The following is a 55,883-nucleotide window of genomic DNA, read 5'->3' as shown; positions in this document are numbered from 1 at the left end:
CAGCGAGTTGGCCGGTTGCTTGAGCCACCCGCTGCGCGCGGCCTCGCAGAACTCGTTGCCGCGGCCGACATCGGTGCCGAGCCACTCACCGCGGGCAGCGAGGTACATCAGTCCCAGGGAGACGAGCCCGGTCCCGACCGCCAGACCGACGGGCCGGAGGTCGCGCAGGTGGTCAGCTCCAGCGCTCGGCGGCCGGGACGAAGTCCAGGGTCCGCTCGCCGGTGTAGATCTGCTTGGGCCGGGCGATCTTCTGCTCCTTGTCCTGCACCAGCTCGAGCCACTGGGCCAGCCATCCCGGCGTACGGCCGATGGCGAACAGGACCGTGAACATCTCCGGCGGGAACTGGAAGGCCTCGTAGATCAGGCCGGAGTAGAAGTCGACGTTGGGGTAGAGCTTGCGCTTGATGAAGTACTCGTCCTCGAGCGCGATCTTCTCCAGCTCCCGGGCGATCTCGAGGAGAGGGTTGACGCCGGTCACCTCGAACACGTCGTCGCACGCCTTCTTGATGATCTTGGCGCGCGGGTCGTAGTTCTTGTAGACGCGGTGGCCGAAGCCCATCAGCTTCTCGTTGCCGTCCTTCACGCCCTTGATGAAGTCGGGGATGTTCTCCTTGCTGCCGATGCGGCGCAGCATCCGCAGCACCGCCTCGTTGGCGCCGCCGTGGAGCGGGCCGTAGAGCGCGCCGACGCCGGCCGCCACCGCGGAGTAGGGGTCGACCTGCGAGGAGCCGACCGACCGGACGGCGTTGGTCGAGCAGTTCTGCTCGTGGTCGGCGTGCAGGATGAACAGCACGTCGAGCGCCTTGACCAGTCGCTCGTCGGCATCGAACCGGTGCTCGCTCATCTTGAACAGCATCGAGAGGAAGTTGGCGGTGTAGCTCAGCTCGTTGTCGGGGTAGACGTAGGGCTTGCCCTGCGCGTGCCGGAAGGCCCAGGCGCCGAGGGTCGGCATCTTCGCGATCATCCGCACCATCTGCATGTGGCGGTTGTCGGGGTCGGAGATGTTGCCCGACTCGGGGTAGAAGGTGGAGAGCGCACCCACCGAGGCCATCAGCATGCCCATCGGGTGGGCGTCGTACCTGAAGCCCTGCATGAACGTCTTGACGTTCTCGTGGAGGAAGGTGTGGTGGGTGATCTCGTGCACCCAGGTGTCGTACTGCGGCTTGCTGGGCAGCTCGCCGTGGATCAGCAGGTAGGCCACCTCGAGGAAGTTGGACTTCTCGGCCAGCTGCTCGATGGGGTACCCGCGGTACTCGAGGATCCCCTTCTCGCCGTCGATGAAGGTGACCGAGCTCTTGCACGACGCGGTGTTCACGAAGCCCGGGTCGTACGTCGCGAGCCCGGGTGTCTCGTCGTCGGTGCGGATCTGGCTCAGGTCTCCGGCCTTGATCGTCCCGTCGGTGATGGGGATCTCGTATTCCTTGCCGGTCCTGTTGTCCCGGACGGTGAGAGTGTTGGTGTCACCGGTGTCGGTCACGTCGGCTCCTTGCGTTCGCAGGTGCGGGTCGAGGTGGCAGTTCGAGCGGTTCGGACGCGGGGCGATGCTGTGGCACCATGCCCACGTCCTCCGTTCTTCAACCTATGCCCATGGTGGTGGAGGGGACCAGTGGGTCTCGTTTTGACCGGGACTCACCACCCCGGTAACCTTGTCGGTCGCGCCTCCTGCCGCTTGAGCACCTCCTCGTTGTGGGGCTCTGGCAGTCCCGCCGCCGGCCGATCCGGGCCGTGTTGCGGGCAGTGTTCGTCAGAAGGCGCAGCACCACCACCAGCCCGGCATCAGCCCGGTTGGACACGAACGACACAGATAGGCCAACAACGTTGCGTACCTACAGCCCGAAGCCGGGCGACATCCAGCGCGAGTGGCACGTCATCGACGCCACCGACGTCCGTCTGGGTCGCCTCGCCGTCCAGATCGCGAACCTGCTGCGCGGCAAGCACAAGCCCATGTTCGCCCCCCACGTCGACACCGGTGACTTCGTCATCGTCGTCAACGCCTCGAAGCTGTCGCTCTCCGGCGACAAGGCGACCAAGAAGATGTCCTACCACCACTCGGGCTACCCCGGTGGTCTCTCCGCCACCCCCATCGGTGAGCTGATCGAGAAGGACGCCCGCAAGGCCGTCGAGAGGGCCGTCTGGGGCATGCTCCCCAAGAACCGCCTCGGTCGCCAGATGATCAAGAAGCTCAAGGTGTACGCCGGCCCCGAGCACCCCCACGCCGCCCAGAAGGCGAAGCCCTTCGAGATCAAGCAGGTCTCCCAGTGACGACCTCTCCCGAGAACACGCAAAGGAACAACGTGGCAGACGCAGAGAACGACACCGCCGAGGAGACCTACCAGGTCGACGAGCAGGGTGTCGCCTACTCCTCCGAGAGCGCGCCGAGTGCCGACGCCCCCGCCAAGCCGGCGACCATCGCCCCCGCCGCGGCCACCGGCCGTCGCAAGGAGGCCGTCGCCCGCGTCCGGATCGTCCCCGGCACCGGCAAGTGGCTGGTCAACGGCCGCGAGCTGGACAGCTACTTCCCCAACAAGCTGCACCAGCAGGTCGTCAACGAGCCGTTCGCGACCACCCAGCTCGAGGGTCGCTTCGACGTCATCGCGCGCATCCACGGCGGTGGCATCACCGGCCAGGCCGGCGCCCTGCGTCTCGGCGTGGCCCGCTGCCTGAACTCCATCGATGAAGAGGCCAACCGCCCGGGTCTGAAGAAGGCCGGGCTGCTGACCCGCGACGCACGCGTCATCGAGCGCAAGAAGGCTGGTCTGAAGAAGGCCCGCAAGGCGCCGCAGTTCAGCAAGCGCTGATCTTGGTTCGCCTCTTCGGCACGGACGGGGTCCGGGGTCTGGCCAACGGTGATCTCACCGCTGAGCTGGCCCTGGACCTTTCCGTTTCCGCCGCGCACATCCTCGCGGAGGCCGGCACCTTCAACGGTCACCGGCCGGTCGCGGTCGTCGGCCGCGACACCCGGATCTCCGGTCAGTTCCTCGAGGCCGCCGTGGTGGCGGGTCTCGCCTCGGCCGGGGTCGACGTGCTGCTGCTCGGCGAGCTGCCGACCCCGGGTGTCGCCTGGCTGACCGGCGAGCTCGGTGCCGACCTCGGCGTGATGCTGTCGGCGTCGCACAACGCGATGCCCGACAACGGCATCAAGTTCCTCGCCCGCGGGGGAGTGAAGCTCGACGACGCCATCGAGGTCGCCATCGAGAAGCGGATGCGAGAGCCCTGGGACCGCCCGACCGGCGCTGCGGTGGGTCGGGTGCGCACCCTGGACACGGCGGTCGAGCAGTACGCCGCCCACCTCGACTCGACGATCAGCCACTCCCTCGAGGGCATCAAGGTCGTGCTGGACTGCGCTCACGGTGCCGCCTTCGAGGTCGGCCCCCGAGCGCTGCGCGAGGCCGGCGCCGAGGTGGTCGCGATCTGTGCCGAGCCCGACGGGGTGAACATCAACGACGGCTGCGGCTCCACCCACCTCGAGGTCCTCCAGAAGGCGGTCGTCGAGCACGGTGCCGACGTCGGGTTCGCCCTCGACGGGGACGCCGACCGCTGCCTCGCGGTGGACGCGAGCGGTGCCATCGTCGACGGCGACCAGATCCTGGCCATCCTCGCGCTGGCGATGCGGGAGGCCGGTGAGCTGCACGACGACACCGTGGTGGCCACGGTGATGAGCAACCTCGGGTTCGTGCAGGCGATGAAGGCCGCCGGTGTCGGCGTACGGCAGACGAAGGTGGGTGACCGCTACGTCCTCGAGGCGATGAAGCTCTCCGGCTTCACCCTCGGTGGTGAGCAGTCGGGCCACGTCATCATGAGCCGCCACGCGACCACCGGCGACGGCATCCTGACCGCCCTGCACGTGCTCGACCGGATGGCCGCGACCGGACGCACCCTGGCCGACCTCGGGGGCGTGATGACCCGGCTGCCGCAGGTGCTGGTGAACGTGCCCGGCGTCGACAAGTCCCGCACCGACGAGGACTTCGTGCTCGCCGCCGCCGTCGCCGAGGCCGAGGCCGAGCTCGGCGACACCGGCCGGGTCCTCCTCCGCCCCTCCGGCACCGAGCCGCTCGTCCGGGTCATGGTCGAGGCCGCCAGCGCCGACCAGGCCCGCGACATCGCCGACCGCCTCGCCGCCGTCGTACACCAGCAGCTCGCCCTCTAGCCCGCCGAGAGGGCACTTCTGGTGGGCTGCAGTCCGCTGAGCGGGGGGTTTTGGTTTGCTGTACGGCGCTGACAGGGCGGTCTTGGTTGATCGCGGGCCGCTGAGAGGGCACTTCTGGTTGGCCGTACGACGTCGACCGGGCACTGGATGTGCACGCCTCCACGGATCCGAGGTTGTTCGTGGTCGTGCGGTCCCTGGTGGTCACACGAGCGGGCTGCTTCCCGACGACCGGTGAGCGGTGGACGCCGGCCAACCAAAAGCCCCCGCTCGGCGTACTCCGGCCAACCAGAACTGCCCGGTCGGCGTACTTCAGGCAACCAGAACTGCCCGGTCGCGGGAGTTAGCCCCAGACCTCCTGGGCGGTCTCGACGACGAGGCGGAGCTTGTCGATCTCCTCGCCCTCGGTGAGGTTGTTGCCCTCGACGGTGGAGGAGAAGCCGCACTGGGGGGAGAGGCAGAGCTGGTCGAGGTCGACGTACTTCGACGCCTCCTCGATGCGGCGCTTGAGGTCGTCCTTGCTCTCCAGCTCCGGGCGCTTGGTGGTGACCAGGCCGAGCACGACCTGCTTGCCCTTCGGCACGAACCGGAGGGGCTCGAAGCCGCCGGAGCGCTCGTCGTCGTACTCGAGGAAGAAGCCGTCCACGTCGAGCTCGCTGAACAGTGCCTCAGCCACGAAGTCGTAGCTGCCGGAGGCCGCCCACGAGGAGCGGTAGTTGCCGCGGCACATGTGCGTGGTGACGTTCAGGCCCTCGGGACGGTCCTTGATGGCGGCGTTGATCTGGCGGATGTAGCGCTCGTGCTGGTGCTCGGCGTCACGACCCTGGGCGGCCACGTTGGCGCGCTGCTCGGGGTCGTTGAGGTAGGCGAGGCTGGTGTCGTCGAGCTGGAGGTAGCGGCAGCCACGTTCGGCGATCAACCGCACCTGGTGGGCGTACGCCGCCGACAGGTCGTCCCAGAACTGGTCCTCCTCGGGATAGACGTTCGGGTCGATCGCGGCCGTCCCGCCGCGGTAGTGGACCATGCTCGGCGACGGGATGGTCAGCTTCGGGGTCATCCCCTCGGGCGCGACCGACTGGAGGTAGTCGAAGGCGCCGCCGAAGATCGGCTCCTCGATCCGCACCGGGGCGTGCACCACGAGCCCGGCCGAGGTGAAGTCGAGGTCGCCCTCCGCGTTGTGGAAGTGGACCTCCATCTGCTCCTCGGTACGACGGATGCCCTCGATGTTGTAGATGAAGTCCATGTGCCACGACGTACGACGGAACTCCCCGTCGGTCACCGTCTGCAGCCCGGCGTCCTGCTGCAGGCGTACGACGTCGGCGATCGCGGCGTCCTCGGTGGCGGCCAGCTGCTCGTCGGTGATCTCGCCCTGGGCGTGGGCAGCCCGGGCCTCGAGCAACGGCTTGGGCCGCAGGAGGCTCCCGACGTGGTCGGCTCGGAACGGCGGTGTGGTGCGCAGGGACACGAGTTCTCCTTCGCTCGGCGACGGTCACCGTCAGTCAAACACCGACGCCCAACGAATGCCCAGCCGGTGTGTCAGCTGCTCCAGACTGGAGCGACGTCCTTGCGGTAGCTGCGCCCGAAGAGCGTGGTGAGGATCTTCAGCACCGGGCCGGGCACGCTGCTCGTGAGGGCCTGCTTCTCCTCGGCGGTCGCGCCGTCGAGGATCCAGGTGAAGAACACGCCTGCCTTGGCCGGTCCCGTCCGGGCGAACTTCTTGCCCATCTCCTTCATCTCGGGCCCGTCGGCGTTGGCGATGTAGATCGGCTCGATCTCGCGCTCCTCGTGGTCGAGGTGCTCCACCGTCACGTCGCGCAGCCGCATCAGGGCCGAGAGAGCGGCCTCGGCCTCGCCCTGCCCAGCCGTCGACTCCAGCGAGCTCATGGCCGTGCGGGCCTGCGCCAGTGCGGCCGCCATGGTCTCGTGCTCGGCGTCCATCTGCGCGATCGTCTCGCGGGTGACTCCGACGGACTCGAGGGCCGGCCACGCGATCTCGTGCTCGCCCTCGTGGTGGTCGGTCAGCTGGAGGTCGAAGTTGGCCCACGCCCGCCCCAGCTGGTGTGCCCGCGCGGAGTCGCCGGCGGTGAAGCTGGTGAGTGCCCCGACGAAGCGGTCGAGGTCGCGCCGGAACGCACCGTGGATGACCTTGTTCATGCTCATCTGCGCCATGGAGGGATGGTAGGGCCGAGGTCCGACAGGGCCGGGTGGAGCGGCGTACTGGTCCAGCCCGCTCAGCTCAGCAGGCTGTGCCGAGCCCGGACCGAGACCCGCTGCCAGACCAGGCGCTGGATCCGCAGCGTGAGCGTCCCGGCCACGATGATGCCGAGCAGGTTCAGCCCGAGCTGGGCCAGGGCCGAGCCGGCCTCGGACCAGATCCCGCAGGCCAGGCAGACGGCCAGCGTGCCCACGGCCGGGATGGTCGTCACCGAGATGAACACACCCACGAGCGGACCGGACTTGGCCGTGGTCAGCGACAGGGTGCCGGCGATGCCCGCGAGGCACGCGACCGCGAACGACCACCCGTCAGGGCGCACGATGAAGTCCGTCAGGTCTCCCGTGGAGGCCTGCGTGCTGGTGAAGGCGCCGAGGGAGTAGGCGACGGCCCATACCGCGGTGGCGATGGCGGCCGCGACTCCGAAGCCGGTCACCAGGGCGCGCACCGCCGCAGGGATCATCCCGAGGCGGGGGTGGGCCAGGGCGAAGCAGATGGCGGCGATGGGGGCGAACTCCGGTCCCACGACCATGGCGCCGACGATCAGGATCGGTTGGTCGGTGATGCGGCCGGCACCGGCGATCAGGGCTGCCAGCGTCATGAACGCGATGAAGGCGAAGGAGAGTCGCGAGTCCTCGCGCAGGTGCTGTTCGACCGACACCCAGACCACGCCGTCGTCGGGTGCTCCCGGAGCCGCTCGCTCCACGCGGTCAGCCTCGTCGGAGAGGATCGTGTCGATCTCCTCGATGCTGATCGAGCCGCGGTGCTGTACGTCGAGGTCGCGGAGCTGCTTGATCACCCCGGTCGCGTTCTCGCGGGCCACGTCGGCCAGGACGAGACATCCCTCCGGCTTGGCGAAGCCGCCCGGCACCACGGCGACGTTGGTCACCGTCTCGTCGGCCTCCAACAGCTCGACGACCTGGTCGGTCAGGTCGCCGGGGATCCGAAGTCGCAGGTGCAGCACCGCGCCATCATGGCCCACCGACCGAGCGGGCGGCGTGCTGATCGGTGCCGAGGCGCCACTCGACCGGCCGGAAGGCGTCGGGCTCGTAGCGGTAGGCGGGCCCGGTGCGGATCGTCGTACGCAGCTCGTAGGCGACCTCGCCGTCGTGCAGCTCGAGGCGGGCCAGGGCGGTACGCATCGCCCGGCGTACGGCCGACCGCACCTGCTCGGACTCCTCGGCCGCCTCGGGCACCTCGCACCCGGGCCGGTCGACCAGCTGGCGGAGGTACTCCAGCCCCTGCATGGACGGCACCATCCGCGTCGCACCCTCGCGTCCCACGCACCAGAGCCCCGTCGGCCGCTCGGCCTCGGCTGGGTGGAGGTGCAGCACCCGCACGCCCGCGGGACCGGTCACGGGTTCGTGGGTCCGGCCCAGGGGTCCGCGTCGGGCCCACCAGTCCGCTCCGATCCGGCGGTACGCCGCCCTGGCCGTCGCCGCCTGTTCACGGTCGCGCGTCGCGAGGGCGAGGTAGTCGTCGACGACGCCCGCGAACGCGACCGCCCGGGAGTCGAGCACCCCGCGGCCGGCGTACGGCGCGAGCAGGCGTGCGCACCGGGCCGCCGTCCCGGCGCGCCCGCTGCCTGCGGCCGCCTCGCACACCTTGCAGGTCACGAGCAGCCAGTCGGCGTCCCGCGGCAGGTCGCCGAGGGCGGGTGCGATCTGGTCGACCAGCTGCCGGGCGCGCTCCGGCTCGCCGCCCTCCAGCCAGAGCACGGCCGCCTGTGCGAGCAGCGAGGCCAGATCACCGGAGCGGCCGCGCTTCTCGCAGGTGGAGGCGTGCTGCACCAGCGCGGTCCGTTCGCCTCGCTGCCGGGCCAGCTCGGCCTGCAGGGTGCGCAGGGCCGCGTCGGCTCCCGGCACCTCGTCGACGCCGGCATCGGCAGCCTCGGCCGCCAGTCGAGCCGCGCCCACGGTGTCGCCCTCGGTCAGGGCGAACATCGCTCGTCGGGAGCAGGCGTGGAAGCGGTGGCTCGGCTCGTCGGTCTCGTCGGCCAGCAGCTCGAGCGCGGCCAGCTGCCGGCGTACGGCGCCGAGGTCGAGCTGCTCGAGGGCCGTCGTCAGCCGCCAGAGATGCGCCTCGAGACGTACGCCGGGATCGGGCGAGTGCCGGACCAGGCCGAGCATCCGGAGGCTGGTACTGAGCCGGACGTCGAGGTCCTCGGGCCCGGAGTGGGTCGTCAGCCGCGCGCCCAGCGCGTCGGCGAGCAGGATCGGGTCGTCGAGCTCCTCGGCCAGCAGGACCGACTCGTCGGCGAAGGCCGCGGCTCGCTCGGTCTCCCGGGCGTGGGCCCTCGCCAGCCCCAGCGCCTGGTGCGCGCGTTCCCTGAGATCCCTCGCCCCGGCCACCCCTGAATCCTAGGAGCGCCGGGCACGGACGTCACGGGTCGATCTCTGCCGACACCGAGTGGTCAAGCCCGGCTGAGCACCGCCAGCACGTAGTCGTCGGCCGGTGGCGTCAGGTCCCAGGACCCGAAGCGGTGCTGCACCTCGAGACCGGCCGCCTCGAGGTGGCCCACGAAGTCCTCGTAGGGGTAGTCGCGGCTGTGCCGCGGCCCCTTCACGGCGTTGTAACCGACCAGGATCCGGCCGTCCGGTGCGAGCAGGTCGCGCAGCGCTCGCAGGGCGCGGGTCTCGGTGTCCTCGGCCAGGTAGATCATCACGTTGCCCGCCACCACGACGACGTCGTACGCCGACGGCCGACCGTGCTCCACCAGCAGGTCCGGAGACAGCGCGAGGATGTCGGACTGGACGACGACCAGCTCGGGGAAGAGGCGTCGGGACTGGGCGACCAGCTTGAGGTCCTTCTCGACGGCGGTGACGTCGTGCCCACGACGCAGCAGGCTCGCTCCCACCCGCCCCATGCCCGACCCGGCGTCGAGGATCCGGGCCCGGCGGGGCGCCAGCACGTCGGCCAGCCTGGCCTCGCCGTCGACGTCGACGCCGTCTGCGAGCAGCTGCTCGAAGTGGCGGCCGTACATCGCGTCCTCGGAGACGAACAGGTCCCAGCGCGTCGGGGGAATCCCGCTCACAGCTTGCGCAGCCTGACCCAGCGCACCGAGTGGTCGTGGTCCTTGCGCAACACCAGCGTCGCCCGCGAGCGGGTGGGCTGGACGTTCTGCTTCAGGTTCGGTCCGTTGATCTCGTCCCAGATGCGGTTGGCCTCGGCGACGGCCTCGTCCCTGGAGAGCGAGGCGTAGCGGGCGAAGTACGACGCCGGGTCGCGGAAGGAGGTCTCGCGCAGGCGCAGGAAGCGGTCGGTGTACCAACGACGGATGTCGCTGGTGGCAGCGTCGACGTACACCGAGAAGTCGAAGAAGTCGCTGACGGCGAGGCCGGTACGACCGTCCTGGCGGACCCCGGCCGACTGGAGGACGTTGAGCCCCTCGACGATGACGATGTCGGGGCTGGACACCACGACCTTCTCGTCCGGGACGACGTCGTAGACGAGGTGGGAGTACGTCGGTGCCTCCACCTCGTCCTTGCCGGACTTGATGTCGATGACGAACTTCAGCAGCGCCTTGCGGTCGTAGGACTCCGGGAACCCCTTGCGGTGCAGGATCCCGCGTCGGCTCAGCTCGGCGTTGGGCAGCAGGAAGCCGTCGGTGGTGACCAGGGCGACCCGCGGGTGCTCGGGCCAGTGGGCCAGCATCTGCTGGAGGACACGGGCGGTGGTCGACTTGCCGACCGCCACCGAACCGGCGAGCCCGATCACGAACGGCGTCCGCGGCGGCTGGCTCTGGTGCAGGAACTCCTCGGTGGCGCGGTGCAGCTGACCGGCTGCCTCGACGTACAGGCTGAGCAGGCGGGACAGCGGCAGGTAGACCTGCTGCACCTCCTCGAGGTCTAGCTCGTCGCCGAGACCCCGGACCCGCTCGATCTCGTCGTGGGACAGCGGCTGCTCGGTGGCTCCCGCGGCGATGGACTTGCCGAGCGCGGCCCACGCCTCGCGGTCGAGCTCGACGTACGGCGAGCTCTCGCTCGCGTGCGTCCCGTTCGGCATGCGCGTCACGATAGTGGTGACCTGCGCACCTAGACTGACCGCCATGTGCGGGATCGTCGGGTACGTCGGGGACAAGCAGGCTCGCGACGTCGTCATCGAGGGACTCCGCCTTCTCGAGTACCGCGGCTACGACTCGGCCGGCATCGCCCTGGTGGACAACGGCTCGATCGTCTCGGACAAGCGGGCCGGCAAGCTGGCCAACCTCGAGAAGTCGATCGAGGAGACCCCCCTGCCGCCGTCCACGACCGGCATCGGGCACACCCGCTGGGCCACCCACGGCGCCCCCAACGACACCAACGCCCACCCGCACCTCGGCCAGCAGGGCCGGGTCGCGGTGGTGCACAACGGGATCATCGAGAACTTCGCCCAGCTCCGCGACGAGCTCGAGCGCGAGGGCCACGACCTGCGCTCCGAGACCGACACCGAGATCGCGGCCCACCTGCTCGAGAACGAGCTCGAGCGCACGGGCGACCTCACCACGGCGATGCAGGCGGTGTGCCGCAGGCTCGAGGGCGCCTTCACGCTGGTGGCGGTGGATGCCCAGGACCCCTCCCTGGTGGTGGCCGCCCGTCGCAACTCGCCGCTGGTCGTCGGCCTCGGTGAGGGTGAGAACTTCCTCGGCTCCGACGTCGCCGCCTTCATCGAGCACACCCGCGAGGCCCTCGAGCTCGGCCAGGACCAGGTCGTCACCATCACCCGCGACGACGTGCGCGTCACCGACTTCGACGGCCACGAGGCCGCGGGTCGTCGCTACCACGTCGACTGGGACCTCTCGGCCGCCGAGAAGGACGGCTTCGACTGGTTCATGCGCAAGGAGATCTTCGAGCAGCCGCGTGCAGTCGCCGACGCCCTGCTGGGCCGCCACGACGGCCGCGGCGAGCTCCAGCTCGACGAGGTGCGCATCACCGAGGACGAGCTGAGGGACGTCGACCGCATCGTCATCATCGGCTGCGGTACGGCGAACTACGCCGGCCTGGTCGCCAAGTACGCCATCGAGCACTGGACCCGCATCCCGTGCGAGGTCGAGCTGGCCCACGAGTTCCGCTACCGCGACCCGATCCTGACCCGCAACACGCTGGTGATCGCGATCAGCCAGTCCGGCGAGACCGCCGACACCCTGATGGCGATCCGCTACGCCCGGCGGCAGCGGGCGAAGGTGCTCGCGATCTGCAACACCAACGGCTCGACCATCCCGCGCGAGTCGGACGCCGTGATCTACACCCACGCCGGGCCGGAGATCGGCGTCGCCTCGACCAAGGGCTTCCTGACCCAGCTGATGGCCTGCTACCTGCTCGGCCTCTACCTCGCCCAGGTGCGCGGGACCAAGTACGGCGACGAGATCAGCGCCGTGATCAGCGAGCTGGAGCAGATGCCCGCCCACGTGCAGCGGATGCTCGACCAGGCCGAGACGATCTACGCGCTCGCCCGGCAGAACGCCCAGACCAGGTCGGTGCTGTTCCTGGGCCGCCACGCCGGCTTCCCGGTGGCGCTCGAGGGCGCGCTCAAGCTCAAGGAGCTGGCCTACATCCACGCCGAGGGGTTCGCGGCCGGCGAGCTCAAGCACGGCCCGATCGCGCTGATCGAGGAGGGGCTGCCGGTCTTCTGCGTCGTGCCTCCCCGCGGACGCGACCAGCTGCACGACAAGATGATCAGCGCCATCCAGGAGATCCGGGCCCGGGGCGCGCACACGATCGTGCTGGCCGAGGAGGGGGACACCTCGGTCGCGGAGTACGCCGACGAGACCATCACCCTGCCCGTCGTACCCACCTTGCTGCAGCCGATCGTGGCGACCGTGCCGCTCCAGCTGTTCGCCTGCGAGCTGGCCACCGTGATGGGGCACGACGTCGACCAGCCGCGCAACCTGGCCAAGTCCGTCACGGTCGAGTAGCACCGGGCCGGTCGGACCATGATCATCGGGGTGGGCACCGACGTCGTGGAGATCGCGCGGATGGAGCGCTCCCTCGAACGCACCCCGTCGCTGCGCGACCGGCTGTTCACCCCGGCCGAGGCGGCGCTGCCGCTGGAGTCGCTGGCCGCCCGGTTCGCGGCCAAGGAGGCGATCGCCAAGGCCTTGGGCGCGCCGGGCGACCTGGAGTGGCACGACGCCGAGGTCGTCAGCGACGTGAGTGGCTGGCCGTCGTTCGAGCTGCGCGGCACCGTCGCCGCCCGGGCCGAGCAGATGGGGGTCGAGCGGGTGCACCTGTCGATGTCGCACGATGCCGGAGTGGCGGTCGCGTTCGTCGTGCTGGAGTCCTGAGGTGCCGCTGGCCGCCGAGCGCTTCCAGGCCTACAGCGTCCAGCACTACGTGCTGCTCCTGGTCTTCCTCGCCGGTGCCGTCGGCATCGTGCTGCTGGGCCGGCGCCAGCGCGGGACGGAGGCGGCGCGACGGTTCAGCCGGGTGCTGGCGGTCGCGATCCCGTGCGTCACCGTGCCGAGCCAGATCTTCCAGCTCACCCCCGGCGCCTTCGACCTCGGCACCTCGCTCCCGCTGGCGCTGTGCGACCTCGCCTGGATGGCGGCGGTGTGGGGACTGTGGACCCACCAGCGGCTGCCGGTGTCGCTGACCTACTTCTGGGGGCTGACGCTCACCGTCCAGGGCATCCTCACGCCCTCGCTCGGTCAGCTGATCCCGGACCCGCGCTACTTCGCCTTCTGGTCGCTGCACTTCCTGGTCGTCTGGTCGGCGCTCTACCTGACCCTCGGCCTCGGCCTCGGCCCGACCTGGCACACCTACCGACTGACGGTGCTGGTCACCGCGGCGTGGGCGGTCGTGGTCTACGCCTTCGACGCCGTCGTGGACGTCAACTACGGCTACCTGGTGCGCAAGCCGGGGTCGGACTCGTTGCTGAGCCTGTTCGGCCCGTGGCCGCTCTACGTCTTCGTGTCGCTCGGCGTCCTCGTCGCCGGGTGGGCCGTCCTCACCTGGCCCTGGCAGCGCCACCGCTAGCGTTGCGTGCATGCGCAGCGCACACACGGTGGAGCAGGTACGCGCAGCCGAGGCGACCCTGATGTCCCGGCTTCCCGAGGGAGCCCTCATGCAACGGGCCGCAGCCGGGCTGGCGGTGGCGATCTCCGACCTGCTCGGAAGGGTGTACGCCGCCAAGGTGCTGCTGCTGGTCGGCGCGGGCGACAACGGCGGTGACGCTCTCTGGGCCGGGGCGATGCTGGCCCGACGAGGTGCCGCCGTCGAGGCGGTGCTGCTGTCCTCGAAGGTCCACGAGGCAGGCCTGGCCGCACTGAGGTCGTCCGGTGGACGTGCCGTGCTCGCCGCCGAGGCCCACCGTCCCGACGTGGTGGTCGACGGGATCGTCGGCATCGGCGGACGCCCCGGACTGCGCGACGAGGCTGCGGAGGCGCTGGCGCTGTTCGAGGGGGTGCCCGTGGTCGCGGTCGACGTCCCCTCGGGTGTCGACGTCGACACCGGGCGACTGCCGGACCGGCACGTGCGGGCCGACCTGACGGTGACCTTCGGGACCCTCAAGATCGCCCATCTCGTCGACCCGGCAGCCCAGTCCTGCGGCGTCGTCCACCTGGTCGACCTCGCTCTCGACCTGCCTGAGCCGCCGGTCGAGGCGTTGCAGCCGGTCGACGTGGCCCGGCTGGTGCCGACGCCGGGGCCGTTCGGCCACAAGTACACCCGCGGGGTCGTCGGCGTGCGCGCCGGGTCGGAGACGTATCCCGGTGCGGCGGTGCTGTGCACGTCAGGGGCAGGGTCCGGGCTGGCCGGGATGGTGCGTTACTCGGGGTCGGCGGCCGACGCCGTACGCGCGCGGCACCCGGAGGTCGTCGCCTCCGAGGGACGCGTGCAGGCCTGGGTGGTCGGCTCCGGTGGGGACACCGACGCCGAAGCCGCGCTGGCCGACGCACTCTCCGACGGCGTGCCCACGGTGGTCGACGCAGATGCCCTGATCTACGTCGAGCAGGGGCCGCCTGGCCTGGTGCTCACCCCGCACGCCGGAGAGCTGGCCCGGATGCTCGACGTCGAGCGTGAGGCCGTGGAGGCCGACCAGCTCGGCTTCGCGCGCCGCGCCGCCAGCGAGTACGACGCGGTAGTGCTCCTCAAGGGGAGGCACACCCTGGTCGCCCGGCCGGACGGACGGGTGCGTGTCACGACGAGCGGCGTGCCGTGGCTGGCCGTGGCCGGGGCCGGCGACGTGCTCGCCGGCGTCATCGGATCCCTGCTGGCAGCCGGGCTCGACCCGTGGGACGCAGCGTCGGTCGGGTCGTGGCTGCACGGCGCCGCCGCCACCCAGGCGAGCGGCGGTGGGCCGCTCACCGCGACCCGCGTGGCCGACGCCATCCCCGAGGTGGTGCAGGGGCTGGCGTCCTGAATGGGAGGATGCTCCCCATGGTCGGTGCGCCCCCCAGCACTCACGCCGAGGTCGTCGTCGACCTCGGCGCGCTGCGTCACAACGTGCGCCGGCTGCGCGAGCTGGTCTGGAAGGGCTCCCCGACAGGTCAGGTGATGGTCGTGGTGAAGGCCGACGGCTACGGCCACGGGATGGTGCCGGTGGCGCGAGCAGCCCGATCCGCCGGGGCCGAGTGGCTGGGCGTCGCGACCTGCGCCGAGGCGCTGGCACTCCGTGCCGCGGGCGACGCCGGTCGGGTGCTGTGCTGGCTGGCCGCGCCCGGCACCGACTTCGCGCCGCTGGTGGAGGCCGGCGTCGACGTCACGGCCTCCTCGCTCGACCAGCTCGAGGAGATCGTCCGGGGCGCCCGCGAGGCAGGGGAGGTGGGCCGCGTGCAGCTCAAGGTGGACACCGGGCTGTCCCGCAACGGTGCCCCGCGCAGCGAGTGGCTGGCCCTGGTGACCGCCGCCCGCTCGGCCCAGGACGACGGCGCCGTCCGGGTCACCGGTGTGTGGTCGCACTTCGCCTGCTCCGACGAGCCCGAGCACCCCGCCAACGCAGCCCAGCAGGAGGCCTTCGAGGAGGCACTCGCCCTCGCCGAGGACGCCGGTCTCGAGCCCGAGGTGCGCCACCTCTCCAACTCGGCCGGCGCGCTGCTCCACCCGCGGGCGCGGTACGACCTGGTGCGGGTCGGCATCGCCGCCTACGGCTTCAGCCCGGCCCCCGACGTGGTCACCACCGAGCAGCTCGGCCTGGTTCCGGCGATGACGGTCCGCGGGACCGTCGTACTCACCAAGGAGCTCGCGGCCGGCGCCGGCGTCTCCTACGGCCACACGTTCGTGGCCGAGGAGCCGATTCGGGTGGCGCTGGTGCCGATGGGGTACGGCGACGGCATCCCGCGCCACGCCTCCAACACGGCCGAGGTGCTCGTCAACGGCGTGCGTGGCCGCGTGGTCGGCCGCATCTGCATGGACCAGTTCGTGGTCGCCGCTCCCGAGACGCACGCCGGCGACGAGGTGGTGCTTTTCGGACCGGGGTCGCACGGTGAGCCCACCGCCACCGACTGGGCCCGCTGGTGCGGGACCATCGACTACGAGATCGTCACCCGGATGGGCGGTCGCCAGACCCGCGTCTGGGTCGGGGAAGAAGGGGACGAGTGAGCACGAGGCGCTCCCTGGCCTACGCCGCCGGAGGTCTGGGCGCGGCCGCGCTGGCCGCCGTCGCGACCGGCGTCGTGGTCGAGCGGCGGGTCGTCAAGGCCCGGCGGTCCGGCGCGGCGCAGGCCGACCGGCTCGGCGTACTCCACTCCGACGCGGTCGACGTCACCTGTGACGACGGGGTGGTGCTGCACGCGGAGGTCGACGAGGTGGCGCCGTACGCCGACTCGAAGGCCGCTCGTCGCCGCAAGCCCCGCCAGGACGTGACCCTCGTCTTCGCCCACGGCTACGCCCTCAACCTCGACTGCTGGCACTTCCAGCGCGAGGCGTTCCGCGGCAAGCACCGGATGGCGTTCTACGACCAGCGCTCGCACGGCCGCTCCCAGCGGGGCGACCGCGAGCACGCCACCATCGACCAGCTCGGCGACGACCTCGCCCGCGTGATCGAGACGGTGGCGCCGAAGGGCAAGGTCGTGCTGATCGGCCACTCGATGGGTGGCATGTCGGTCATCGCCTTCGCCGAGCGGCACCCCGAGCTGTTCCGGAAGCGGGTCTCGGGCGTCGCGCTCGTGTCCACCACCGCCGGGGGGCTGCAGCCGCACCGCACGGTGAGCCGGTGGATCCCCGACAACGTCGGCGCGCTCGTCGCCCCGCGTGTGATCGCAGCGCTGGCCAAGGCACCCGAGCTGGTGGACTCGGCCCGCCGGCCCGGGTCGAACATCGGCTTCCTGGTGGCCGACATGTTCGCGTTCGGCCGCAAGGACGTGCCGGCGGCAGAGGTCGAGTTCCTCGACGAGATGCTCGCCGGCACCAAGTTCGACGTGCTCGCGGAGTTCTTCCCGAACTTCACCCAGCTCGACAAGTTCGAGCACCTCGCGACCCTGTCCTCGGTGCCGACGACGATCATCTGCGGCACCAAGGACAAGCTCACCTCGATCGGGCACAGCCGCAAGATGGCCGAGCGGCTGCCGAACGCCACGCTGGTCGAGTGCCAGGGCGCCGGTCACATGGTCATCTTCGAGTCGCGCGAGCAGGTCAACGAGGCACTCGAGGAGCTCGTGGGGTCGGCCACGACATGACCGAGATCCTGACCGTCGACTCCTCACGCGCGGCCGACGTGCTGGCCGTGATCCACGAGGCGTTCGCCAACCGACCGCCGCTCGACCCACCCGCGACCGCCCTCGACGAGACGCTGGAGTCGATCAGCGAGGCCCTCGACGCGCACGGGGGACTGCTGGTCGAGCACGAGGGTCGTCCCGTGGGTGCACTGCTGCTCGAGCCACGTGGGCGGCTGCTCGGGCTGCGGCGGGTCGGCGTACTCGACTCGGTGCGGGGGCTGGGCGTCGCAGCGCAGATGGCGACCCGGGCCGAGACCATCGCGACCGCCCGCAAGTTCGGCGGCCTGGAGATCGAGGCCCGCGTGGAGCTGCCGAGGACGGTCGAGTTCTGGCGACGGCTCGGGTACGTCGAGTCCGGCCGCAACGGGAACCGGCTGAACATGCTCAAGATGCTGCCGATCACCCGCGTCCTGCGCACCGCCGAGGACACCCGTGCCTTCGGCGAGTGGCTGGCCACCCTGCTGCGTCACGGCGACCTGGTGATCCTCACCGGCGATCTCGGTGCCGGCAAGACGACCCTGACGCAGGGCATCGGCCAGGGCCTCGGCGTACGCGGCAACGTCACCTCGCCGACCTTCGTGATCTCGCGGGTGCACCCTTCGCTCGACGACGGTCCACCGCTGATCCACGTCGACGCCTATCGCCTCGGCGGTGCCGCCGAGCTCGACGACCTCGACCTCGACACCGACGTGATCGATGCCGTCACGGTGGTCGAGTGGGGCGAGGGACTGGCCGAGGCGCTCGCGATCGACCGGCTCGAGCTCTCCCTGACGCGCAGCGACGACGACGTACGCACCCTCGAGCTGCGCCCCGTGGGCCCCCGGTGGCGCGAGCTGCTCATCTGAGAGGCTCGGACCCGTGCTGCTCGCCTTCGACACCGCCACCCCGCACGTGACCGTCGCGCTCCACGACGGGTCCGCGGTGGTGGCGACCTTCGAGTCGGAGGAGTCGATGCGGCACGGCGAGATGCTCGCGCCCGGGATCGAGCACGTGCTCGCTGCCGCGGGTGTCCCGGTGGGCGCGGTCACCGGTATCGCGGTCGGCGTCGGGCCAGGCCCGTTCACCGGACTGCGGGTGGGACTCGTCACGGCTCGGACGCTGGCCCTGGCCCGGTCGCTGCCCGTCTACGGCGTCTGCTCGCTCGACATCCTGGCCGCCGAGGCGATCGACGGTGGACTCTCGGAGTTCGTGGTGGCCACGGATGCTCGTCGCAAGGAGGTCTACCTCGCGTCCTACGCCGAGGGGCGGCGGGTGGCCGGACCCGACGTGATCAAGCCGGAGGATGCGGCGACCGGAGTGCCCGTGGTCGGCCGCGGAGCGACCCTCTACCCGGGGCACTTCCCCCACGCAGCGAGTCCCGAGCACCCGTCGGCCGCGGTGCTCTGCGACGTCGTCGCCCGCCAGCGCTTCGAGATCCTCGACTCCGAGCCGCTCTACCTGCGCCGCCCCGACGCGGCCGAGCCGGGCAAGCCCAAGCGGGTCAGCTGACACCTCGTCGAGTGCCCGGTCAGCGGCGTGCGAGCGGGCCGACGTACATCAGCACGAGGTTGAGTACGACGACCACGGCGAACAGCACGGCCAGCCAGAGGGGGAGTACGACGAACCCGGCCACCACCCCGGCTCCGAGGACGACCAGCTTGGTGACCAGCCGCAGCCAGAAGTTCGAGACCGGGGCGCGTGGCGCGGCGAACAGCCCCCAGGCGACCGCGGCGACCACCGGAAGACCGATGCCGCGCACCCAGCCGGCCACGCCCCCGGACTGGAAGCCGGCCCAGGCCAGCAAGCCGAGCACGACCAGCTCCACCAGGAAGGCCACGACGTCGTTGGCGTTGACCTGGTCGAGAGGTTGGTCCAGCGGATGCTCGGGAGCCACCCCACGAGTGTCTCAGGCGCGCTTGGGAGGCAGCGGGAAGAACATCGAGGTGCGGGCGGCGTACTCGGGGTAGCCCGGCCGCTTCATCATGCTGCGCTCGAGCAGGCGGGCTCCGGAGGCGAAGACCAGGAAGTACGTCATCACCGCGGGCGCCACGATCGTCAGCGCCGGCAGCCATCCGCCGGCCAGCCCACCGGCCAGCCAGATCCCCCACCACACGCTGGCGTCGCCGAAGTAGTTCGGGTGCCGGGTCCACGCCCACAGCCCGCGGTCCATGACCTGGGGCCGGTCGGGGTCCTTCTTGTACGCCGACAGCTGGGCGTCCCCGACGGCCTCGAAGACCATCCCCACCGCCCACAGCGCCGCGCCGACCCACACCAGCCACGGCCAGCGGGTGCCCTCGATCGCGGCCACCTGCACGGGGAGCGAGACCGCCCACATCGCGAGGCCTTGTACGACGAACACGCGGCGCACTGCGGTGCCGAACCCCGACCCCTCGAGCATCGCGGCATAGCGCGGGTCCTCGTGAGGATTCCCCAGCTGCCGCTTGCCGATGTGCCAGGAGAGCCGCAGCCCCCAGACGGCGACCATGACCAGCAGCAACCAGCGCACCGGCTCGTCGCCGAGGACGGCGCTGACCAGGGCGACGAGCACGAAGCCGAGACCCCACACGACGTCGACGACCGCGACCCGCCCGACCCGACGCGAGACGAGCGCCGTGACCGTCATCAGCACCGCCACGGCGGCCAAGGAGCAGACGAGCAGCAGCGGCAGCGTCACCATGTCCTCACGAGGGGAAGCGTATGCGCACCCCCCGGCCGCACCATCAGGATCTGGTCCACGCCCATCCGGCCGTCGCGGAACGCCATCGCCCCGCCGACGAGATAGAGCCGCCAGACGCGGACCACCTCCTCGCCCACGAGCTCGGTCAGGCGCTCGAGGTTGGCCTCGAACCTCTCCAGCCAGCCCGCGACGGTCAATACGTAGTGCTCGCGCAACGCGTGCACGTCACGGACCTCGAGACTGCCGCGCTCGAGGTAGGCCACGGTCTCGCCGATCGGCCGCATGTGCATGTCGGGCGCGATGAACGACTCGATGAACGGGCCGCCGCCGGGGTGGCCGTTGCGACCGCCGGCTCGGGACATCTGCTGGACCAGCACGCGTCCACCGGGACGTACGGCGTCGTGCAGGACCTGCGCGTAGGTGCCGTAGTTCTGCTCGCCGACGTGCTCACCCATCTCGATCGAGGCCACGGCGTCGAAGAACCCGTCACCGGACGAGACCTCCGGGATCTCCCGGTAGTCCTGCAGCCTGATCTGGACGAGGTGCTCGAGCCCACGCTCGCGGACTCGCTCGTCGATGAACTTCTTCTGCTCCGCGGCGATCGTCACGCCGGTGACGTCAGCGCCGTAGTGCTCCGCCGCGTGCAGCGAGAGGGACCCCCAGCCGCAGCCGACGTCGAGGAAGCGCATGCCGGGGCCGAGACCGATCTTCTGGCAGACGAGGTCGAGCTTGTCGCGCTGCGCGTCGGCCACGCCGTACTCCGGGTCGGACGACGGATCGGTGGACCGCCAGTAGCCCGAGGAGTAGGCCATCGACGGGTCGAGGATCAGCGAGTAGAACTCGTTCGACAGGTCGTAGTGGTGGCTGATCGCGCGCCGGTCGCGCAGCTTGCTGTGCAGCCGGCCGCGCACGCGCGCCTGTGAGGCGGGCGGGGCCGGGGCCTTGCCCAGCGCGCCGACGTCGACGGCTGCCCGCAGGGCACGCACGAAGGCACCGGGGGAGGGGCGTACGCCGGCCAGGCCGCGCTCGGCCGCCACCGACCACACGTGGGTCAGCGCCTCGTCGAGGTCGTGGTGCACCTCGATCTCACCGGTGACGTAGGCCTGGGCGGCTCCGAGCTCGCCCGGGTGCCAGAGCAGTCGTCGTACGGCGTCCTGCGACCGCAGCTCGACCAGCGGAGCGTCGACCGGGCCGGCCTCGGAACCGTCCCAGGCGCGCAGCCGCACCGGCAGGTCACCACCGACGAACGGCCGCAGCGTCGACTCCAGCCGGTGCGCGACGCCGACGGGTGTCACGTGCTCGGTCGTGGTGCGCTGCTGTGTCGTCGCCATCACGCCTCCCGCGCGAGGGTCAGCTGCTGCACGTCGAGGTAGCCCGAGGCGAATCCGGCCCGCGAGTAGTCGAGGTAGAAGTGCCACATCCGCTCGAAGATCTCGTCGAACCCGAGCTCGCGCACCTGGTCGCGGGCTGCCTGGAAGGCGGTGTCCCAGCGGCGCAGCGTCTCGGCGTAGTGCTGCCCGAACGAGAGGCGGTCGACGACCCGCAGCGAGGTGTCGGCACGGGTCACCTGCTCGATCGCCTGCACGGACGGCAGGAACCCACCCGGGAAGATGTACTTGTTGATCCACGTCCAGGTGCGGCGGGTGGCGAGCATCCGGTCGTGCGGCATGGTGATGGCCTGGATCCCGACCCGTCCGCGGGGTGCGAGCAGGCGGTCGATGGTGCGGAAGTACGTCGACCAGTACTCGTGCCCGACGGCCTCGATCATCTCCACCGACACGACGGCGTCGTAGGTTCCCTCGACGGCCCGATAGTCGCTGAGCTCGACCGTCACCCGGTCGGAGAGGCCGGCGGCCGCGATGCGCTGCTCGGCCAGGTCGAGCTGCTCGCGGGAGAGCGTCACCGAGTGCACGGTCGCACCGCGACGGGCGGCATGGATCGCCAGCTCGCCCCAACCGGTGCCGATCTCGAGGACGCGGGTGCCCTCACCGACGCCGGTCTGGTCGAGCAGCCGCTCGATCTTGCGGACCTGCGCCTCGGCCAGCGACTCGTGGTCGCGACCCTCCGGCGGCGCGGCCACGAGGTGGTCGCCGCGGTCGACGACCGAGGTGTCGTAGAGCGCGGAGGAGTAGCTCAGCGTGTCGTCGAGGAACAGCCGGAACAGGTCGTTGGACAGGTCGTAGTGGTGCGCGATGTTGTCCTGGGTGTTGCGCTCGTTGTTCTCGTGGGCACGTGGGGGGCGGCGTACGTAGGCGGCGCGGAGCTTCTGCAACGGCGCCGGGATCAGGGTGGGCAGCTCGGCCGCGAGCACGGTCAGGAAGCCGCCGAGGTCCGCCGCCTCCCAGGCACCGGTCTGGTAGGACTCACCGAAGCCGATCAGTCCGTCGCGACCGATGCGGGCGTAGAACTCGTCGGGGCGGTGCAGCACCATGCTGGGACCGCCAAGGCCGTGCACGGTGCTGCCGTCGTGGACCGAGACCGGGAGTCGGCGTACGGCCGCGCGGAACAGCTGGCGCGCGATCCGGGCGGAAACTTGCGCCTTGAATCCGGTGGGGACGCTGTGCAGGCCGGGCCACGAGGTGACCGGGCGTGAGGGAGTCGTCGTCATCTCAGACGCCTTCCTGTCGGGGGTGTGCGGGTCGGGTACGGATGCGCAGCCGGCGTGCCCACAGCCAGCTGCCGTGCACCCGGATGAGCAGGGCTCCGCGCAGGGCCTCGGGTGCGCTGCGCAGGGGTGAGGTCTTTGTGGTCTCGCCGTCGAGCGAGGCGCTGAACACCGCGCCGTCGTCGCTGTGCAGCGTCACCGCCACGTGCAGCTTGGTGCCGGGCCGCGGGACGGCGATCTCGTAGTGGCCGTCGGTGCCGTGGAAGGGCGAGACGTACATCTGCTTCTCGGTGCGTGCTCGCCCCTGCCCGTCGGGGTGGACGAGGTAGGCGTGCCGGTCGCCGTAGGTGTTGTGCACCTCGACGACGACGCCGGCCAGCTCGCCGCTGCGGCGGTGGCACCAGAAGACGCTGATCGGGTTGAAGCAGTAGCCGAACGCCCGGGCGTTGGCCGCCATCACGATCCGGCCACCGTCGGTCTCGACACCGTTGACGGCCAGGAAGTGCTCGACGTTCTGCTTCAGCGTCCGGTCGGGGTCGCCGAGGTGGTCGCGCGACTCGAACCGGGCGAGGACGCCGTGGTCGGGCAGGTGGTCGAGGTCGACCAGCCAGGTGCGGGACTGGTGGGTGAAGCTGCGCTTGAACGGCGTACGACGGGTGTGTCGGATCGTGGTGGCGTAGGTCGTGGGCTCGACCGGGAGCGGCGACGGGCCCTCCCACCCGGCGCCGAGCTTCGCCGCGGCCTGTACGCCGGACCGGGCACCGTCCTCGTGGAAGCCCCAGCCGTGCCAGGCGCCGGCGAGCACGATGCGGTCGGTGTCGCACTCGGGCAGGCGCCGCTGCGCCGCCACCGATGTGGGCGTGTAGATCGGGTGCTCGTACTCCATCGTGTCGATGACCTGGGACTGGTCGACCAGGTCCTGGCCGCCCAGGGTGACGATGAACCGCTTGCCGTCGGCGCGCTCGGGCAGCCGCATCAGCCGGTGCATGTCGTAGCTGACCGTGACGGTGCGGTCCGTCGTCGAGGGGCGGCGCAGGTAGTTCCACGACGCCCGCGCCCGCGGCAGTCGGGGCAGCACGCTGCTGTCGGTGTGCAGCTGAGCGGTGTTGGGCGAGAACTCGATGGCGCCGAGCACCTCGCGCTGCGCCTGCGTCGGCTCGGCCAGCATGGCCAGCGTCTGGCCGGGATGGGTGGCGAGCACGACGGCGTCGAAGGTGTCGACGCTGCCGTTGCCGTCGGTGATCTCGACGCCGTCAGGAGTCTCGAGGACGGAGGTGACCTTGGTGCCGGTGCGTACGTCGGGCAGGCGGGCCGCCACGCGGGCGACGTACTCCCCCGAGCCGCCGGTGACCGTGCGCCAGGTCGGCGAGCCGAAGACGCCGAGCATGCCGTGGTGCTCGAGGAAGGTGAACAGGTAGCGCGCCGGGTAGTCCAGGGCCACCGCCGGGTCGCACGACCACACGCAGGCGACCAGCGACTCCATGAAGTGGGTGCGGAACCTCGCGGTGAACCGGCCGCGCTCGAGGAACGCACCCAACGTCTCGTCGCCCTGCTCGGTGGTTGAGGAGCGAGCGCCAGCGAGCGTCTCGAAACCACTGGCTCCCGTCCTCAGCAGTCGCTTCGCCATCCGGTGGAAGCGCGGGATCTCCACCAGCATCCGCACGTACGACGGGCGCACGGCGTTGCGCCACGAGGGGAACAGCCCGGACAGGCCGAGGGCACCGGCGTACTCCAGACCGCCCCATCGATCCAGTGGCGTGTCGTCTCGCACCGACATCGACATCTCGGAGTCCTGCGTCTGCACACCGAGCTCGTCGAAGAGCCGGAGCAGGTGGGGGTAGGTGCGTTCGTTGTGCACGATGAACCCGGTGTCGACGGCCCAGGAACCGCCTGGGCCGTCGACGAGATGGGTGTCCGCGTGACCGCCGAGGCGGGTGTCGGCCTCGAACAGGGTCACGTGGGACTGCTTGCCGAGCACGTGCGCAGCCGTCAGCCCGGCGACGCCGCTGCCGACGACCGCTACGCGTGCCGGTGGCGTGCGCGTCACGTGGTGCCCTTGTCGAGGTCGAACAGCGCGATGGGGGCCGTGGTCGGAGCCTGGGAACCTCCGTCGGGCTCGACGGTGATCCCGACAGCCGTCGCGCCGGACGCGTTGCCGCGCAGCAGCACCTTGGCGTCGGGCGACTTGGGCATCAACCCGGCCGGCACCATCGTGCCCTTGGAGTCCTGGAACCACAGCTCGTAGACCTTGCCGGAGGGCGGCGCGGCCATGCCATCGGTCAGGATCACGGCCTTGCCCTTGCTCTTCGACCGGTACACCGACGCGCTGGAGCCGTCCTTGAAGTCGAGCGACACCTTCTGGGCGTCCGCTGCGGCGAGGACCTGGTCGGCGGCCGAGACCGAGGACGTGTTCTGGTCGTCCCAGGGGTGCCAGGCCACGCCCACCGCGACCGAGGCCGCCACCGCGGCTGCGGCGACGAGCGAGGCGACCCGGAACCGGCGCCGGCGCATCGGCACCACGTTGCTGGGTGCCGACTCCTCGGTGCGTGGGTGGGCGATCTCGGGCGGGAGCGGGCGGATGGTGGAGATCCCGGCCAGCACCGAGGTGCGCAGGGAGTCGGGGGGTGTCATGGCCGCGTCGTCGGCCATCAGCGCCGTTGCCTCGCGAAGGCTGGCGACCTCGGCCTGGCAGTCCAGGCACCGCGGCAGGTGCCGCTCGAAAGCCTCGCGCTCCTCCTGGTCGAGGGCGTCGACGACGTAGGCGCCGGACAGAGCGTGCAGGGACTCCTTCACTGTCCTACCCCCATCGTGTCTCGTAGTCGGATCAGGCCGTCCCTGATCCGCGTCTTGGCAGTGCCCACCGGCAGGTCCAACATCGAGGCGACCTCCGTGTGCGTGTAGCCCTTGAAGTAGGCGAGCTCGAGTGCTTCTCGCTGGACCTCGGTCAGTGAGCTCATCGCCTGCCGGACCCGTCGTGCCTCCATCGAGGCCTGGGCGGCCTCGGCGGTGGAGTCGTGCTCGATCTTGTGGTTGCCCTGGTGGTACGTCGTGTCGCGGCGGGTGCTCGCCTCGGCCGACCGGACCCGGTCGACCGCCTTGCGGTGCACCAGCGTGAGGATCCACGAGACGGCGCTGCCCTTGGACTGGTCGAACCGGCTCGCGGTGCGCCAGATCTCCAGGAAGGCCTCCTGGGCGACCTCTTCCGCCTGGCTCGGGTCGCGCACCACCCGGACGGCCAGTCCGAACGCACGGGCCGCGGTGGCGTCGTACAGCCGGGCGAACGCCGCCTCGTCGCCCCGCCCGGAGAGCTTGAGCAGCTCGGCCAGGTCGGGCGCCTGATCGGCCCCCGGGCCGGCCGAGATCCCCGTCACCCGGTCAGGGGGATCGGAGGCATCGGAGCTCGTCCGGGTCATGTGCAACCTTCGCAGATCGGTGTTGCTTGGACATCAAGAAGTGGATCCTCGAGTGATTCGGAGTATCCCGGGAACCGGATGGGTGCGGAACGAAGAAAGTTTTCGACCCCTTCATCAGTCAGGATGTGACCGTGGCCAGCTACACCGTGAACCCGGACGCCGTCGCGCATGCCGAGCGGCTGATCCGCAACCGCCAGTACGTCCTCGACAGCGACTGGGGCGACGTGCAACCGGGCGCCGATGCCCAGAACGCCTACCTGGAGAACCACTCCTGGGAGGAGTACGCCGCCTGGCACCTCGGCCTGACCGAGGGGGCGAACGACGAGACCAAGGCCCGCTACGCCTTCGTCCTCGGCGACTTCCGCCGGGTGCACCGGACGGCCCTGATCGCCTGCGTCTACCGGGCCTCCGAGTGGCGGCACAAGGACGTCGAGCTGGCGGCCCACGACCTGCTGCAGCTGCTCGACACGACCAGCGGATGACCGTGATCCGTGCCGCCGGTCCCGACGACGTCGACGCTGTGGCCCGGCTCGAGGACGAGTGCCTCGGCGCCGACGCCTGGAGCGAGGGCCTGGTCCGCGAGGGCGTGCTCGGCCGGCTGCCGACGGTCACCTACCTGGTGGCCGAGGCCGACGGCCAGGTCGTCGGGCACGCCGTGACCTCGAGCGCGGGCGACATCGCCGAGCTCCAGCGGATCGCCGTGGCGCCTGACCACCGACGTCGAGGAGTCGCCGCCTCCTTGCTCGCGCGCGTCGTCGACGCCGCCCGCCGTACGCCCGCCGACCGGCTCCTGCTCGAGGTGCGCGAGGACAACAGCGGGGCCCTGTCCTTCTACGCCGGCCAGGGCTTCGTCGAGATCGACCGCCGTCCGCGCTACTACACCGACGGCACCACCGCAGTGGTGCTGCGGCTCCCCCTCGGCCGCGGCTGCGGTGGCTCCTAGGCCTGCGCCAGCGCCTCGAGCTTCCGCACGGCCAGCTCGGCGTAGACCGCCGCCGCGTCGGGGAGCACGGCCGGGTCGAAGTCGGCGCGCGGACTGTGGTTGGTGGCCGCGGTCTCGTGGTCGAGACCCGGAAGCACCGCCCCGATGGCGATGAACGCGCCGGGCACTGCGTCGATCACCCGGCTGAAGTCCTCGGACCCGGCGATCGGCACGTCCATCTCCTCGTAGCGCTCCTCGCCGAGCACGTCCCGGATCACCGACGCGCTGAAGTCGACCTCGGCGGCGGTGTTCACGGTGAGCGGGTACTCGTCGTTGTACTCGATCTCGACCTCGACCCCGTGTGCCCGGGCGACGCCCCGCAGCGTGTCCTGGATGCCCTCGCGCAGCCGCACCGCACTTGCTTCGGAGAAGCGGCGCACGGTCGCCTCGAACCGCGCGGTGTCCGGGATGATGTTGCGCCGGGTGCCGCCCTCGATGATCCCGACCGTGATGACCACCGGGTCGAAGATGTCGAAGCGCCGGGTCACCATCGTCTGCAGCGAGGTGATCATCTCCGCCGTGGCCGCGATCGGGTCCTTGGCCCGGTGCGGTGAGGAGCCGTGCCCGCCCTGTCCGCGTACGACGACCGACAGGTGGTGCGAGGCCGACATCATCGTGCCCGGGCGGCTGAGGAACTGCGCGTGCGGATACATCGAGGAGAACACGTGCATCCCGTACGCCGCGTCGACTCGGCGACCGGCCGCGTCGAGGACGCCCTCCTTGATCATCACGCCGGCACCGTCCCAGCCCTCCTCTCCGGGCTGGAACATCAGCACCACGTCACCCCGGAGGTGGTCGCGGTGCTGCGCCAGGAGCCGCGCGCCACCGATCAGCCCGGCGGTGTGCAGGTCGTGGCCGCACGCGTGCATGGCGCCGTTGCCCGACGCGAAGTCGAGCCCGGTCTCCTCCACGACGGGCAACGCATCCATGTCCGCACGCAGCAGCACTGTCTTCGGATCCGCCTCGTCGCGGGCACCGCCCCGCAGCACCGCCGTCACCGACGTGGTGCCGGTGCCGGTGGAGACCTCGAGCCCGAGCCCGTCGAGCTCGCGCAGCACCTTCTCCTGCGTCCGGGGGAGGTCGAGGCCGATCTCCGGATCCTGATGGAGCTCCTTGCGCAGCTCGGCGAGGTCGCCGGCCATGCTGCGGGCGTCGTCGTGCAGGTCCACGGGTCTCCTTCTTCTACGGCAGGCTTCTACGGCAGGCTTCTACGGCAGGTAGTAGGTCGGGTTCGGGAGCTTGATCTGCCGGTCGGCGTACCCACCGATCAGGTCGCTGAACTGGTCACCGAGGTTGGCCACGATGCGGTGACCCTGGGCGGCGACGTGCTTGCGGGTGAGCGACTTGTACTCGATGGTCGTGCAGACGCCGTCGGCGCACGGGGTGCCCGCCAGCCATGGACGGTCGCTCGGCACGGTCCCGCTGACCCACTTGGTGTAGTAGTTCGGCGAGGTGAACCCGGTGTAGCCGACCTTGGCCAGGTTGCCGAGGGTGGCGTCCTTCTGGGCGTCGTTGCGTCCGGTGAGGCCGACGAGGTCGCAACCGGCGGCGTCGACGGCCTTGCTCAGCGCCACCATCCCGGGCGTGGCCGGGAACCGCTGCGGCTGGACCCACTGGTCGTTCTGGACGGTCGGGTTGAAGTTGAACTTCATCGCACCGTCCTCCATGTCGTAGGTCCACAGCGTGGTGTCGTCGGCGTCGAGCACGACAACGGGGTGCTGGCCCTTCCGTGCCGACGTGCGGCAGGCACTGACGAGGCTCGGCGTGATGTGCTTCGTGGTCCGCTCCAGCTCGCGGATGTAGGGCGAGTCGCTCTTGTCGGCGATGCCGTTGGTGGCCTTGTAGTAGGTGCGGATCGTCGTCTTCACGATGTCGATGTTGGGGATGCCCTCGCCGCCCTCGGTGGCGCCGCTCGAACCGTCCGGCTTCATGGTGAACCGGCTGCGCGGCGAGAAGGCCCGGTCGGCCGGGGTGCCGTCGAGGTCGGCACTGGGCAGGAAGTACGTCGGGTTGGGCAGCTTGAGCACCTTGTCTGCGTACCCACCCTGGAGGTCGGACCACTGGTCGCCGACGTTGAGCACGATGTCGTAGCCGAGGCCCTTCTCGATGTGCCTGCGGGTGCCGGCCTTGTACTCGACGGTGGTGCAGGTCGCGGCGGCGCAGGTGACGTACGACGGCTTCGGGTTGGTGCCCGACCACTTCGTGTAGAAGTTGTCGGCGTTGAACGGGGTGTAGCCCACCTTGTCCAGGTTGCCGAGGGTCGCTGCCTCCTGGGTGTCACTGCGGCCGGTGATGCCGAAGATCGCGAAGCCCTTCTGCTTGGCCCGGTTCACGAATCCGACCATCGACGGCGTGGCCGGGAAGCGCTGGTCCTGGACCCACGTGTTCTGGAGGGCCGGGTCGAAGTTGAAGTGCATCGCCGCGTCCTCCATGTCGTAGGTCCACAGCGTCGTGTCGTCGGGGTCGAAGACGATCGCCGGCTTGCGGTGGTGGCGGACGGCCTGCTTCTTGGCGCGGTCGAGGTAGCGCCACTGCGACCGGGCGATCTGCTTCATCTCGGAGATGTAGGGCGAGCTGTCGGGGTCGGCGATGCCGTCGCTGCCGGCGCCGTAGTAGGTGCGGATCGTCGACTTCACCGAGTCGATGTTGGGGATGCCCGCGCCGTCCCGGGTGTTGCCGCTCGACCCGTCGGGCCGCATCACGAAGTGGGTGCGCGGCTCGAGTCGCTGCTGGTGGTCCTGGTGGTGCCGCTGGCCGGCGTACGCCGGGGCGGTCAAGGTGACCGCCAGGGCCGCGGTGGCGGCGATGCCGGGGACGAGAGCAGCGGTGAGCGTGGTGCGGGGGCGGCGCAGGGACATGAGGAGGGACTCCCGAGAGGTAGGTCGGTGACGACCTCGGCACGCTACCTCTGGGCCGGGGCGGGGGGAACCCCGGAGCACCTGTGCACAATGGCGCCGTGACCTCATCGTTGCCGTCGTCGGCCGGACCTCTCGTCCTCGGCATCGAGACCTCCTGCGACGAGACCGGGGTCGGCATCGTCAGCGGGCAGACGCTGCTGGCCGACGCCGTGGCGTCCTCGGTGGAGGAGCACGCGCGGTTCGGCGGCGTCGTACCCGAGGTCGCCTCGCGCGCCCACCTCGAGGCGATGGTGCCGACCATCGAGCGTGCCTGTGAGACGGCCGGCATCGTGCTCGGCGACGTCGACGCGATCGCCGTGACCGCAGGCCCGGGGCTGGCCGGTGCGTTGCTGGTCGGCGTCGCCGCGGCCAAGTCGCTGGCGCTGGGGCTGGAGAAGCCGCTGTACGGCGTCAACCACCTCGCCGCCCACGTCGCCGTCGACCAGCTCGAGCACGGACCGCTGCCTGACCCGTGCCTGGCGATGCTCGTCTCCGGCGGGCACTCGTCGTTGCTCCGGGTGGGCGACGTGACCTCGTCGGTGGAACCCCTGGGCTCGACCATCGACGACGCGGCGGGGGAGGCCTTCGACAAGGTCGCGCGACTGCTCGGCCTGCCGTTCCCGGGCGGCCCCTACATCGACAAAGCAGCGTCGTCCGGCTCGTCAGTCGCCATCGACTTCCCGCGCGGGCTGACCTCGCGGCGCGACCTCGAGCGGCACCGCTTCGACTTCAGCTTCTCCGGCCTCAAGACCGCGGTCGCCCGGTGGGTGCAGGCGCGGGAGGAGTCCGGGGAGCCGGTCCCCGTCTCGGACGTGGCTGCTTCGTTCCAGGAGGCCGTCTGCGACGTGCTCACCCGCAAGGCGGTCGACGCCGCGACCGCCGAGGGCATCGAGGACATCCTCATCGGCGGCGGGGTGGCCGCCAACTCCCGGCTCCGCGTGCTCGCCGAGGAACGCGCCGCGGCGCGCGGCATCCGCGTCCGCGTCCCCCGCCCCGGCCTGTGCACCGACAACGGCGCCATGGTCGCCGCCCTCGGCGCCGAGATGGTCGCCCGCGGCCGCACCCCGTCCCACCTCGACCTCCCCGCCGACTCCTCGATGCCGGTGGACGTGGTGCTCGTCTAGGTTGTGTGCGAGTCCGTACGACGAGAGGGAGTCGCATGCAGCAGGTCAAGGGCGTCGTGGCGCGCAGCAAGGGTGCTCCGGTCACGATCGAGCCGATCAACGTGCCGGATCCCGGACCGGGTGAGGCACTGGTCAAGGTGCAGACCTGCGGGGTCTGCCACACCGACCTGCACTACCGCGAGGGCGGGATCAACGACGACTTCCCGTTCCTGCTCGGCCACGAGGCGGCCGGCGTCGTCGAGGCGGTCGGTCCCGACGTCACCGACGTGGCGCCCGGTGACTTCGTCGTACTCAACTGGCGAGCGGTGTGCGGCGACTGCCGGGCCTGCAACCGCGGTGAGCCGTGGTACTGCTTCAACACCCACAACGCCACCCAGAAGATGACGCTGGCGGACGGCACCGAGCTCTCGCCCGCGCTCGGCATCGGTTCCTTCGCCGAGAAGACGCTCGTCGCGGCCGGCCAGTGCACCAAGGTCGACCCGAGCGCCCGCGCTGCCGCGGTCGGGCTGCTCGGCTGCGGCGTGATGGCCGGGATCGGCGCGGCCATCAACACCGGCAACGTGGGCCGCGGCATGTCCGTGGCCGTGATCGGTTGCGGCGGGGTGGGCTGCGCCGCCGTCGCCGGCTCCGCCCTGGCCGGCGCCGCGAAGATCATCGCCGTCGACATCGACGACCGGAAGCTCGAGACGGCCCGCAGCCTGGGGGCCACCGACACCGTGAACAGCAAGGAGTCCGACCCGGTCGAGGCCATCCAGGCCCTCACTGGCGGCTTCGGCGCCGACGTCGTCATCGATGCGGTCGGCCGTCCCGAGACCTGGAAGCAGGCCTTCTACGCCCGCGACCTGGCCGGCACCGTCGTGCTCGTCGGCGTGCCCACACCCGACATGAAGGTCCCGGACATCCCGCTCATCGACGTCTTCGGCCGCGGGGGAGCGCTCAAGTCCAGCTGGTACGGCGACTGCCTGCCGAGCCGCGACTTCCCGATGCTGGTCGACCTCTACCAGCAGGGGCGGCTCGACCTCGACGCCTTCGTCACCGAGGAGATCGGGCTCGGCGACATCGAGGCTGCCTTCGAGAAGATGCACCGCGGCGACGTGCTCCGATCGGTCGTGGTCATCTCCTGACGGAGAGGTCTAGTGTGACGCGGGTCACGTTCTCGGAAGACCAGGAGACCCCTGATGGTGCGTCGGCTCGGACTCGTCGTGTCACTGCTCGCGCTGGCGGCCGGGGCTCTCGGGCTTCCGGCGGCCCACGCCGCCACTCCGTCGTACGTCGCACTCGGTGACTCGTACTCGAGCGGGGTCGGGACCCGCACCTATCTCAACGACGGGTCCACCTGCCAGCGCTCGGTCTACGCGTACCCGAGCCTGATCGCGGCCGCGCGTGCGTACTCGCTGAACTTCCGGGCCTGCTCGGGCGCGAAGGTGGCCGACGTCCGCAACACCCAGCTGAGTGCCCTTAGCGCCAGCACGTCGTACGTGACCATCTCGGTCGGCGGGAACGACGCGGGCTTCGCCGACGTCCTCACCGAGTGCGCCCTGCCCGGCTGGGCCAGCAACTGCAACGGTGCGGTCGACGGCGCCCAGCGCTACATCGCGAACACGCTGCCGGGGTCGCTCGCGTCGTTGTACTCCTCGATCCGCGGCAAGGCCCCGTCGGCCAAGGTCGTCGTGGTCGGCTACCCGAGGATCTTCAACGGCGAGGACTGCAATGCCCTGACCTGGTTCTCGCCGAGCGAGGAGACGCGGCTCAACCAGACCGCCGACCAGCTCAACGCCCGGCTGAGCGCGGCCGCCTCGGCTGCCGGCTTCGGGTTCGCCAACCCGACCTCGGCCTTCATCGGCCACGCTGTGTGCGGGTCGCCGGAGTGGCTCAACGGACTGTCCAACCCGATCAGTGAGTCCTACCACCCGAACCGCACCGGCCACGCGAGTGGCTACACCCCGCTGGTCAGCCCCAAGCTGACCGGAGCGACGGTCGTCGCCTCCGCGGCCACGATGCGCACAGCGGTCGCCTCCGCGAGCGAGCTCGCTGCGCGCCAGCGGACGTACGCCGCTCGCGACGCCTCGATCGAGCCCGAGACGATCGGCGTCCCCGACCTGCACAGCCCGCGGGTGCTGCGGCTCGCCGACAAGGCAGGCGTGGACGTCGACGACCGGAGCAGCGTGGACGCGGCCGACCGTCTCTACTCACGCCAGCAGGCGAAGGCATGGACGGCCCGTCACTGACGGCCGCCCACGCGCCCGTAGTCTCGGGCCCATGAGTGGAGTACGCGTCGACCATGCCGTCAGCAGCGGCACCTTCTCGCTCGACGGCGAGACCTTCGACGTCGACAACAACATCTGGGTGGTCGGTGACGACGAGGAGTGCATCGTCATCGACGCGCCGCACGACGTCGAGGACATCCTCGCCGTGGTGGCCGGGCGCACGGTGAAGGCGATCATCGCCACGCACGCGCACGACGACCACGTGCGGGTCGCACCGGAGCTACGCGAGCGGGTGAGCGCGCCGATCCTGATGCACCCCGCGGACAAGCCGGTCTGGGAGCTCACCCACACCGACCACCTCTGGGACGTCGACCTCGAGGACGGTCAGACCGTCAAGGTCGGTGGCGCAGCCCTCAAGGTGATCCACACGCCCGGACATGCACCGGGCGCGGTCTGCCTCTACGTGCACGACCTCGGCTGCGTGTTCACCGGGGACACCCTGTTCGAAGGTGGCCCCGGTGCCACCGGTCGCTCGTTCAGCGACGAGGACCAGATCAAGGAGTCGATCCGGACCCGGCTCTTCGAGCTGCCCGACGAGACGGTCGTGCACACCGGCCACGGAGCCGACACCACGATCGGTGCGGAGCGGGCCAACCTCGGGTGAGGGCACAGCTCGCGCGCACGGTCTTCGCACTGCTGCTCGGGATCAGCCTGGCCATGTTCCTCACGCCCGGCGACGACGTCCCGCAGGGCGGTCCCGACGACAAGGTGGTGCACGCGCTGATCTTCGTGGCGCTCGCCGTCGCCGGTCGGTGGGCGCAGGTGCCCTGGGTGGCCCTCGGGTTCGGCCTGGCGGCGTACGCCGCTGTCACGGAGGTCCTCCAGGCCACCCTGCCGATCAACCGCGACGGCAACCTGCCCGACTTCGTGGCCGACGCGATCGGCATCGGGATCGGGCTGTCCCTCGGCTTCATCGCGTCGCGGCTCGGCGCCCGCGCACGACCTCCCAGATCCCGATCGCGGTAGCAGCGGTCACGAAGCACAGTGCCGTGATCACCGCGGCCTGCAGCGCATGGGCGTAGGCCTCCGGCCCGGACCCGACGACGGCCGAGAAGAAGACCGCACCGATGACGGCCTGCCCGATGGCGAGTCCCACGCGCTGGGCGGTCTGCAGCACGCCGCCGGCCGTGCTGCCCGCGACCGGGTCGACGTCGGCGAGCGTCAGCGCTTGGTTGGGCGTGATGACGGCGCCGCTGCCGAGACCCATCACGAACAGCGGGCCGGCCAGCACCAGCACGGCGTGCTGGTCGGGCGCCGAGTGAGCGGCCAGCGCCATCGCGATCGCGCCTGCGCCGAACGTGGAGGTGCCCACGACGATCAGCGGCCGACCCACGCGGGTCACGAACCGACCGGCCGTCTGGGCCGACACCGCGCTCCCGACGGCGAACGCCGTCACCCCGAGCGCGGAGTGCAGGGCACTGAACCCGAGCCCGCGCTGGAAGTAGAGCGCCAGCACCAGCGGGAGTCCTGCCATGGCCGGGAAGTAGGCGAGCGCGAGCACGACGCCGGCGGTGTACGACGGCCGCCGGAACAACCGCAGGTCGACCAGCGGGTCCTGGTCCTCCCGGGTCAGCCGGCGCTCGCGTCGCCAGAACAGGAGCAGGAGCATGGCCGTCGGGACCACCAGCAGCACGACCGACCGGCCGAGGAGCTCGGACTGGACGGCGCCGAACAGGACGCAGAACGTCGCCGTCCCGAGCATCAGCGAACCGATCACGTCCAGGCGGTGGCGACCGGTGGCCGGCGTCTGCGGCAGGAACCTCCGGCCCAGCAGGATGACCGCGATCCCGACCGGGATGTTGACGAAGAAGACCAGCCGCCAGCCGAGGTCGGGACCCCCGAGCGCGATCAGGGCTCCTCCCACGAGCGGCCCCAGCGCGGTGCCCATCCCCACGGTCGTGCCGAGTGCCCCGAACGCCCGTCCGCGCTCCTCGCCCTGGAACATCTGCTGGATCAGGCCCGACACCTGCGGGTTGATCAGTCCCCCGGAGATGCCCTGGAACACGCGCGCGACGATCAGGATCTCGGCGGTCGGCGCCAGTCCGGAGAGCGCGCTGGTGAGGGCGAACCCGGCGACGCCGATCTGGAACATCAACCGGCGCCCGTGGTCGTCACCCAGCCGGCCGGCCAGGACGGGGACCAGTCCGAACGCGAGGGTGTAGCCGCTGACGATCCACTGCAGCTGCGAGGTTCCGGCCCCGGTCGACCGGCTGATCGAGGGCAGCGCGACGTTGGTGACGCTGACGTCGAGCAGGGTCATGAACAGCGCGCTGCAGCAGACGAGCAGGGCGATCCAGCGGGTGCGATCCGACTCCGCGTCGACGACCGCCCGTGACTCCGGCGCCGGCGCACCGTGGTGCGGGAACTCGCTCATCGGACGGCCTTCACCATCAGAACGGCTCGACCAGGAAAGCCGTGCCCTTGCCGTCCACCCGCGTGAGCACCAGGGTCGACTCCTCGTCGCCGCGCAGGGCGAGCCGCTTCCTCAGCTCGTCGGGCACGACGGACACTCCACGCTTCTTGATGGTCAGTCGCCCGATCCGGCGCTCCCGCAGCGCAGCTCGCAGCGGCTTCTCACGGAACGGCACCTCCTCGAGCACCCTGTACCCGCGGGCAAACGGCGAGCGGAAGGACGCCCCGGACGTCACGTAGGCGATGTGCTCGTCGAGCAGGTGGCCATCGACGCCGGAGGCGACCGCCGTCACGAGTCCGGCCCGGATGACGGCGCCGTCGGGTTCGTAGAGGAACTCTCCGACCGGTCCGGTCGGGGCGCCCGGGTCGTCCTCGTCGGTGAGGGTGGCCAGTCCGCCGTCGCCGAGAACGGTCGCGCGGCGCCGGGTGGTGGCCAGCCGTCCGGACCAGAGCACGGCCTCCTTGACCTCCCGGTGGTCGCTGACCCACTCCGCCTCGACGCCCTCGGGCACCAGCGCGTGGGGGAGGCCCGGTGCCAGCTTCACGCAGGAGTCCCGCGCCAGCAGCGACTCGACGAACGACCAGGGTGGTGTCCAGTCGTCGACGTCGAAGGTGCGCCCCTTCCCGGTGCGGCGCGCGGGGTCGGCGTACGCCACGTCGAAGGGGGCGGTGTCGATGGCGGTGGCGTCGGCGACCGTCACCGCGCCGCCGAGACCGAGTGTCTCGAGGTTGGCGCGTGCGACCTCGACGCGCAGCGGATCGAGGTCGACGCCCACGCAGGTGGCGCCGGCCCGGGCGAACGCGACCAGGTCGCCACCGATGCCACAGCCGAGGTCGACGACTGTGGCCGCGCTGGCGGCCTGCACCCGCGCTGCTCGATGGGCGGCGACCGGGAGCCGGGTGGCCTGCTCGAGGCCCTCGGGGGTGAAGTACATCCGGCCGGCGAGGTCACCGAACTTCGCGACCGCTCGTCGTCGCAGCTCGGCCTGGGTCAGTGCGGCCGCGACGTGCTCGGGGCTGGCCGTACGACGCAACGCGGACTGTGCCGCCAGCTCGGACCCCCCGGCTGCCCCGGCCGCCCCGGCTGCCTCGAGGAGGCGCTGACCCGGCTCGGACAGCAGCCACCGGAACGCGTCGAGATCCACCGGCACATCCTCGCAGCCGACTGCACGCCACCCGATCTGGCACTCGGTTGGTCTGAGTGCTAGTTTCGTCATTGGCACTCTCCCCGTGAGTGTGCCAGCGCTCGTGATCCGTACGACCCCCGCGACGGCGTACACCCCACGGGTGCGCAAACTCTTAAACCAACCAGTGTGGAAAGTGGAGGCTGATCAGAAGTGTCGGTCAACATCAAGCCCCTCGAGGACCGGATCGTCGTCCAGCCGCTGGACGCCGAGCAGACCACGGCGTCAGGCCTGGTCATCCCGGACACCGCGAAGGAGAAGCCCCAGGAGGGCGAGGTCCTGGCCATCGGCCCGGGCCGCATCGACGACAACGGCAACCGGGTCCCGCTCGACGTCAACATCGGCGACAAGGTGATCTACAGCAAGTACGGCGGCACCGAGGTGAAGTACGCCGGCGAGGAGTACCTCATCCTCTCCGCCCGCGACGTACTGGCCATCGTTTCCTGATTGACCTCGGTAGTCCGGGACGAACCGCACCTCGATCCGCAGTGATCGCCTGCGAGTCGTCTCGGACTATCGCCATTTTCTGACGAAAGGAGCATCCCGAGGATGCCCAAGATCCTGGAGTTCGACGAGAACGCTCGCCGCTCGCTCGAGCGCGGCGTGGACAAGCTCGCCAACGCAGTCAAGGTGACGCTCGGCCCCCGCGGTCGCTACGTCGTGCTGGACAAGAAGTGGGGCGCGCCCACGATCACCAACGACGGTGTCACCGTCGCCCGCGAGATCGAGCTGGACGACCCCTTCGAGAACCTCGGTGCGCAGCTGACCAAGGAGGTCGCGACCAAGACCAACGACGTCGCCGGTGACGGTACGACGACCGCGACCGTCCTGGCGCAGGCGATGGTGCACGAGGGCATCAAGGCCGTGGCCGCGGGTGTGAACCCGATGGCGCTCAAGCGCGGCATGGACAAGGCGACCGAGGCCGTCAACAAGGCGCTCGACGAGGCCGCCCGCGACGTCGACGACCGCAACGACATGGCGGCCGTCGCGACGGTGTCCAGCCGTGACGCGGTCATCGGCGACCTGCTCGCGCAGGCCTTCGACAAGGTCGGCAAGGACGGTGTCATCACCGTCGAGGAGTCCAACACCATGGGCACCGACCTCGAGTTCACCGAGGGCATGCAGTTCGACAAGGGCTACCTGTCGCCGTACTTCGTGACGGACCAGGAGTCGATGGAGGCCGTCCTCGACGACCCGTTCATCCTGCTGCACCAGGGCAAGATCTCCGCGATCTCGGAGCTGCTCCCGCTGCTGGAGAAGGTCATCGCCGCCGGCAAGCCGCTGTTCATCCTCGCCGAGGACGTCGAGGGCGAGGCGCTCTCGACCCTGGTGGTCAACAAGATCCGCGGCACCTTCAACGCCGTCGCGGTGAAGGCTCCGGCCTTCGGTGACCGTCGCAAGGCGATGATGCAGGACATCGCCACCCTCACCGGTGGCCAGGTCATCGCGCCCGAGGTCGGCCTCAAGCTCGACCAGGTCGGTCTCGACGTGCTCGGCACCGCCCGCCGCATCGTGGTCACCAAGGACAACACCACGATCGTCGAGGGCGGCGGCAAGCCCGACGAGGTCAACGGCCGCGTCAACCAGATCAAGGCCGAGATCGAGTCGACCGACTCCGACTGGGACCGCGAGAAGCTCCAGGAGCGCCTCGCGAAGCTGGCCGGCGGCGTGTGCGTCGTCAAGGTCGGCGCCGCCACCGAGGTGGAGCTGAAGGAGAAGAAGCACCGCATCGAGGACGCCGTCTCCGCGACGCGCGCCGCGATCGAGGAGGGCATCGTCGCCGGTGGCGGCTCGGCCCTTGTGCACGCGGTCTCCGCTCTCGACGGTGACCTCGGGCTCACCGGTGACGAGGCGGTCGGCGTGCGCGTCGTCCGCAAGGCCGCCGACGAGCCGCTGCGCTGGATCGCCGAGAACGGTGGCATCCAGGGCTACGTCGTGGTCTCCAAGGTCCGCGAGCTCGGTGTCGGCAACGGCTACAACGCCGCGACCGACGAGTACGGCGACCTGGTCGCCCAGGGCGTGCTCGACCCGGTCAAGGTGACCAAGTCCGCGCTGGTCAACGCCACCTCGATCGCGGGCATGCTGCTCACGACCGAGACGCTCATCGTGGACAAGCCCGAGGACGAGGAGCCCGAGGCTGCCGGCCACGGGCACGGTCACGGGCACTGAGGTGACGCTGCCGGTTCAACAACCGGTGTCGTGAAACTGGCACGATGCGACCAAGACCTCGGTCGCATCGTGCCAGTTTTCGTATGTCGGCCCCGGGATCAGCCGTCGAGCTCCCGTGACATCGCCTCGGCGGCCTCCTCGATGAGCTCGCGCATGGCACGCTCGGCCTCCGTCGCGTTTCCCGTGCGTACGGCGCGCGCGATCGTGTCGTGCAGCGCGATCGCCTCCGGGTTGGGTCGGTCCGGCATCAGCCCGTGGTGGGTCCGCCCGGTGAGCACCTCGGCCACCACGTCGCCCAGTGAGCCGAACATCTCGTTGCCGCTCGCCTCGAGCAGCGTGCGGTGGAAGGTCACGTCCGCCACGAGATAGGCCTCGAGGTCGCCCGAGTGCCCGTGCACCACCATGTCGCTGACGGCCCGGGCGAGGGTGCCGCACTGCTCGGAGGTCGCGGCGCCGGCGGCCAGGGAGGCCGCCACCGGCTCGAAGCCGCGACGCAGCTGGCTCAGCGACTGCAGCTGCGCGCCCCGGTCGGGGCTGGCCAGTCGCCAGCGGATCAAGCGGGGGTCGAAGACGTTCCAGTGCGACCGGTCGAGCACCGTGACGCCGACCCGGCGTCGTGACGTCACCATGCCCATCGACTCGAGCACCCGGACCACCTCGCGGGCCACGGACACCGACACGGCGTACTCGTGGGAGAGGCGGTCGAGGGTGAGCACCGCGCCGGGTGCGAGCGCGCCGCCGACGATGCGGCCGCCGACGTCGTCCAGCGTCCCGCCGTGCAGCTGGCCCGAGATGCGGGTACCGGGATGGTCGGGACGTTCTGGCACGCCGTCATCCTCGCAGAGAACCCTCGAAAGATCAGCCATTTACGACTGAGGTATTGCAAAGATCAGATCTTTGACCCAGACTGTGACGGCCGACACAGGCGACCGACGACAGCCAGGAGATCCGATGCCGCACTCTGCACCGTTGGTCGTGGCCATGGGCGTCTCGGGCTCGGGCAAGTCGACGGTCGGGGCCGCCCTTGCCCAGCGCCTGCGGGTGCCGTTCGCCGACGCCGACGACTTCCACCCGCCGGCCAACATCGCCAAGATGACGGCGGGCGAAGCCCTCGACGACGACGACCGGCATCCCTGGCTCGAGGCGATCGGGGAGTGGCTGGTGGACCACGAGGAGAGCGGTGGTGTGATGAGCTGCTCGGCGCTGAAGCGGAAGTACCGCGACCAGCTGCGTGGGCACGCCCCCGAGGTGGAGTTCCTCCACCTGCACGGGACGCGCGAGGTCATCGCCCGCCGTCAGGCGAGCCGGCCGGGGCACTTCATGCCGGCCTCGCTGCTCGACTCGCAGTTCGCCACCCTCGAGGCCCTCGCACCCGACGAGCACGGACAGGTGGTGGACGTCGACCAGAGCATCGACGCGATCGTCCAGGCCTACGTCGAGCAGCACGACCAGAAGAACGACCAGAAGAACGATCAGAAGAACGACCAGCACGACGACCAGCAGCAGTGATGACAGGAGCAACCATGTCCCTCGTATCCCTCGACGCAGCACCGCTCGTCGAACCCGTCGCCCCCGGGTGGCAGCTGGTGCTCGCTGCCCTTCTGGCCATCGGCCTGATCGTGGTGCTGATCACCTGGGCCAAGGTGCACCCGTTCCTGGCGCTGATCCTCGGCGGACTCACGGTCGGCATCGTGGCCGGGCAGAACATCGACGACGTCATCACCAGCTTCTCCACCGGCTTCGGTACGACGGCCGCGGGTGTCGGCGCCCTGATCGCGCTCGGTGCGATGTTCGCCAAGCTGCTCGCCGACTCGGGCGGTGCCGACCAGCTCGTCGACACCATCGTCGGTCACTCCTCGACCCGCATGCTCCCGTGGTCGATGGCCGGAGTCGGTGCACTCATCGGCCTGCCGATGTTCTTCGAGATCGGCCTGGTACTGCTGATGCCGGTCATCTACCTCGTCGCCCGCCGCTCCCAGATGTCCGTGATCACGATCGGCATCCCCACCCTGGCCGGCCTCTCGGCCATGCACGGCCTGGTGCCGCCGCACCCCGGCCCGCTGCTCGCGATCGACACCCTGGGCGCCGACCTCGGTACGACGCTGATCCTCGGCGTGCTCGTCGCCGTCCCGACCGTGATCGTCTCCGGTCCGCTGTTCGGCCGGCTCGCGGGTCGCTGGGTCGACGTACCGCCCCCGGACCTGTACGACCGCCGGGAGGAGGTCGTCGACGAAACCCGTCCCTCGTTCGGCGTCACCCTCGCCACGGTGCTGCTGCCGGTGGCGCTGATGATGGCGAAGGCGATCGTCGACATCGTCATCGACGACCCGGACAACGGGGTGCAGAAGGTCTTCGACGTGATCGGCAACCCGTTCATCGCGCTGCTGATCTCCGTGTTCGTCGCCATGTTCACCTTCGGCCGAGCCTCCGGCATGAACAGGGAGACCATCACCAAGTCCGTCAGCGACGCCCTGCCGCCCATTGCCGGCATCCTGCTGATCGTGGCGGCCGGCGGCGGCTTCAAGCAGGTGCTGATCGACACCGGCATCGGCACCCGGCTCGCCGACTGGGCCCAGGGCGCCAACATCTCGGTGCTGCTGCTGGCCTGGCTCCTGGCCGTCATCATCCGCCTGGCCACCGGCTCGGCGACCGTCGCGACGATCACCGCCTCGGCCCTGATGGTCAGCCTGGTCAACGGGCTCAGCACCGGGGAGACCTCGCTCGTCGTGCTCGCCATCGGCTCCGGCTCGGTGTTCTTCTCCCACGTCAACGACGCCGGGTTCTGGCTGGTCAAGGAGTACTTCGGCTTGTCCGTCGGCCAGACCATCAAGTCCTGGTCGTTGATGGAGACGGTGCTCTCGGTGACCGGCCTCATCTGCGTGCTGCTGCTCGGGATCGTCATCTAGAGCAGGGGCACGAACCGGTAGGACCCGTGCCGGGTCACCTCGGTCTCCGCGCCCCGGCGCACGACGAGCAGCATCGTCCCGCGCACCGGCACCACCAGCCGTCCCTCGTCGCCCAGCTGGTCGACGAGGGACTGCGGCATCGACGACGCCTCGGCCGAGACCAGGATCCGGTCGTACGGCGCCGACTCAGGCACACCGAGCACGTCGGGGACGGCGAGCCTGATCGACGCCCAGTCGTACGACGTGGCAGCGAGGTTCGCGCCGCCCCACTCGGCGAGCTCCGGCACCAGCTCGACACCGACGACCGACCCGGTCGGCCCCGTCAGCTCGGCCAGCAACGCCGTCGTCCACCCCGAGCCGGCGCCGACGTCGAGGACGTGCTGGCCGGGCCGCACGTCGAGCAGGCGCAGCATCGCCTCGACGGTGCGCGGCTGGGAGCTCGTCTGGCCATGACCGATCTGGATCGGCCCGTCGAAGGCGGCCCGTGACCGGTCACGACGCGGGAGGAAACCGCTTCGGGGAACCGCGTCCATGGCCTCGGAGACGGCATCCATCCGCCCACTCAACCATGGGTTTGTTGACACGCCCGCAACATGCGCGCATCGATCCCGCAACACGGCGACGCGACAGTTGCGCCATGTTCTTCCGGGTGCGCACGTCGTTGACCGAACGCCCGGGAGCACTAGCGCTGCTCGCCACACGGTGCGGAGAAGCGGGCCTGAACATCCTGGGCCTGCAGATCTTTCCCGACCTCGGTCAGGTGACCGACGAGCTGGTGATCAGCGCTCCCGAGGACTGGGCCGCGGGGGCGGTCGCCGAGCTCGTGAGTGGTGCAGGCGGGGACGAGGTGAGCGTCGAACCCTGCACCACTCACGACCTGATCGACCAGCCGACGCGCTGGCTCACCGCGGCCCACGACGTGGTCATGGATCCCTCGCTGCTGCCGACCGTGCTGGAGAAGCTGCTCGGTCCGCACCCCGAGAAGTGGAGCGCCACCGAGCACGCCCGGGCCTCGGCCCTCAACGCGCTCGCCGAGTCCGCCGACGACCAGCCGGTGCCGTCCGGTCCGACGCCGGTGGAGTACGACGAGACCGCCAGCGGCGTCGTGGCCAGGATCGGCGGCCACGTCGTCGGGGTGGCCGCCTTCGCGCTGACCGACGCTCGGGAGCTCACCATCGAGGTCGCGCCGGCGTGGCGTCGCCTCGGCATCGGGACCCAGCTGCTCACCCGGGCCGCCTCGCAGGCGGCGGTGTCCGGGATGGACGAGATGGTGCTGCTCGCACCGGCCGAGGACGAGGGCTTCGTCTCGATGGTGTGCGGTGCCGGGCTCCGTGCCCGGCTCAAGGTGAGCGACGGTCTGCTGACCGCCAGGATCGTGGTCACCGGCGTACGACGCACCGGCCCCGCGACGCCCGCGCCCGTGGGAAGTTCTGGCCGCGTCCGGTAGTTAGACTGGGGACCCGTCGCACCCACCGGAAGGTCCCCGGATCTGATGTCGTCAGAAGTCCCCGACAAGTTCGCACCCCTCGGCCTGACCTACGACGACGTCCTGCTCCTGCCGGGCGAGACCGACGTCATCCCGAGCGAGGTCGACACCAGCACCCGCCTGACGCGGGGCATCAGCCTGCGCACCCCGCTGATCTCCAGCGCGATGGACACCGTCACCGAGTCGCGGATGGCCATCGCGATGGCCCGCCAGGGCGGGATCGGCATCCTGCACCGCAACCTCTCCATCGAGGACCAGGCCTACCAGGTCGACCTCGTCAAGCGGACCCAGACCGGGATGATCTCCAACCCGGTCACGATCGGTCCCGACAAGACGCTGGAAGAGCTCGACCAGATCTGCGGCGAGTACCGCGTCTCCGGCCTCCCGGTCGTCGACGTCGACAACCGCCTCCTCGGCATCATCACCAACCGCGACCTGCGGTTCACGCCGGTCGCGGAGTGGGCCAGCACCAAGGTCGACGAGGTGATGACCTACATGCCGCTGATCACCGCACCGGTCGGTATCAGCCGTGAGGACGCCACCGCCCTGCTGCGCAAGCACAAGCGCGAGCGGCTCCCGATCGTGGACGAGGAGGGCCGCCTGGCCGGACTGATCACGGTCAAGGACTTCGTGAAGTCCGAGCAGTTCCCCAACGCCTCCAACGACGCCGACGGCCGACTGCTCGTCGGTGCCGCCGTCGGCTACTTCGGCGAGGCCTGGCAGCGGGCCACCACGCTGGTCGACGCCGGGGTCGACGTGCTCGTCGTGGACACCGCCCACGGACATGCCCGGCTGCTGCTCGACATGATCAAGCGGCTCAAGGACGACCCGGCCACCCGGCACGTGCAGATCATCGGCGGCAACGTCGCCACCCGCGAGGGCGCCCAGGCCCTGGTCGACGCCGGTGTCGACGCGGTCAAGGTCGGTGTCGGGCCGGGCTCCATCTGCACGACCCGCGTGGTCGCCGGGGTCGGCGTACCCCAGGTGACCGCGATCTACGAAGCGTCCCTGGCCTGCGGACCCGCCGACGTGCCGCTGATCGCCGACGGCGGGCTGCAGTACTCCGGCGACATCGCCAAGGCCCTCGTCGCCGGCGCCGAGTCGGTGATGTTCGGTTCCCTCCTCGCCGGTTGCGAGGAGAGCCCGGGCGACCTGGTGTTCGTCAACGGCAAGCAGTACAAGTCCTACCGCGGGATGGGCTCGCTCGGCGCCATGTCGAGCCGCGGCAAGAAGTCCTACTCCAAGGACCGCTACTTCCAGGCCGACGTGCAGAGCGACGACAAGATCGTGCCCGAGGGGATCGAGGGTCAGGTCGCCTACCGCGGCCCGCTGTCCGCGGTCGCGCACCAGCTGATCGGCGGGCTCCACCAGTCGATGTTCTACGTCGGCGCGCGCACCATCCCCGAGCTGCGCGAGAAGGGTCGCTTCGTGCGGATCACCTCCGCCGGCCTGAAGGAGAGCCACCCGCACGACGTGCAGATCACCGCCGAGGCCCCCAACTACTCATGGCGCTGATCGGCCCGTGAAAGACTCCACCGCGTGACTGAGATCGAGATCGGGCGAGCCAAGCGCGGCCGCCGGGCGTACTCCTTCGACGACATCGCGATCGTGCCCAGCCGCCGCACGCGCGACCCCGAAGAGGTGTCCACCGCCTGGCAGATCGACGCCTACCGCTTCGAGCTGCCGATCCTCGCCGCTCCGATGGACTCGGTGATGTCGCCCTCGACGGCGATCGCGTTCGGGCAGTACGGCGGTCTCGGCGTACTCAACCTCGAGGGGCTCTGGACCCGTTACGACGACCCGACCGACCTGCTCCAGGAGGTCGCCGAGCTCACCGGACCTGACGCCGTGCAGCGGATGCAGGAGATCTACCTCGAGCCGATCCGGGCCGAGCTGATCACCGAGCGGATCAAGCAGGTCCGTGAGGCGGGGGTCACCGTGGCCGGCAGCCTCAGTCCGCAGCGCACCAAGGAGTTCGCCAAGACGGTCGTGGACGCAGGCGTCGACATGTTCGTGATCCGCGGCACCACCGTCAGCGCCGAGCACGTCTCCTCGACGGCCGAGCCGCTGAACCTCAAGGAGTTCATCTACGAGCTCGACGTACCCGTGATCGTCGGTGGGTGCGCCACCTACCAGGCCGCCCTGCACCTGATGCGCACCGGCGCTGCCGGAGTGCTCGTCGGCTTCGGTGGGGGAGCGGCCCACACGACGCGCACGGTCCTCGGCGTCGCCGTACCCATGGCCAGCGCGGTGGCCGACGTCGCCGCCGCCCGCCGCGACTACATGGACGAGTCCGGTGGCCGCTACGTGCACGTCATCGCCGACGGCTCGATCGGCCGCAGCGGCGACATCGCCAAGGCGGTCGCCTGCGGCGCCGACGCGGTGATGATCGGCTCACCGCTGGCCCGGGCCAGCGACGCCCCGGGTCACGGCTTCCACTGGGGCGCCGAGGCGCACCACGCCGAGCTCCCGCGCGGTGAGCGCGTCCAGTTCGGCACGGTCGGCACGCTCGAGGAGATCCTGTTCGGCCCCTCGCGGGTCGCCGACGGCACCATGAACCTGATGGGTGCGCTCAAGCGCGCCATGGCCACCACGGGCTACACCGAGCTCAAGGAGTTCCAGCGCATCGAGGTCGTCGTCCAGTAGGACGACTACTCCCGCTCGACCCGCTTCAGCCCAGCGCTCGGCGTCCACCACTCGACCACCAGCAGGCTGGCCACCTCGTTGAGATGGGTGTGCACCACCTCGGTGATGTCCGCGCGGAACAGGTCACCGTCGGGGCCGTCGGCGATCGCGCCGGCGGCGATCGCGAGACCCGTGATCTTCGCCTCTCCCGGCCACTCCGCCTCGCGTCCTTCCTGGGGGTCGACGGTCGCACTGTGCAGCGCGAACCGCGGGTCCCGCCGCAGGTCGGCTCCCTTGCGGGCGCGCGGCATCGAGCCGAAGGTCAGCTCGCCGTCGGCGAAGGACGCCTCGATCCCGGAGATGCGTGGCCCACCGTCGGCCCGGACGGTGGCGATCGTCTTGTGGCGGTGGGCGTCGAAGAGTCGCTGCACCCGTTGCGCGAGCTCCGGCTCGGCCTGCTGGACCTCTCGCCAGGTGCTCATGGCCTCACTGTGGCACCGTGCACCGACACTCATCCCAGGGCGTGACCCATCGGGTCAGTGGGCTGCGTGGAACCGGCGACGGCGGTACTGCGGCTGCTCGATCTCGTCGACAATGGCGCGCGCCAGGTCGGCGGCCGAGATCGTCGAGTTGCCCTCCTCGTCCTTGAGCAGGATGTCGTCACTGAGCCGATAGCTGCCCGTGTCGGGAGCGGGCACCCAGGAACCGTAGGACAGGGGCGGGCTGACGTAGAACCAGTCCAGGTCGTCCGGTGCGGCCTTCAGGGTCTCCAGCAGCGCCAGGCCGGTCTCGATCTCGGGCAGCACCTCGGGCTCGACCTCGTTGACGTCGAACAGTCGCGGACCGCCCTCCTCGACCAGGACCGAGGAGACCCCGCCGATGACACCGAGCCGGGTGCCCGACCTGGGCGAGAGCTCGACCAGCTGGTCGACGACCCCCTCGAGCTTGCCGCTCATGTCGCCGCGCGGGGAGACGGCCTCGATGACCACGTCGTGGTCGGTCACGGCAGCCGCCAGCACGTCAGGGTCGAGGACCGACCCGATGACGTAGTCGACCCCCTCGATCCTCTCCTCGGGCTCATGCCGGCTGACCGAGGTGACCTGGTGGCCGCGACCGGCCGCCTCCTTCGCGACGGCCGCTCCGCTGTAGCCGGTGCCGCCCAGGACGCTGATCCGTGCCATGGAGTCTCCTTCTCGAGTGCGTGGGTGTGTTCCTTGCGGAACTCCCCGGGGGCACTCGTTATTTCGGTGCGGGAAGCCTGAGGGCGGCGTACGGGTTGCACGAGCCATGAAGAACATCGGCTTCCTGTCCTTCGGGCACTGGAACGACTCGCCACACTCGGGCACCCGCTCGGCCTCGGACGCGCTGCTGCAGTCCATCGATCTGGCCGTCGCGGCCGAGGAGATCGGCGTCGACGGCGCGTACTTCCGGGTGCACCACTTCGCCCGCCAGCTGGCCTCGCCGTTCCCGCTGCTGGCCGCCATCGGCGCGCGCACGAGCCGGATCGAGATCGGCACCGGCGTGATCGACATGCGCTACGAGAACCCGCTCTACATGGTCGAGGACGCCGGGTCGGCCGACCTGATCTCCGGCGGCCGGCTGCAGCTCGGCATCAGCCGCGGCTCACCGGAGCAGGTGATCGACGGGTTCCGCTACTTCGGCCACGTGCCCGCCGAGGGCACCGACCACGCCGACATGGCGCGCGAGCACACCCGCGTGTTCCTGGAGCTGCTCGAGGGCGAAGGGTTCGCCGAGCCCAATCCGCGCCCCATGTTCGCCAACCCGCCGGGTCCGCTGCGTCTCGAACCGCACTCGCCCGGCCTGCGCGACCGGATCTGGTGGGGGGCCGGCTCCCGGAAGACCGCCGAGTGGACGGCCGAGCAGGGCCTGAACCTGATGAGCTCCACCCTCCTCACCGAGGACACCGGCGTCCCGTTCCACCAGCTCCAGGCCGAGCAGATCCAGCTGTTCCGCGACGCCTGGGCCGCCGCCGGGCACGAACGCACGCCACGGGTCTCGGTCAGCCGCAGCATCTTCCCGATCGTCAGCGACCTCGACCGCGCGTACTTCGGCCGCGAGACCCGCAGCCAGGACCAGGTCGGCCACCTCGAGGGCGGCCTGGCCCGCTTCGGCAAGACGTACGCCGGCGAGCCTGACCAGCTCGTCGCCGACCTGGCCGCCGACGAGGCAGTCGCTGCCGCCGACACGGTGCTGATGACCATCCCCAACCAGCTCGGTGTCGACTACTGCGCGCACGTGCTGGACAGCGTCGTACGGCACGTGGCGCCGGAGCTCGGCTGGCGCTGAGGAGTGGGGTGAAGGCGCGCTCGTCTGCCCCGTGGTGCTGGGTGGGTTCGCGGGGATCGCGGCGCGGGCGGGGATTGGATCGACCTGAGCCTGGTGGGGATGCAGACTCCGTGCATGACCGGAGCGATGTCTGTCGAAGAGGCACTGGCGGTCTACGACCTGCTCGACAAGAACGGGGTCCGGTGCTGGGTGATGGGCGGCTGGGGCGTGGACGCGCTACTCGGCCGCGTGACTCGAGAGCACAAGGACGTGGACCTTCTCGTTCTGATCTCGGACCTCTCACGCTATGCCGAGATCGTGCACAGCCGTGGATTCGACAGGAAGCTCACGTGGTCTGAGAGCCAGCCGATCCAGGCCGGGGCAGTGCACTTCGACTCGGCCTTCGTGGATGCCCATCCAGACGGTCGGGAGATCGACGTCCACGTGATCGCCGTGGACCACGAGGGCGCCGTCGTCCAGTTCTACACGGATCCCTGGCCTCTACCTCGTGAAGCACTCTTCGATGAGGGCGGGATCGAAGGAGTGACGGTGCGCTGCGTTTCCCGAGCCGCTCAACTCGCGATGCACTCCGGCTACGACCTGCCTGAGCACCACCGCGAAGATGTCCGTCTCCTGCAAACGACGGAGTGACGGAGTCACATGTGTCAGCCGTCAGGCGGGTCGGTCCCGGGTGACGGCCGGTCGCGACTGACGTCGAGCGTGCCGGTGTGGTCGCGGAGGAACTGGTAGCCGTGCGGGCTCGACCACAGGTAGGTGCCGGGGTCGAGCACGGTGTAGGTCCACGGGCTGTGCGTCTTCAGCCGGTGGTGCCGTCGACACAGGGGAGCGGCGTTGTCGCTCGCGGTGGGACCGCCGTCGTCGTACGGAACCGGGTGGTCGATGTCGCAGGAACGCGCCGGCCGGAAGCACCAGGGGAAGACGCAGCTGCCGTCGCGCAGGACGGCTTGTTCGCGAAGCCGGTCGGGGATCTCGTAGGCGTCGACCTGGAGGTGCTCGGCGAGGTCGATCACCGGCTTGACGGTGATGTGGGCGTCGGCGTTGGCGCACCACGTGCGGACCTGCTCGGCGGTGAGGCCCTGACGGGTGTTTTCCAGCCGCGCCAGGTCGAGCGATCCACCGCCTCCGGTGATCGCGGCTTCGGAGAGTGGACGTAGAGCACGACCTGGCGAGATCTGCTGCTTCGCGGGACCCCTGGCTCGAGGTCGAGAGCCAGCTGGCGGCGGGCGAGCACGCCGGCGGCGATCGCGCGGCGTACGTCGAGAGGCTCGACGGATCCGGCGACCTTGAGCTGCTCGGCACCAGCGGCGAGGGCGGCGTCGAGGTCGAGGGCGTCGGCCAGGTCGAGCTCGGCCTCGACGAAGGTGGTGCCGTTGAAGCTCACCTGCTGGTGGTGGAAGGTGACGTGCCGCCCGTCGGCGGCGCGTTCGGCGTTGTCGCGGGCAGTGTCGGGCATGAAGCGGGCGATGGCCTCCTCGACCAGCCGGTCGAGCTGCGCGGGACCCACCTTGTGGGCGAACGGTGCCAGCTGGACGTCGACATGCTGCGCGGCCTCCCGGGAGAGACCCAGCGTCGCGGCCGCCACCCGGCGCGCCCTCCAGGGCTCCAGGGTCCCGGACTGGACGCGGGTCCAGTGGCGGGGGAGACGGTACTTCAGCTCCACCGCGTGCGCGATCAACGCGCGCCCGGAATCGGTGGATCGGCCGATGGCCACCGCGAACTCCGCAATGCAGAACTCCGCCACGAGCGGTGCGCCCTCACCCGCCAGCGCCAGCTCGGACTCAGCGCCGGGAACGGGCCACGTCGCAGCGCCGGCGATCGACTCCGGCGGGTGTTGCTCGGCCCAGGTCGCCGCCGCGAACAGCACATCGGCCTCGGCCCGGTCGGCAGCGACCTTGCGATCCCGGGCGAAGGCGAGCACCGCGGCGGCGGTGTCGAGATCGGTCCGGGTGGTCGTCATACGGTGAATTCAAGCAGCGACCACTGACAGTTTCGGATGGAGAATTCCCTGTGTGGACAGGGGATTCGCGATGTCGTCAGGTCATCTGCTGGTCCCCGTGTGTCAGCAGCCGAGCTCCTGGGAACCATGAACTGGTGGGTGTGTGGCGGACGGGCGAGGACGAGGAGGGCAGGCGTCACTACTGGGCTGCCCGGACCGGCTTCGGATGGTGCCCGCGCCGGTTCAGCCTGACCGTCGAGCAGCGGCGGAAGGGCAATCGAGCAGCAGCGGCCCTGACGACTGTGCTGATTCTCGGAACCTCCGCGGGTGCGTGGGTCGGCCACCACGTCTGGCACACCCGGACGGCCACCTTCTTCGGAGCACTCGCCGGTGCGGCAGCTCCCAGCACGGTCGTGCTCCTGCTCTTCCCATTCGTTGCTCTGGTTCTCGGCGTGCGCGGAGCTCGACACGTGGCCCGAGAACAACGGCGGGAAACGCGGCGATCTGAGTAGGAAAACGGATGCCACCGGTACGTCGCCCGGGCGACCCTTGACCCATGACCACGACCATCAGCGCCGACCAGCGTCCCGGCATCACCACGGGGGGCTGGATCGCGATCGCCGTGTGCACGGTGGTGCTCACCGTGCCGGCCGACCTGTTCATCCACCTCGTCTTCACCAGCTCGTGCAGCCAGCCGGCCGATCCCGACGACGTGCTGACCGGGCGGGTCGCGATGCTGATCGTGCTGCTGGTCGCGGCCCTGCCGTGGCTGGTCGCGGTGCCGATGTCCCGCAACAGCGGGCGCGGCGCCGTCATCGGCCTGGTCGCGTTGCTTCCGGCGATCGCCTTCACGGTGCACGGACTCACCGCCGGCGCGTGGACGAGCTCGCTCTGTCTCGGAGGCTGAACGCGGCCGGCCTCCCCTGACAGACTGGGGGCATGAGCCTGACTGCTGACCTCGGACCCGGCTCGCGCGCCAAGGCTCTGGATGCGATGGAGGCCGCCGGGTCGCCCACCAGCGCGGACCTCGACGTGCTGGTGGTCGGGGCAGGCGTCGTCGGAGCCGGTACGGCGCTGGACGCGGTCTCCCGCGGACTCTCCACCGCCCTGGTCGAGCAGCGTGACTTCGCCAGCGGCACCAGCAGCCGGTCCTCGAAGCTGGTGCACGGAGGACTCCGCTACTTGGAGATGTTCGACTTCGGCCTGGTCAAGGAGGCCCTCGAGGAGCGCGGCCTGCTGCTGACCCGGCTCGCGCCACACCTGGTGCGGCCGGTGGCCTTCCTCTACCCGCTGCACCACACCTGGGAGCGGCCGTACGTCGGAGCCGGGCTGGTGCTCTACAACGGCATGGCGATGGCCGGCAAGTACGAGATGGGCGTGCCCAAGCACAAACATGTCTTCCGCCGGCAGCTCGCCCGGATGGCACCCGACCTGAAGACCGAGGACCTCACCGGCGCGATCCGCTACTACGACTGCCAGGTCGACGATGCCCGACTGGTCATGAACATCGCACGCACCGCCGCGGCGTACGGCGCCCACGTGGCCTCGCGCACCAAGGTGATCGGCTTCCTCCGTGAAGGTGACCGCGTCGTCGGCGCCCGGTTGATGGACCTCGAGAACGACCGCGAGATCGAGGTGCGCGCCAAGGTCGTGGTCAACGCCGGGGGTGTGTGGACCAACGAGATCCAGGAGATGCTCGGCGGCCTCGGCGCCCTCGACGTCGAGGCGAGCAAGGGCATCCATCTCGTCGTACCCCGCGACCGCATCCGCAGCGAGTGCGGCTTCATCACCAAGACCGAGAAGTCCGTGCTGTTCGTGATCCCGTGGGGCCGCCACTGGATCATCGGCACCACCGACACCCCGTGGGACCTCGACCTGGCCCACCCGGCGGCGTCACGCGCCGACATCGACTACGTGCTCGGTCACGTCAACAAGCTGCTGCGTACGCCGCTCGACCACACCGACGTCGAAGGGGTGTACGCCGGCCTGCGGCCCCTCCTGCGCGGCGCCACCGAGCCCACCTCGAAGATCTCCCGTGAGCACACCGTCGCCACGCCTGTCCCGGGACTGGTGATGATCGCCGGCGGCAAGCTGACCACCTACCGGGTGATGGCCCAGGACGCGGTGGACGCGGCAGCGAAGTGGCTCGACGACGAACCCGGCGAGAGCATCACCGACCGGGTGCCGCTGCTCGGGGCCAGCGGACACGAGGCGCGCACCAACCAGCGAGTCGCGATCGCGCGCTCGAGCGGGCTCGACGTCGCCCGCATCGATCACCTGCTCGGTCGGTTCGGTGGACTGGTCGACGAGGTGCTCGAGCTGATCGCCCGGCGACCCGAGCTGGCGGAGCCGTTGCCGGGATCGGAGGACTACCTGCTGGCCGAGGTGGTCTACGCGGTCACCCACGAGGGGGCCCGACACCTCGACGACGTGCTGGCGCGTCGTACCCGTATCTCGATCGAGACCTTCGACCGCGGCACCTCGTCGGCCCGGATCGCGGCGGAGCTGATGGCTGCCGAGCTCGGCTGGGACGACTCCCGTCTCGAGGACGAGGTCGACCACTACCTGCGCCGGGTCGAGGCCGAGCGCCAGAGCCAGGAGATGCCCACCGACCAGGAGGCCGACGAGGCCCGGGTCAGCGCCCCCGAGGGGCCCTGGGCCGTCTAGCCAGGCGGGTCCGGCCGCCAGCCGTCGTCGGGGACGCCGCGGCCCTTGTACTTCTCCACCACGGGCAGGAACTCCTCCATGCTGCCGTCCGTCGGCTGCGGTTCCCAGGTGCCGGCGACGACGCGGTCGAGGTGGCCCAGGCACATCTCCCAGCCGGCCGCGTTGCGTGCACCCGCGCCGCTCGTGGAGAGCAGGTTGACCAGCTCGAGGCGGCAACCGTCGTCGTGCTCGGTCAGCGTGAAGTGCAGCTCGTCGCTCTCCCACTCGAAGGAGAACCGGTGGGGCGGCTCCCAGACCAGCACCCGCGTGGTCTTGGCGTCGGGGGAGTAGGGATCGCCGGACAGCGTGATCCTGCCGCCGGCGCGGGCCTCGTAGTCGATCTCGGGGGAGGGGAACCAGTGGCTCATCTCGGTCGGGTCCGTGATCGCCTGCCACACCCGCTCGACCGGGTGGTGGTAGATGCGCTCGAAACGCACCGCCGGGCGGTCGTCGATCTCGAGGTAGGTGCCTTCGTCGGTCGTCTGCATCACTTCTCCTTGTCCAGATCCTTGTCCAGGTGTGCCCCGAGTCGGTCGAGGCTGGTGTTCCAGAGCCGGCGGTACGGCGCCAGCCACTCGTCGAGCTCGGCCATCGGGGCCGGCTCGACCGCATAGATCCGTCGTTGTGCCTGCTGGTCGACCCGCACCAGCCCGGCCTCGCGCAGCACCCGGAGGTGCTTCGAGGTCTGCGGCTGCGTCAGCCCGAGCCGCTCGACCAGCTCGTTGACCGACAGCTCCCCCTGGGCCAGCAGGTCCAGCACGGCGCGACGGTTCGGGTCGACCAGCGCGGCCCACAGGGTGTTCTCCATGCCCCCAATATGCCGTCTGGAGAATATGCCTGTCAAGGCATGTGTTCTCGCGGGGCGAGTCACGGCAGGCTGGGCCCATGACGTCGTACATCTCGCACACCTCGATCGACTGCCGCAACGCCTACGAGCTCTCCGAGTGGTGGAAGCAGGTGCTGGAGTACGTCGACAAGCCGGATGACCCCAACGAACCCGGTCACGAGGAGTGCTGGATCCAGCGACCCGACGGTGGCCACCCGTTGCTCTTCATCGAGGTGCCCGAGGACAAGGCGACCAAGAACCGGATCCACCTCGACCTGCGTCCCAGCGCCGGCACCCGCGAGGAGGAGCTGGGCCGGCTGCTCGCGCTCGGCGCCACTGAGGTCGACGACCGGCGCAACGACGACGGCACCGGCTGGGTGGTGCTGGCCGACCCGGAGGGCAACGAGTTCTGCATCCTGCGCAGCATGGACGAGGTCATCGCGGCGCCGGTGCAAGGATGAGCGCCGTGGAGACCCCGGAATCGTTGACGATCGACTACGTCGACAGCCATGCCCGGCTGCGCGGCGACGAGGTCGAGCTGGTGCTGTGCGGTCTCGAGGGCGCCGCGGACGCCACGACGCTGGTGCTCTCCGGCGGCGGGCCGACGGTCACCGCCCGCACGGAGGCCGGTACCGGTCTGGTGCGGGCCCGCACTCCGCGGGCCGGGCTGGTCGACGGGCAGTGGTCGATCGCGCTCGACGGAGTGCAGGTGGACGCCCGCCTGCTCGTGCAGGGCGCCCGTCCCCTCGTCCTGCTGCTCGGTGTCGAGGGTCCGCCCAGCGTCGTGCCCAAGGCCAGGCCCGTCGTCCCCACTCCCAGCCTCACCCGCCGGGTCGTACGACGGCTCAGGCGGGTCGTCCGCCGCTAGCGAGTCGGCTGCAGCAGGCCGGAGAAGGCCTGGCCGACGGCCGCTGCCGCCTCGGCGGGCGGGAGGTCGCGCAGGTCGCGCAGGGTCCGCCACCCGTCGCTGGCGAGCAGCGCCTCCGGCTTGAAGGCGCGCGACCTGGTGAGGATCTCCTCGGGGACGTCCTGCGGGTCCGGGTCGAGGGCGATGTCCATCCAGTCGTCGTACTCCGCCATCACGCCGTCGCGGCTCGCGTCGGGCCGGAGCACCACCACCACGCCGGTCGGGAAGGTGTCGACCTCGAGGACGATGAGGTCGGGCCGGTGGTCCCGGAGCGCCTGCACCGCCTTGTAGACGTCGCCGGTCCAGGCAGCGGTGTGGCGGTGCCGGGCCGCCTCGGCGACGGTGCGGGGGAGCATGTCGTCGAAGACCACGACGCTGGACGGGTGCGTGAACCGCTCCACGGCGAGGTAGTCGCGCAGGGCGTACTCCGCGAGGTGCATGCCGTCGATGAAGGCCAGGTCCACCGTCGAGATGGGCAGGTGCGCGACCGGATCCTCCCGTGCGAAGAACTCGTCGCTGGCGATCCGGGCGAGGTGCACGTCGGCGACGATCTCCTGGTCGATCCTGAAGGCCGGGTCGATGCCGATGCTGGGCACCCGCGACAGGGTCATGCTCCGGCCGTCGGCGACACCGGTCTCGAGGTAGGTGCGGGGACGCAGCTGACGGTGCAGGCGGCGCAGGAACTGGTGGCGGTTCACCGTGGCACCCTAGCGTCGCGACTTCGCGGCCCACGTAGACTCGGTGACGTTCCGCCACCCCCTCTCCGCACCGGTTGGGGGTCTTCGTGCGTGCCCGTGCACCGCCTGAGAGAAGTGACCCCGTTGAGCATCGCCGGCCTGGCCGACCTCGTCCTCCGTGAACCCGTACTTGCCGCGGCGATGGATGATGCCAAGGCGGGGGTGAGCACGCTCGACCTCACCGGCCCGGCGGCCCTGCGGCCGTTCGTGGTGCGGGGGCTGGTCGACGCCGGACGCACCGTGCTCGTCGTCGCCGCGACCGTGCGCGAGGCCGAGGACCTGACCGAGGAGCTCCAGGACCTGCTCGACCCCGAGTCGGTCGCCTTCTACCCGGCCTGGGAGACGCTGCCTCACGAGCGGCTCAGCCCGCGTAGCGACACCGTCGGCCGGCGGCTGGCGGTGCTGCGCCGGATCAAGCACCCCGGCAGCGACGCCAACAACGGGCCGCTGAAGGTGGTCGTGGCACCGATCCGTTCGGTGCTGCAGCCGCAGGTGAAGGGGCTGGCCGACCTCGAGCCGGTCGAGCTGGAAGCGGGTCAGGAGGTCGAGCTCGAGGACGTCGTACGACGGCTCGTGGGTGCCGCGTACTCCCGCGTCGACCTCGTCGAGAAGCGTGGCGAGTTCGCCGTCCGCGGCGGCATCGTCGACGTCTTCCCGCCGACCGAGGAGCACCCGCTGCGGGTGGAGTTCTTCGGCGACGAGATCGACGAGATCCGCAGCTTCGCCGTGGCTGACCAGCGCACCATGGACAA

General features: G+C 70.4%; 60 protein-coding genes (2 of these 60 cut by a window edge). 32 read left to right on the top strand and 28 right to left on the bottom strand.

Annotated elements, in window-relative coordinates:
* A protein-coding gene (locus H976_RS24375; RefSeq protein WP_051276138.1) for a ceramidase domain-containing protein crosses the window boundary here: on the bottom strand, positions 1–108 show its start. 645 nt of this gene lie to the left of the window's left edge; the window shows 108 of its 753 coding nt (coding positions 1–108); it begins with the start codon at positions 106–108; its stop codon lies beyond the left edge, outside the window.
* Between the two features lie 64 nt (positions 109–172).
* Entirely contained in the window at positions 173–1,477 is a 1,305-nt protein-coding gene (locus tag H976_RS0103735; RefSeq protein WP_027860449.1) for a citrate synthase, read from the bottom strand.
* A 341-nt stretch (positions 1,478–1,818) separates the two neighbouring features.
* Between H976_RS0103735 and rplM the strand changes: the two genes are divergently transcribed.
* From rplM to glmM, 3 genes are read left to right on the top strand one after another with little or no spacing between them, the layout of a single operon-like run.
* Complete coding sequence (gene rplM / locus H976_RS0103730; RefSeq protein ID WP_027860448.1) at positions 1,819–2,262, top strand: 50S ribosomal protein L13; 444 nt, start codon at positions 1,819–1,821, stop codon at positions 2,260–2,262.
* 32 nt (positions 2,263–2,294) lie between these two features.
* Positions 2,295–2,798 carry a 30S ribosomal protein S9 gene (rpsI, locus tag H976_RS0103725; RefSeq protein WP_027860447.1) on the top strand — a complete coding sequence of 168 codons (504 nt, stop codon included), beginning with the start codon at positions 2,295–2,297 and terminating at the stop codon, positions 2,796–2,798.
* Positions 2,799–2,800: 2 nt separating this feature from the next.
* On the top strand, positions 2,801–4,147 hold the full coding sequence (gene glmM / locus H976_RS0103720; protein ID WP_027860446.1) for a phosphoglucosamine mutase: 1,347 nt from the start codon (positions 2,801–2,803) through the stop codon (positions 4,145–4,147).
* A 340-nt stretch (positions 4,148–4,487) separates the two neighbouring features.
* Here the strand turns inward: glmM and H976_RS0103715 are convergent, their stop codons facing one another.
* The 6 genes from H976_RS0103715 to coaA all read right to left on the bottom strand — a co-directional run bounded on the left by H976_RS0103715 (position 4,488) and on the right by coaA (position 10,361).
* Positions 4,488–5,609, bottom strand: a complete 1,122-nt coding sequence (locus H976_RS0103715; protein ID WP_027860445.1) for a 5-methyltetrahydropteroyltriglutamate--homocysteine S-methyltransferase — start codon at positions 5,607–5,609, stop codon at positions 4,488–4,490.
* A gap of 71 nt (positions 5,610–5,680) precedes the next feature.
* Positions 5,681–6,313, bottom strand: coding sequence for a hemerythrin domain-containing protein (locus tag H976_RS0103710; protein WP_081682637.1), 633 nt, complete (start codon positions 6,311–6,313; stop codon positions 5,681–5,683).
* A gap of 62 nt (positions 6,314–6,375) precedes the next feature.
* Positions 6,376–7,320: a DUF389 domain-containing protein gene (locus tag H976_RS0103705; RefSeq protein ID WP_027860443.1), complete on the bottom strand. Its 945-nt coding sequence runs from the start codon at positions 7,318–7,320 to the stop codon at positions 6,376–6,378.
* A 7-nt stretch (positions 7,321–7,327) separates the two neighbouring features.
* Positions 7,328–8,707, bottom strand: a complete 1,380-nt coding sequence (locus H976_RS0103700; RefSeq protein WP_027860442.1) for a hypothetical protein — start codon at positions 8,705–8,707, stop codon at positions 7,328–7,330.
* Positions 8,708–8,769: 62 nt separating this feature from the next.
* Positions 8,770–9,390: a bifunctional 2-polyprenyl-6-hydroxyphenol methylase/3-demethylubiquinol 3-O-methyltransferase UbiG gene (locus tag H976_RS0103695; protein WP_196803943.1), complete on the bottom strand. Its 621-nt coding sequence runs from the start codon at positions 9,388–9,390 to the stop codon at positions 8,770–8,772.
* Positions 9,387–10,361 carry a type I pantothenate kinase gene (coaA, locus tag H976_RS0103690; protein ID WP_027860440.1) on the bottom strand — a complete coding sequence of 325 codons (975 nt, stop codon included), beginning with the start codon at positions 10,359–10,361 and terminating at the stop codon, positions 9,387–9,389. The genes H976_RS0103695 and coaA overlap by 4 nt, the downstream gene beginning before the upstream one ends.
* Positions 10,362–10,404: 43 nt before the next feature.
* On the opposite strand from coaA, the gene glmS reads away from it, so the two are divergent.
* From glmS to tsaB, 8 genes are read left to right on the top strand one after another with little or no spacing between them, the layout of a single operon-like run.
* Positions 10,405–12,249 (top strand): glutamine--fructose-6-phosphate transaminase (isomerizing), encoded by a 1,845-nt coding sequence (glmS, locus tag H976_RS0103685; RefSeq protein WP_027860439.1) that lies wholly within the window; start codon positions 10,405–10,407, stop codon positions 12,247–12,249.
* A gap of 18 nt (positions 12,250–12,267) precedes the next feature.
* Positions 12,268–12,618, top strand: a complete 351-nt coding sequence (locus H976_RS0103680; RefSeq protein WP_027860438.1) for a holo-ACP synthase — start codon at positions 12,268–12,270, stop codon at positions 12,616–12,618.
* A gap of 1 nt (position 12,619) precedes the next feature.
* Complete coding sequence (locus tag H976_RS0103675) at positions 12,620–13,309, top strand: TIGR02206 family membrane protein (protein ID WP_196803942.1); 690 nt, start codon at positions 12,620–12,622, stop codon at positions 13,307–13,309.
* A gap of 10 nt (positions 13,310–13,319) precedes the next feature.
* Positions 13,320–14,693, top strand: coding sequence for an NAD(P)H-hydrate dehydratase (locus H976_RS0103670; RefSeq protein ID WP_027860436.1), 1,374 nt, complete (start codon positions 13,320–13,322; stop codon positions 14,691–14,693).
* Positions 14,694–14,710: 17 nt separating this feature from the next.
* Positions 14,711–15,871 (top strand): alanine racemase, encoded by a 1,161-nt coding sequence (gene alr, locus H976_RS0103665; RefSeq protein WP_027860435.1) that lies wholly within the window; start codon positions 14,711–14,713, stop codon positions 15,869–15,871.
* Positions 15,868–16,947 (top strand): alpha/beta fold hydrolase, encoded by a 1,080-nt coding sequence (locus tag H976_RS0103660; protein WP_027860434.1) that lies wholly within the window; start codon positions 15,868–15,870, stop codon positions 16,945–16,947. Before alr ends, H976_RS0103660 begins: the two co-directional genes overlap by 4 nt.
* Positions 16,944–17,831, top strand: coding sequence for a tRNA (adenosine(37)-N6)-threonylcarbamoyltransferase complex ATPase subunit type 1 TsaE (gene tsaE, locus H976_RS29385; RefSeq protein WP_081682636.1), 888 nt, complete (start codon positions 16,944–16,946; stop codon positions 17,829–17,831). The genes H976_RS0103660 and tsaE overlap by 4 nt, the downstream gene beginning before the upstream one ends.
* A 13-nt stretch (positions 17,832–17,844) precedes the next feature.
* Complete coding sequence (gene tsaB, locus H976_RS0103650; RefSeq protein ID WP_027860432.1) at positions 17,845–18,474, top strand: tRNA (adenosine(37)-N6)-threonylcarbamoyltransferase complex dimerization subunit type 1 TsaB; 630 nt, start codon at positions 17,845–17,847, stop codon at positions 18,472–18,474.
* Positions 18,475–18,493: 19 nt separating this feature from the next.
* Here tsaB and H976_RS0103645 read toward each other — a convergent pair whose 3' ends face one another.
* Genes H976_RS0103645 through sigK form a run of 7 tightly spaced genes read right to left on the bottom strand, consistent with a single transcriptional unit; the run spans position 18,494 to position 25,660 of the window.
* A complete protein-coding gene (locus tag H976_RS0103645) occupies positions 18,494–18,859 on the bottom strand; it encodes a DUF2568 domain-containing protein (protein ID WP_051276132.1) in 366 nt (121 codons plus the stop codon).
* 12 nt (positions 18,860–18,871) lie between these two features.
* A complete protein-coding gene (locus H976_RS0103640) occupies positions 18,872–19,642 on the bottom strand; it encodes a DUF1295 domain-containing protein (RefSeq protein WP_027860430.1) in 771 nt (256 codons plus the stop codon).
* On the bottom strand, positions 19,636–20,973 hold the full coding sequence (locus H976_RS0103635; RefSeq protein WP_081682635.1) for a cyclopropane-fatty-acyl-phospholipid synthase family protein: 1,338 nt from the start codon (positions 20,971–20,973) through the stop codon (positions 19,636–19,638). The genes H976_RS0103640 and H976_RS0103635 overlap by 7 nt, the downstream gene beginning before the upstream one ends.
* On the bottom strand, positions 20,973–22,250 hold the full coding sequence (locus H976_RS0103630; protein ID WP_027860428.1) for a cyclopropane-fatty-acyl-phospholipid synthase family protein: 1,278 nt from the start codon (positions 22,248–22,250) through the stop codon (positions 20,973–20,975). Before H976_RS0103630 ends, H976_RS0103635 begins: the two co-directional genes overlap by 1 nt.
* Before the next feature lies 1 nt (position 22,251).
* Complete coding sequence (locus H976_RS24370) at positions 22,252–24,294, bottom strand: FAD-dependent oxidoreductase (protein ID WP_036224499.1); 2,043 nt, start codon at positions 24,292–24,294, stop codon at positions 22,252–22,254.
* Entirely contained in the window at positions 24,291–25,040 is a 750-nt protein-coding gene (locus tag H976_RS0103620) for an anti-sigma factor domain-containing protein (RefSeq protein ID WP_027860427.1), read from the bottom strand. Before H976_RS0103620 ends, H976_RS24370 begins: the two co-directional genes overlap by 4 nt.
* Positions 25,037–25,660, bottom strand: coding sequence for an ECF RNA polymerase sigma factor SigK (gene sigK / locus H976_RS0103615; RefSeq protein WP_081682634.1), 624 nt, complete (start codon positions 25,658–25,660; stop codon positions 25,037–25,039). The genes H976_RS0103620 and sigK overlap by 4 nt, the downstream gene beginning before the upstream one ends.
* A 131-nt stretch (positions 25,661–25,791) precedes the next feature.
* On the opposite strand from sigK, the gene H976_RS0103610 reads away from it, so the two are divergent.
* Together H976_RS0103610 and rimI are read left to right on the top strand one after the other, a co-directional pair.
* Positions 25,792–26,142 (top strand): hypothetical protein, encoded by a 351-nt coding sequence (locus tag H976_RS0103610; protein WP_027860425.1) that lies wholly within the window; start codon positions 25,792–25,794, stop codon positions 26,140–26,142.
* Positions 26,139–26,603, top strand: a complete 465-nt coding sequence (rimI, locus tag H976_RS0103605; RefSeq protein WP_027860424.1) for a ribosomal protein S18-alanine N-acetyltransferase — start codon at positions 26,139–26,141, stop codon at positions 26,601–26,603. The genes H976_RS0103610 and rimI overlap by 4 nt, the downstream gene beginning before the upstream one ends.
* Here rimI and H976_RS0103600 read toward each other — a convergent pair.
* Positions 26,600–27,811, bottom strand: coding sequence for a M20 family metallopeptidase (locus H976_RS0103600; protein WP_027860423.1), 1,212 nt, complete (start codon positions 27,809–27,811; stop codon positions 26,600–26,602). The genes rimI and H976_RS0103600 overlap by 4 nt on opposite strands.
* 39 nt (positions 27,812–27,850) lie before the next feature.
* Positions 27,851–29,500, bottom strand: coding sequence for an HAD family acid phosphatase (locus tag H976_RS24365; RefSeq protein WP_051276130.1), 1,650 nt, complete (start codon positions 29,498–29,500; stop codon positions 27,851–27,853).
* A 98-nt stretch (positions 29,501–29,598) separates the two neighbouring features.
* On the opposite strand from H976_RS24365, the gene tsaD reads away from it, so the two are divergent.
* From tsaD to H976_RS0103565, 5 genes are read left to right on the top strand one after another with little or no spacing between them, the layout of a single operon-like run.
* On the top strand, positions 29,599–30,663 hold the full coding sequence (gene tsaD, locus H976_RS0103585; protein ID WP_027860422.1) for a tRNA (adenosine(37)-N6)-threonylcarbamoyltransferase complex transferase subunit TsaD: 1,065 nt from the start codon (positions 29,599–29,601) through the stop codon (positions 30,661–30,663).
* A 35-nt stretch (positions 30,664–30,698) separates the two neighbouring features.
* Positions 30,699–31,787, top strand: a complete 1,089-nt coding sequence (locus tag H976_RS0103580) for an S-(hydroxymethyl)mycothiol dehydrogenase (RefSeq protein ID WP_027860421.1) — start codon at positions 30,699–30,701, stop codon at positions 31,785–31,787.
* A 54-nt stretch (positions 31,788–31,841) separates the two neighbouring features.
* Positions 31,842–32,891, top strand: a complete 1,050-nt coding sequence (locus H976_RS0103575; RefSeq protein WP_036224496.1) for an SGNH/GDSL hydrolase family protein — start codon at positions 31,842–31,844, stop codon at positions 32,889–32,891.
* A 31-nt stretch (positions 32,892–32,922) separates the two neighbouring features.
* Positions 32,923–33,534, top strand: coding sequence for an MBL fold metallo-hydrolase (locus tag H976_RS0103570; RefSeq protein ID WP_027860419.1), 612 nt, complete (start codon positions 32,923–32,925; stop codon positions 33,532–33,534).
* Positions 33,531–33,896: a hypothetical protein gene (locus H976_RS0103565; RefSeq protein WP_027860418.1), complete on the top strand. Its 366-nt coding sequence runs from the start codon at positions 33,531–33,533 to the stop codon at positions 33,894–33,896. The genes H976_RS0103570 and H976_RS0103565 overlap by 4 nt, the downstream gene beginning before the upstream one ends.
* Here the strand turns inward: H976_RS0103565 and H976_RS24360 are convergent.
* Positions 33,841–35,304 carry an MFS transporter gene (locus tag H976_RS24360; RefSeq protein ID WP_051276128.1) on the bottom strand — a complete coding sequence of 488 codons (1,464 nt, stop codon included), beginning with the start codon at positions 35,302–35,304 and terminating at the stop codon, positions 33,841–33,843. The two genes, H976_RS0103565 and H976_RS24360, sit on opposite strands and share 56 nt — an antisense overlap.
* Positions 35,305–35,320: 16 nt before the next feature.
* On the bottom strand, positions 35,321–36,487 hold the full coding sequence (locus H976_RS0103555; RefSeq protein WP_027860417.1) for a class I SAM-dependent methyltransferase: 1,167 nt from the start codon (positions 36,485–36,487) through the stop codon (positions 35,321–35,323).
* 192 nt (positions 36,488–36,679) lie between these two features.
* On the opposite strand from H976_RS0103555, the gene groES reads away from it, so the two are divergent.
* Complete coding sequence (gene groES, locus H976_RS0103550; protein ID WP_027860416.1) at positions 36,680–36,973, top strand: co-chaperone GroES; 294 nt, start codon at positions 36,680–36,682, stop codon at positions 36,971–36,973.
* Positions 36,974–37,075: 102 nt separating this feature from the next.
* Entirely contained in the window at positions 37,076–38,695 is a 1,620-nt protein-coding gene (groL, locus tag H976_RS0103545) for a chaperonin GroEL (RefSeq protein ID WP_027860415.1), read from the top strand.
* Positions 38,696–38,793: 98 nt separating this feature from the next.
* Here the strand turns inward: groL and H976_RS0103540 are convergent, their stop codons facing one another.
* Complete coding sequence (locus tag H976_RS0103540; protein ID WP_231388782.1) at positions 38,794–39,522, bottom strand: FadR/GntR family transcriptional regulator; 729 nt, start codon at positions 39,520–39,522, stop codon at positions 38,794–38,796.
* 124 nt (positions 39,523–39,646) lie between these two features.
* Here H976_RS0103540 and H976_RS0103535 point away from each other — a divergent pair, with 124 nt between their 5' ends.
* Both H976_RS0103535 and H976_RS0103530 read left to right on the top strand, forming a co-directional pair.
* A complete protein-coding gene (locus tag H976_RS0103535) occupies positions 39,647–40,204 on the top strand; it encodes a gluconokinase (protein WP_036224494.1) in 558 nt (185 codons plus the stop codon).
* Positions 40,205–40,218: 14 nt separating this feature from the next.
* Positions 40,219–41,601, top strand: coding sequence for a GntP family permease (locus H976_RS0103530; RefSeq protein ID WP_196803941.1), 1,383 nt, complete (start codon positions 40,219–40,221; stop codon positions 41,599–41,601).
* Here the strand turns inward: H976_RS0103530 and H976_RS0103525 are convergent.
* The gene (locus tag H976_RS0103525) at positions 41,598–42,155 is read right to left on the bottom strand and encodes a protein-L-isoaspartate O-methyltransferase (protein ID WP_027860411.1); all 558 of its coding nucleotides are present in this window, start codon (positions 42,153–42,155) and stop codon (positions 41,598–41,600) included. The two genes, H976_RS0103530 and H976_RS0103525, sit on opposite strands and share 4 nt — an antisense overlap.
* Positions 42,156–42,238: 83 nt before the next feature.
* Here H976_RS0103525 and H976_RS0103520 point away from each other — a divergent pair, with 83 nt between their 5' ends.
* Genes H976_RS0103520 through H976_RS0103510 form a run of 3 tightly spaced genes read left to right on the top strand, consistent with a single transcriptional unit; the run spans position 42,239 to position 45,733 of the window.
* Entirely contained in the window at positions 42,239–43,048 is an 810-nt protein-coding gene (locus tag H976_RS0103520; protein ID WP_027860410.1) for a GNAT family N-acetyltransferase, read from the top strand.
* A 45-nt stretch (positions 43,049–43,093) separates the two neighbouring features.
* Positions 43,094–44,602, top strand: a complete 1,509-nt coding sequence (guaB, locus tag H976_RS0103515) for an IMP dehydrogenase (RefSeq protein ID WP_027860409.1) — start codon at positions 43,094–43,096, stop codon at positions 44,600–44,602.
* 24 nt (positions 44,603–44,626) lie between these two features.
* A complete protein-coding gene (locus tag H976_RS0103510; protein WP_027860408.1) occupies positions 44,627–45,733 on the top strand; it encodes a GuaB3 family IMP dehydrogenase-related protein in 1,107 nt (368 codons plus the stop codon).
* Between the two features lie 5 nt (positions 45,734–45,738).
* Here H976_RS0103510 and H976_RS0103505 read toward each other — a convergent pair whose 3' ends face one another.
* Both H976_RS0103505 and H976_RS0103500 read right to left on the bottom strand, forming a co-directional pair.
* Positions 45,739–46,194, bottom strand: coding sequence for a pyridoxamine 5'-phosphate oxidase family protein (locus H976_RS0103505; RefSeq protein ID WP_027860407.1), 456 nt, complete (start codon positions 46,192–46,194; stop codon positions 45,739–45,741).
* Positions 46,195–46,248: 54 nt separating this feature from the next.
* Entirely contained in the window at positions 46,249–46,893 is a 645-nt protein-coding gene (locus tag H976_RS0103500) for an NAD(P)-dependent oxidoreductase (RefSeq protein WP_027860406.1), read from the bottom strand.
* 106 nt (positions 46,894–46,999) lie between these two features.
* On the opposite strand from H976_RS0103500, the gene H976_RS0103495 reads away from it, so the two are divergent.
* Positions 47,000–48,019: an LLM class flavin-dependent oxidoreductase gene (locus H976_RS0103495; RefSeq protein ID WP_027860405.1), complete on the top strand. Its 1,020-nt coding sequence runs from the start codon at positions 47,000–47,002 to the stop codon at positions 48,017–48,019.
* A gap of 114 nt (positions 48,020–48,133) precedes the next feature.
* Positions 48,134–48,649 (top strand): nucleotidyltransferase domain-containing protein, encoded by a 516-nt coding sequence (locus H976_RS0103490; RefSeq protein WP_196803940.1) that lies wholly within the window; start codon positions 48,134–48,136, stop codon positions 48,647–48,649.
* Between the two features lie 14 nt (positions 48,650–48,663).
* Here the strand turns inward: H976_RS0103490 and H976_RS28460 are convergent, their stop codons facing one another.
* Both H976_RS28460 and H976_RS0103480 read right to left on the bottom strand, forming a co-directional pair.
* Positions 48,664–49,029 carry an HNH endonuclease signature motif containing protein gene (locus H976_RS28460; protein WP_027860403.1) on the bottom strand — a complete coding sequence of 122 codons (366 nt, stop codon included), beginning with the start codon at positions 49,027–49,029 and terminating at the stop codon, positions 48,664–48,666.
* The gene (locus H976_RS0103480) at positions 49,026–49,976 is read right to left on the bottom strand and encodes a DUF222 domain-containing protein (protein ID WP_027860402.1); all 951 of its coding nucleotides are present in this window, start codon (positions 49,974–49,976) and stop codon (positions 49,026–49,028) included. Before H976_RS0103480 ends, H976_RS28460 begins: the two co-directional genes overlap by 4 nt.
* A gap of 535 nt (positions 49,977–50,511) precedes the next feature.
* Between H976_RS0103480 and H976_RS0103475 the strand changes: the two genes are divergently transcribed.
* Together H976_RS0103475 and H976_RS0103470 are read left to right on the top strand one after the other, a co-directional pair.
* Positions 50,512–50,862: a hypothetical protein gene (locus tag H976_RS0103475; RefSeq protein WP_027860401.1), complete on the top strand. Its 351-nt coding sequence runs from the start codon at positions 50,512–50,514 to the stop codon at positions 50,860–50,862.
* A gap of 32 nt (positions 50,863–50,894) precedes the next feature.
* Positions 50,895–52,622, top strand: coding sequence for a glycerol-3-phosphate dehydrogenase/oxidase (locus tag H976_RS0103470; protein ID WP_027860400.1), 1,728 nt, complete (start codon positions 50,895–50,897; stop codon positions 52,620–52,622).
* On the opposite strand, the gene H976_RS24345 is transcribed toward H976_RS0103470, so the two are convergent.
* Complete coding sequence (locus H976_RS24345) at positions 52,619–53,149, bottom strand: SRPBCC family protein (protein WP_036224483.1); 531 nt, start codon at positions 53,147–53,149, stop codon at positions 52,619–52,621. The two genes, H976_RS0103470 and H976_RS24345, sit on opposite strands and share 4 nt — an antisense overlap.
* The gene (locus H976_RS0103460) at positions 53,149–53,469 is read right to left on the bottom strand and encodes a helix-turn-helix transcriptional regulator (RefSeq protein ID WP_027860399.1); all 321 of its coding nucleotides are present in this window, start codon (positions 53,467–53,469) and stop codon (positions 53,149–53,151) included. The genes H976_RS24345 and H976_RS0103460 overlap by 1 nt, the downstream gene beginning before the upstream one ends.
* 77 nt (positions 53,470–53,546) lie before the next feature.
* Between H976_RS0103460 and H976_RS0103455 the strand changes: the two genes are divergently transcribed.
* Together H976_RS0103455 and H976_RS0103450 are read left to right on the top strand one after the other, a co-directional pair.
* Positions 53,547–53,948 (top strand): VOC family protein, encoded by a 402-nt coding sequence (locus tag H976_RS0103455; RefSeq protein WP_027860398.1) that lies wholly within the window; start codon positions 53,547–53,549, stop codon positions 53,946–53,948.
* A gap of 5 nt (positions 53,949–53,953) precedes the next feature.
* The gene (locus tag H976_RS0103450; protein ID WP_027860397.1) at positions 53,954–54,355 is read left to right on the top strand and encodes a hypothetical protein; all 402 of its coding nucleotides are present in this window, start codon (positions 53,954–53,956) and stop codon (positions 54,353–54,355) included.
* Here H976_RS0103450 and H976_RS0103445 read toward each other — a convergent pair.
* The gene (locus H976_RS0103445) at positions 54,352–55,092 is read right to left on the bottom strand and encodes a class I SAM-dependent methyltransferase (protein WP_027860396.1); all 741 of its coding nucleotides are present in this window, start codon (positions 55,090–55,092) and stop codon (positions 54,352–54,354) included. The genes H976_RS0103450 and H976_RS0103445 overlap by 4 nt on opposite strands.
* A 123-nt stretch (positions 55,093–55,215) precedes the next feature.
* Here H976_RS0103445 and mfd point away from each other — a divergent pair, with 123 nt between their 5' ends.
* Positions 55,216–55,883, top strand: partial view of a transcription-repair coupling factor gene (mfd, locus tag H976_RS0103440; RefSeq protein WP_027860395.1) — the beginning only. The gene runs 2,869 nt beyond the window's last position; 668 of the gene's 3,537 nt are visible here — the first part of the coding sequence; the start codon lies at positions 55,216–55,218; its stop codon lies beyond the right edge, outside the window.

The sequence above is a fragment of the Marmoricola sp. URHB0036 genome (genome assembly GCF_000426045.1).
Lineage (GTDB): Bacteria > Actinomycetota > Actinomycetes > Propionibacteriales > Nocardioidaceae > Marmoricola.
This window is presented reverse-complemented; position numbering and strand designations above follow the sequence as displayed.

Coding starts and splice junctions, on each gene's coding strand:
- glmS (WP_027860439.1), top strand. CDS start 10,405: ATGTGCGGGATCGTCGGGTACGTCGGGGACAAGCAGGCTCGCGACGTC.
- H976_RS24360 (WP_051276128.1), bottom strand. CDS start 35,304: ATGAGCGAGTTCCCGCACCACGGTGCGCCGGCGCCGGAGTCACGGGCG.
- H976_RS0103575 (WP_036224496.1), top strand. CDS start 31,842: ATGGTGCGTCGGCTCGGACTCGTCGTGTCACTGCTCGCGCTGGCGGCC.
- H976_RS0103535 (WP_036224494.1), top strand. CDS start 39,647: ATGCCGCACTCTGCACCGTTGGTCGTGGCCATGGGCGTCTCGGGCTCG.
- H976_RS0103480 (WP_027860402.1), bottom strand. CDS start 49,976: ATGACGACCACCCGGACCGATCTCGACACCGCCGCCGCGGTGCTCGCC.
- H976_RS0103490 (WP_196803940.1), top strand. CDS start 48,134: ATGACCGGAGCGATGTCTGTCGAAGAGGCACTGGCGGTCTACGACCTG.
- H976_RS0103680 (WP_027860438.1), top strand. CDS start 12,268: ATGATCATCGGGGTGGGCACCGACGTCGTGGAGATCGCGCGGATGGAG.
- H976_RS0103710 (WP_081682637.1), bottom strand. CDS start 6,313: ATGGCGCAGATGAGCATGAACAAGGTCATCCACGGTGCGTTCCGGCGC.
- H976_RS0103630 (WP_027860428.1), bottom strand. CDS start 22,250: ATGACGACGACTCCCTCACGCCCGGTCACCTCGTGGCCCGGCCTGCAC.
- guaB (WP_027860409.1), top strand. CDS start 43,094: ATGTCGTCAGAAGTCCCCGACAAGTTCGCACCCCTCGGCCTGACCTAC.
- alr (WP_027860435.1), top strand. CDS start 14,711: ATGGTCGGTGCGCCCCCCAGCACTCACGCCGAGGTCGTCGTCGACCTC.
- rimI (WP_027860424.1), top strand. CDS start 26,139: ATGACCGTGATCCGTGCCGCCGGTCCCGACGACGTCGACGCTGTGGCC.
- H976_RS0103520 (WP_027860410.1), top strand. CDS start 42,239: ATGTTCTTCCGGGTGCGCACGTCGTTGACCGAACGCCCGGGAGCACTA.
- H976_RS0103505 (WP_027860407.1), bottom strand. CDS start 46,194: ATGAGCACCTGGCGAGAGGTCCAGCAGGCCGAGCCGGAGCTCGCGCAA.
- groL (WP_027860415.1), top strand. CDS start 37,076: ATGCCCAAGATCCTGGAGTTCGACGAGAACGCTCGCCGCTCGCTCGAG.
- H976_RS0103525 (WP_027860411.1), bottom strand. CDS start 42,155: ATGGATGCCGTCTCCGAGGCCATGGACGCGGTTCCCCGAAGCGGTTTC.
- H976_RS0103470 (WP_027860400.1), top strand. CDS start 50,895: ATGAGCCTGACTGCTGACCTCGGACCCGGCTCGCGCGCCAAGGCTCTG.
- coaA (WP_027860440.1), bottom strand. CDS start 10,361: ATGCCGAACGGGACGCACGCGAGCGAGAGCTCGCCGTACGTCGAGCTC.
- H976_RS0103570 (WP_027860419.1), top strand. CDS start 32,923: ATGAGTGGAGTACGCGTCGACCATGCCGTCAGCAGCGGCACCTTCTCG.
- H976_RS0103530 (WP_196803941.1), top strand. CDS start 40,219: ATGTCCCTCGTATCCCTCGACGCAGCACCGCTCGTCGAACCCGTCGCC.
- H976_RS0103475 (WP_027860401.1), top strand. CDS start 50,512: ATGACCACGACCATCAGCGCCGACCAGCGTCCCGGCATCACCACGGGG.
- sigK (WP_081682634.1), bottom strand. CDS start 25,660: ATGACCCGGACGAGCTCCGATGCCTCCGATCCCCCTGACCGGGTGACG.
- H976_RS24365 (WP_051276130.1), bottom strand. CDS start 29,500: ATGTCCCTGCGCCGCCCCCGCACCACGCTCACCGCTGCTCTCGTCCCC.
- H976_RS0103635 (WP_081682635.1), bottom strand. CDS start 20,973: ATGGCGACGACACAGCAGCGCACCACGACCGAGCACGTGACACCCGTC.
- H976_RS0103460 (WP_027860399.1), bottom strand. CDS start 53,469: ATGGAGAACACCCTGTGGGCCGCGCTGGTCGACCCGAACCGTCGCGCC.
- H976_RS0103670 (WP_027860436.1), top strand. CDS start 13,320: ATGCGCAGCGCACACACGGTGGAGCAGGTACGCGCAGCCGAGGCGACC.
- H976_RS0103580 (WP_027860421.1), top strand. CDS start 30,699: ATGCAGCAGGTCAAGGGCGTCGTGGCGCGCAGCAAGGGTGCTCCGGTC.
- H976_RS24345 (WP_036224483.1), bottom strand. CDS start 53,149: ATGCAGACGACCGACGAAGGCACCTACCTCGAGATCGACGACCGCCCG.
- tsaE (WP_081682636.1), top strand. CDS start 16,944: ATGACCGAGATCCTGACCGTCGACTCCTCACGCGCGGCCGACGTGCTG.
- H976_RS0103455 (WP_027860398.1), top strand. CDS start 53,547: ATGACGTCGTACATCTCGCACACCTCGATCGACTGCCGCAACGCCTAC.
- H976_RS0103640 (WP_027860430.1), bottom strand. CDS start 19,642: ATGGTGACGCTGCCGCTGCTGCTCGTCTGCTCCTTGGCCGCCGTGGCG.
- H976_RS0103495 (WP_027860405.1), top strand. CDS start 47,000: ATGAAGAACATCGGCTTCCTGTCCTTCGGGCACTGGAACGACTCGCCA.
- H976_RS0103500 (WP_027860406.1), bottom strand. CDS start 46,893: ATGGCACGGATCAGCGTCCTGGGCGGCACCGGCTACAGCGGAGCGGCC.